Genomic DNA, 56810 nt, shown 5'->3' with positions numbered 1-56810 from the left:
GGCTGGTAACCTCGGCGAAAATCGTCTCCCACTCGCCGGAGCGCCGGACCCGGGCGGCATAGACCCTTCGGCCGCTGGGAAGGGAGACCCGGCGAACCCCCTTGACCTTATCTCCCAGGGACGCCAGGGCTCCCTCGATCCGGGCGGCGACCTCCCCTTCCGTCTGCGGCGGTTCGAGGGACGCCACGGCCTCCGTACTCCCTTCGGCCAGAGGGATAAGGTCCGCCGTTTTCATCGTCAGCATCTCCTTGAGAAAGTCGAAGAGCGCTTCCATGCCCTCGTCTTCGCCAAGGGCTGTACCCGCCACCACCCCGACCTCCCCCGGGGCATCGCGCAGGACGTAAAGGGAGAAGGGGGTCGGACCGGCGCGCAGAGCCCTATGGAGGGCAAAACTGCGGTCGGAAACCACCGGGAAGGCGACGGCGTAGATGTCGACGAAATCCTCGATCTGCTCGTCGCTGTTGGCCACCGCGACCCCGAGCATCTTGATCCTGCCGCGGGTGACCGGATCGCCCTCGATCATCCGGTAAAGCTCGTTGTACGGCCCGGTCTGTTTGCGGCAGTGGGGGCAGAGGACGTTGAGCAGCTCCACCAGCACCACCTTCCCCTCCACCTGATCGAGGGTGAAGGGACCCTCCTTGTCGAGGCCGAGATAGGCCCGCTCGGCGGGATCGGCGGGGGCCGGCAGCGCAACGACCGGGAACGGCTCGCCGGTATCCACCGGCGCGGCAGCGGCACTCCCGAGAGGGAGGCCGAAAAACAGGACCATCAGGCCTACGGCAAGTCGTCGTGTCAGGCATTTCATCGGCTGTTCTCTCCTTTTTTCCATTTGTTCCCGCATTGCTACCAGCGTTTGGTAACCTCGATGAGGTGAAAGCCGAAGCCGGTCTGCACCGGCCCGAGGACCTGATTCAGGGGGCCGGAGAAGACCGCCGCGTCGAACTCCGGGACCATCTGCCCCTGAGCAAAGGCTCCGAGGTCGCCCCCCCGACGTCCCGAAGGACAGAGGGAATGCTGCTGCGCCACAAAAGTAAAATCGGCGCCCCCCCCCCGAGCTCCTCCTTGAGTTTCAGAGACTCTTCTTCGGTTTCGACCAGAATGTGCCGTGCCGTTGCCATGGCCATAAATTTATCCCCCTGTCTGAAAAAAACTCGATGCCGAGGATCTCCGGGACAAAATACACGGTCGCCGGCGTGGGGCAAAGTGGTTTTTGCCCCGAAGGCCGTCCTCCGCCAGGAATAGCTCAAAGATATCCTCGATGACCCCCGAAGAAATGGTTGCATGCAAATAATTAGGGTGCTATCTTTTCTTCATGACTGAAACGAATGAGACGATCCATCGCGGCAACCTTCTCTTCCGTCTTGCCCTGGCGACACGGCACTGGCGGCAGGTTCTGGACACGGAAATCCAGGGTTCAGGGCTGACCGATGCCACCTGGAGGCCCCTTCTTCACCTGCACCTCCTCGGCGACGGCACGCGGCAAAAGGATCTGGCCGAATCCCTCGGCATCAAAGGGCCGTCCATCGTCCGTCTTCTTGACACCCTCCTGGACAAGGGGTTGCTCCGGCGACAGGAGGATGTTTCGGATCGGCGCGCCAAACTCCTGTTTTTGACCGGAGACGGGAAACTGCTGGTCAATCGGATCCAGGAAAAAGTCATGACCCTTGAAAATGCCCTCTTCAGCTCCTTCGACGATGGCGAAATTTCCCGGATGGCCGAGTTCATCGAGCGCCTGGAAGCCAATATCTGCCAGGCACAGAGCTCCGTCAAACCATGATCTCCCGCAAATTCCGCCGCTTTTTCAGCCGGAACCGTCCCCAATTCATCCTCGCTCTGCGCAACACCGCTGCCGCCCTGGCGGCTCTGGCCGTTGCCGTATGGCTGCGGCTGGAATCTCCCTATTGGGCGGCCATGACGGCGCTCATCGTCATTCAACCGACGCGCGGACTGCTGTTCGAAAAGAGCCTTTATCGACTCATCGGAACGGCGACCGGCGCCCTGGCCGGCCTGCTCCTCCTGCAAGAACGAAAAGTAACCGCTGACCTCTCCCCGGCCGAATCCCGGCTTATGGAAGAAACGCTGCGCTCGCTGGCCCATCTCGCCCGAAATCCGCAGAACGACCGGCCCCCAGGGGAAAAGAATTTTCTGTTTAACTCAAGCATCATCTCAGAAAGGTGCATACCGTGTTCAACGATATTATGAACGTCATACAGCAGAGGCGAAGCGTCAGATTGTTTGAAGACAAGGCTGTTTCCGAATCCGACCTGCAGAACGTCCTTGATGCGGCAAATCATGCCCCCTCGGCGCACAATCAGCAGTCGTGGCGATTTATTGTCGTCAGTGGAGAAAAGAAACGAGAGCTGGCCGGCCTGGTGAACGAAAAAGCTGCCGGATTCCCCAAAGCCTCCTCGGCACTTCTTCGGATGGCGTCGCGAAGCATATCCAGCGCCCCTGTGGTGGTGGGGGTCGTCACCACGGGTGAAATGACCCGGCATGCCACCGGACTTTTCAGCCCGGACCAGAAGAAGGCCCGGGACTTCTTCCGAACCATGGAAATTCAGAGTTCTGCCGCCGCCATCCAGAACCTGCTGCTGGCCGCCACCGCTCTCCGGCTCTCCTCCGTCTGGCTCGGCATCCTCATCTTGATCAATGAAGACGTCCTGAATTTATTTGAAGAGACCGAAGGGGAGCTCATGGCCGTTATCCCCCTCGGTTACAGTGAAAAAGTAAAGGCCATGCCGCCCAAGAAATCCCTTGAGACCAGGGTCAAATATATTCATCGTTGAAGGGAGGCTTAAAGAGTGATCAAAAAAGCGATTGCCCGTGTCGTGGAGGGGATGGATCTGAACGAAGGGGAGATGATCGAGGTCATGAGCCAGATCATGTCCGGCGGCTCCACGCCGGCCCAGACCGCATCCTTCATCACCGCCCTGCGCATGAAGGGCGAAACCGTCGATGAAATTACCGGTGCCGCCCGGGTCATGCGGGAACGGGTCACGCCGATCCATGCCGGTCGAAACGTCCTCGACATCGACCGGGACGAGATCAATCTCGACCGGGAAACCATCCTGGACGTGGTCGGCACCGGAGGGGACGGGACGAACACCTTCAACATCTCCACCACCGTCTCATTCGTCGTCTCCGCCTGCGGCGTCAAGGTGGCCAAGCACGGCAACCGCTCGGTCTCTTCCCTCTGCGGCAGCGCCGACGTCATCGAGAAGCTGGGGATAAACCTCGACGTCACCCCGGAAACCGTCGAGAAGTGCATCCACGAGGTGGGGATCGGCTTTCTCTTCGCACCGGCCCTGCATGGCGCCATGAAACACTCCATCGGACCGCGCCGGGAAATCGGCATCCGCACCATCTTCAACATCCTCGGTCCGCTGACCAACCCGGCCGGCGCCGATTGTCAGGTCATGGGGGTCTACCAGGCGGAGCTGGTGGAGAAGCTGGCGTGGGTCCTCCACAGGCTCGGCTGCCGGAGCGGGTTTGTCGTGCACGGCATGGACGGCATGGATGAGATCACCCTGACCAGGGAAACGCTTCTGGCCGAAATCACTCCCGGAGGGATCCAGCTGTCCACCATTGCCCCCAAAGAATTCGGCCTTAAGCGCTGCTCGATGGAGGCCCTGCGCGGCGGCGACGCGGCGGCCAACGCCGTCACCGTCCGGGCCGTACTCCAGGGCGAACGGGGGCCGAAGCGGGATATCGTTTTGCTCAATGCCGCCTACGCCCTTCTGGCAACGGGGAAGGCGACCTCGGTCAGGGAGGGGATGGAACGAGCGGCCGCTGCCATTGACGGCGGCCAGGCCCTGAGGCAGGTGGAAAGGCTTAAGGCGCTGACGAACCAGGGATTCGACTGATTCGTCCCTTGAAGCAGGAAAGGGGGAAAGGCACCCCGGCGGGAGCGCGTGTCCTGAGCGGTTGATGTCATAGAGTAATTCCCGCCCCAAAACTAAAGAGGCTCCCCGTCGCCGGAGAGCCTCTTTAGCTTTGCTTGTTTTCTCCAAATCACACCTTTGTTAACTACCCGGACCCCTTGAGTTTCGCCGTGATCTGCGCCACATGCCGCCCCTGGTAGCGGGCGATGGCCAGCTCGTTTTCGCTGGGGGTGCGCGAGCCGTCGGGGGCGGCCAGGGTCGAGGCTCCGTAGGGGGTGCCGCCGCTGATCTCGCTCATATTCATCAGCCGCGCCTCGGCGTAGGGGACGCCGACGATGACCATGCCGTGGTGCAGCAGGGTGGAATGGAAACTGGTGATGGTCGTTTCCTGCCCGCCGTGCTGGGTGGCGGTGGAGGTGAAGACGCTGCCGACCTTGCCGACCAGGGACCCCTTCATCCACAGGCCGCCGGTCTGGTCGAGAAAGTTGCGCATCTGCGCGCACATGTTGCCGAAGCGGGTCGGGGTGCCGAAAATCACGGCATCGGCGTCGGCCAGACCCTCCGGCTTGGCGAAGGGAATTTTGGCAAAGGCCTTGCGGGCCGCCGCGGCGCCCGATTTTTCCAGGGCCTCTTCGGGGACGAGTTCCGGCACCTGCAGCAGGGCCACCTCGACCCCCGGGACCTCCCGGGTCCCTTCGGCCACCGCCTCGGCCATCGTGTAAACGTGTCCGTACATGCTGTAAAAAACGACCTGAATTTTGACGCTCATGGTTCATCCCCTCCCTGACTGTTGTCTTTTCAATATCCTGAATTTACTTAAGTAAAACAGAATTCACCGGAGTTGCAATTATGTTTTTCTTCGACGGCGAACGAAACGGGGGCGCTCCGGAAAAGGGGCGCCCCCGTTTTTTCATCCTCGGAATACCTCTGTCTCAGTGCTTCCCCGGCGCCAGGGGGACCCCGCGCCGCTCCCAGGTGATGTAGGCTTCCATCGCCACCATTTTCGGATCGTCGGCGGCCATTTCCGTCCCCTTGAGAGGGTTTTTGAGGCACCAGTTGATCATGTCGCGCAGGGCCACCACCTTGCCGATCTGCTTCTGAAACTTGGGATAGGTTTCCGGGTGGTTGTTGGCGCCATTGGGATGACACATGTCGCAGGAGACGGCATTGCTCCCCAGGGCGCTGTGAAAAAGCTTCTCCCCTTCCTTCACCACGACCATGAAATCCTCCTGCCACTTCTTGAGATCGGCTTCGGTGAATTCATCGGCCCGGGCGGCGACGGAAGGGAGGGACAGGGCCAGCGCCAGCAGTATCAGACAGATCCCTTTGAACATGGGTAGTTCTCCTTTTAAGAGGTCATTTTTTTAGTAATGGTCCTGCGGCGGGATGCGTTTTGCCGGATCCTGGTATTGGGAGTCGGCCGGCAGCCCGGTCTTTTCGTCCTCGGCGACGGTGCGCGGCGTGTTTTCCCAGAGTTCGAGCCGGTTGGTCACCTTGCCGCTGGCCAGATCGATGGCCGACCAGCCGGTGGCGTCGCGCTCGTGAAAGGGATCGGCGCGGTTCATGGGGACGGTCAGCTTCGGCACCATGCTCGGTTTTCCGGCGAAGCTGTGCGGATAGGGCCAGGGCCAGGCGGTGGACATCATGGCATGGAAGGTGATGTTGCCGATCTGGTTGTAAAGGATCTGGTGGACATGACCGTGCAGCACGGTCACCTGCTGGAAGGGCTGCAGCAGCGCCTGGACCTCCTCGGCGTCGTCGGTCCAGAAGTTCCACCCCTTGTAGATCTTGTAGAGGGGGGAGTGGGACATCACAACGATCGGCGTCTTCTTGTCGATCTTGGCCAGATCGGCCTTGAGCCAGTTGCGCTGCGCCTCCTTGACCATGAAGGGGGAGCCGTCGGGATTGTCGAGGCGGGCCATCTGCTGCATCCGCTCCGCCGCCGTCGGCCAGCGTTTGTGGGTCCAGTCGTCGTCGGTGAGGATGGAGTTGAGGACGACGAAGTGCACACCCTTGTGGTCGAAGGAATAGTTGAGCTTGCTGATCTTCTCCTCCCAGTACTTTCCGAGGTCGAGATAGTAATCGTGCTCGCCGATGACGTAGCGCACCGGCAGCGTCAGTTTGCTGAGCATCTCCATGCCGTGGTCGAGCTCCTCGGGCTTGCCAAGCTGGGCGAGGTCGCCGCCGAAGACGACGAAGTCGGGCTGGGGAAACATGAAGTTGACTTCGAGGACCGCCTTGGCCAGCCCCTTGTCGAAATTATCGACGAATTCGGTCCCCTTGATCTGGGTGATGTGCGGGTCGGAAATGTAGGCGAAGGTGAAACTCTCCCCCTTCCCCGCTCCCCAGGCGATCTCCACAAGACTCAAGGGGAGGGCCGTGACCGCCGCGGCGGCGCCGAGCTGTTGCAAAAAGATTCTCCTGCTGACCTCAGAACTCATGACGCTCTCCTTTATTTTGCGGTTTGCAGATGGGCAAACTCGGGACTGGTCAAGGCCTTGAGAAAGGCGACCAAATCGGCCTTTTCTTCGGCCGTCAGGTCAAGGGGGAGGATGCCGCTGTCGAGCATCGGGTTCGGCTCGCCCCCCTTGTTGTAGAGTTCGACGACCTCCTCGAGGGTCTTGAGACTGCCATCGTGCATGTAGGGTCCGGTGACGGCGATGTTGCGCAACCCCGAGGTCTTGAAGCGGCCGATGTCGGAAGGACGAAAGGTGACGACATAATGGCCGAGCTCGGAAATATCGGGGGCGGTCAGCACCTTCTCGTCGATCGTCTCCCCCCGGGTCACGGCGCTGCGCAGGGAATTGGCAATCTCCATCAGGCGCGGTTCGATGCGTTTGAAACCGACCCCGAGATTGTGCAGCTGGTTGTTGGTGAAGAGCGCATCGGTCTGTTCGATGGCGTGACAGCTCTGGCAGCGACCCTTGTCGCGGAAGATGGCGAGGCCGCGGATCGCCGCCTCCGACATGGCGTCTTTTTCACCGCCGTAGAGGTAGCGGTCGAAGGGAGAGTTGCCGGAAACGACGGTGCGCTCGAAGCTGGCGATCGCCTTGACAACATGATCGATGGTGATCGACGCCGGTTCGACGCCGAAGACGGCGCCGAATGCCGCCGGATAGTCGGCGTCGCCGCGGATGACGTCGAGGATCGGCTGGTGGCTCTTCAGGCCGTGCTCGACGGGGTTGACAAAGGGGTCCTTGGCCTGCTCCTCGAGACTGGAGCGGCGGCCGTCCCAGAACTGAACCTTGTAAAAAACGGCATTGATCACCGTCGGGGCGTTGCGCGTCCCCTTCTGCTTGCCGACCCCTTCGGAAACCGGGAGGGCGTCTCCGAAGGCTTTTTCCCGATCATGGCAGGTGGCGCAGCTGACCGTCCCGTCGGCGCTGAAGCGCTTGTCCTCGAAGAGCCTCTGGCCGAGAGCGATCTTTTCCGGGGTCTGGGGATTGTCGGCGGGAATCGGCACCGGCGGCAGGCCGAGGAGAGGGTCGGCGGCGTGAAGCGCCTGGGGACAAAAGAGCAGAAATAGAACCAGAATCAGGGAAGGGGGTACGTTCATGGGATTGACCTCCATGCAGAAATGAGCCGGTTGGCTCTTAAAATTAGCTCATTTGCCCCTGTTGTCAACCGGACTCGCCCCCCCCCTTACCGACGGCCGAAGACCAAATGCAGAGGGGTGACCGGCTTCGGTCACCCCTCCTGATTGTTCCGTACCGCGCCATGGAGGGGAAACTTCCCCCCGTCACATCCCCTGGAAGTTGGCCACCAGGGCGACGCTCAAGATGGTGTCGGTTTTGGTCAATCCCGGCACCGGTTCGTGGTCATATTTGACCAGATAGCTGGTTTTCATGGAGAACGTCTTGTTCAGGGCTGCGGTCAGGGCCGTTTCGCTGTTGAGAAGCCAGTTTTGCGTATCGTCGAAGTCCGGCAGGAATTCGACGCTCTGGGTGAACTTGTTGGCATCGCTGAACTTGTAATCGTACTGGCCGAAGAGGCGCCCCCCGGGATACTGGCTATCGGTGCCGTCCGTGTAGTCGTCCATCGTATAGGTCAACCCGGCCTCGCCGATCAGGAAATGCTTCGGCCCGTCGAGAAATTTGTAGCCGCTGCCGAGCCCGTAGACAAAGCGCTGATCGATGCCGGAGAATTCATCCTGCAGCCACCCGGCGGTGGCAAACGAATAGAGACGGGCGGTGTGGGCGTAGTCGCCCCTCAGCTCCGTGGAATAGGCCTCGGCGTTTTTCACGCCGTCGCTCTTGCCGTAGAGGGCCTGAAGCTTCCAACTCCCGGAAAATCTTTCGGAAAAAGGGATTTTAAAAAGATTTTTTGCCGCCAGAGTCGTCACCTTGGTGTTGCCGCCGGTGCTCACGTAGGAGAGTTCGGCCTCATCGCTCCACTTTTTCTCTTCCGCTGCGGCCTGGCCGACCAGCAAAAAACCGAGGAAGAGTACCAACCCCGTACGCATCCATTTCATGTTAACCTCCTTAACGACATGGGTTCATCGACAGCCTGCAATTGCGCACCAGCCGTCATCTGTTAGCCTGAATATAACCGGATTGGCCAAATCGGCAAGGAAGCCGATTCTTTTCGCGCCATATTCATTCTGCGGCCCGCCCCCATCATTCTATTTTCGTAAAAGGAGTTCCCCCCATGGATTTGAGTCAAATCGCCCCCCGCCTGCAGGAATGGGCCGTCCTCTACGGCATCAAGGTCCTTGCCGCCCTGGCCATCTTCGTCCTCGGCCGCTGGGTCGTCAAGGGACTGGTCAATCTCCTCAAGAAGGTCATGACCCGGCGCGGCATCGAACCGACGCTGATTTCCTTCACCAGCCACATGGGGTATTTCCTCCTCCTGACCATCGTCGTCATCGCCGCCCTGAGCCAGATCGGCATCCAGACCACTTCCTTCATCGCCATCCTCGGCGCCGCCGGTCTGGCGGTCGGCCTGGCGCTGCAGGGGTCGCTGGCCAACTTCGCCGCCGGGGTGCTGATGATCATCTTCCAGCCTTTCAAGGCCGGCGACTACGTGGAAGGGGCCGGCACCGCCGGAACCGTGGAGGAGCTCGAAATCTTCTCCTGCACCCTCCGGACCCCGGACAACAAACGGGTGATCGTCCCCAACGGCAAGATGCTCGGCGACAACATCGTCAATTACTCGGCCCTGGAAACCCGCCGCATCGATCTGACCTTCGGCGTCAGTTACAGCGACGACCTCGCCTTGGTGCGCAAGGTCCTCGGCGAGGAACTGGACAAGGACGAGCGCGTCCTCAGGGAACCGGCACCCCAGATCGCCGTGGCCGAACTGGGGGAGAGCAGCGTCGATTTCGTGGTGCGCCCCTGGGTGAAGACGGCGGACTACTGGGCGGTGCGGTTCGATCTCATCGAAGGGATCAAGGTGCGTTTCGATCAGGAGGGGATTTCCATCCCCTTTCCGCAGCGGGATGTGCATTTGTATGAGGAAAAGGGGTGAGGGAGAAGGGAGAACACAGAACACAGAATTCAAAATTCCATAGACAGAAGGGCGGCCTCCTTGGGGGGGCCGCCCTTCTGTTTATGGAATGCCCTCCCCTCCCCGCCACAGGCGCGCCAGAAGGGCCGTCAGGCCGACGGCGATGGCGATGCGGACTCCGAGCATGATCCAGCCGTTGCCGCCGATGACGACGAAGATCAGGGTGTCTTCCACCACCGCATGGCAGGTGGCCAGAAAGAGTCCCATGAGAAAGAGCTGCCGTTTGGGGAGGCGCTTTTCCTGGGCGACGCGGATGATGATCCCGGCGCCATAGGCGATGCCGAGAAAGATCCCGGTGAAGAGGGGGACGGCGGCGTCGCGGGTCAGTCCCATCCCCCGCATCAGCGGGTCGACGGCGGCTCCGGCGCGGCGGAAGACGGGAAAATAGCGCAGGACCTCGAAGAGAGTGACCAGGGGGACGATGATGAGGAGGAGCTTCAGGCCGAGCTGCAGGGCGCCGAGAACCGCGGAAAGGAGAGCGTCCATTATCCCCCCCAGAGGGTGTGGCCGAGCTCGAGGAGGAGCCCGGCCAAACCGGCGATCAGGACGCGGCAGAGGGTGAGGACGCCGCCGCGGGCGCCGGTCCCGGCCAGCACCCCCCCTTCGAGGATCAGGTTGTGGGCGATCCCCATCATCAGCCCGCACTGGGTGACCTGCCAGGGGGTGAGGTCGAGCGGCGCCATCACGGCGATGGCGGCGTAGAGGTTGAGGGAAAAGGCGGCGACGAAGGCGAAGGCCGCCTCGCCGGGGAGTCCGAAGAGCCCCATGACCGGAGCGAAAAAATCCCCGAGGGCGGCAATGGCCGCGCTCCCCTTGAGGAGGTCGACGACCACGTAGAGGGGGAGGACGAATTTGAAGAGCTTGACCGAGGTCAGCAGCCCTTCCCGGAGGCCGGTCTTGATCCGGGTGGCAATATCGGGAACGGTTTCCGTCATCAGCGGCGCTTGACCCGGAAGCCGGATTTCTCCCAGGAATTAGCCTCGGGCTGAGCCGGCTTCGGCTTCGGCTCGGGGCGCCCTCCCCCGCCGGTTCGGGGAGCGCCGCCGCCGGGGAGGGCTTCCTTGATGGAGAGGGAGATGCGCTTGCGCGGCAGATCGACGGCAAGGACCTTGACCTGGACGATCTGCCCGACCTTGACGGCGTCGTTGGGGTCCTTGATGAAACGGTCGGAGAGGTGGCTGACATGGACCAGGCCGTCCTGATGGACGCCGACGTCGACGAAGGCGCCGAAGGCGGCGACGTTGGTGACGGTCCCGGGGAGGATCATCCCCTCCCTGAGATCGGCGATCGCCTGGATGTCGTCGCGGAAGGAGACGGTCTGAAAGGACTCCCGGGGGTCGCGCCCCGGTTTTTTCAACTCCTCGACGATATCCCGCAAGGTCGGCAGTCCGACGGTCTCGCTGACGTAGCGCTTGAGATCGATCCCTGCGGCCAGTTTGGGCTCGGCGGCCAGCCCGGCGAGGGAGACGCCGAGATCGGCGGCCATCGCTTCGACCACCCCGTAGTTTTCCGGGTGGACGGCGGTGTTGTCGAGGGGGTTGGCCCCTTGGCGGATCCGGCAGAATCCGGCGGCCTGCTCGAAGGCCTTGGCGCCGAAGCGCGGGACCTTGAGGAGCCCCTTGCGGTCCGCGAAGGGTCCGGTTTCGTCGCGGTGGCGGACGATGGTGCGGGCCAGCGACTCGCCGATCCCCGAGACGTAGGAGAGGAGCTTGTAGGAGGCGGTGTTGAGGTCGACGCCGACAAAGTTGACGCACGACTCGACGACGGCGTCGAGGGCCTTCATCAGGGCGTTCTGGCTGACGTCGTGCTGGTACTGGCCGACGCCGATGCTCTTCGGGTCGATCTTCACCAGTTCGGCGAGGGGATCCTGCAGGCGACGGGCGATGGAGATGGCGCCGCGCACCGTCAGGTCAAGCTCGGGGAATTCCTCGCGGGCGATGTCCGAGGCCGAGTAGACGCTGGCTCCGGCCTCGTTGACCATCACCGCCGGGACGTTGACCCCGGCCTCGCGCAGCGTCTCCTTGACGAAGAGGTCCATCTCCCGCCCGGCGGTGCCGTTGCCGATGGCGATCATCTCGATGCCGTGGCTCTGGACCAGGCGCAGCAGCTCCTTTTTGGCGCCGTCGATCCGGCCGGCGCCGGTGTGGGGGTAGATGGTGACGTGCTCGAGGAAGCGCCCGGTGCCGTCGACGGCGGCGAGTTTGGAGCCGGTGCGCAGTCCGGGGTCGACGCCGAGGACCCGCTTGCTCCCCGCCGGCGGCAGGAGGAGGAGATTCTTGAGGTTGCTGGCAAAGACGGCGATCGCCCCCTCGTCGGCGATCTTCTTCGATTCGAGGCGCAGCTCGACCTCGATGGACGGCGAGATCAGCCGCCGGTAGGCGTCGACGGCCACGGCTTCGAGGAGGGGCCGGAAGATGGAGGCTCCCCGCAGGAGCCGCCCCTTGAGGCGCAGGAGGATCTCCTCCTCCGGGGGGGCCAGGGAAAGACGCAGCACCTCTTCCTTTTCGCCGCGGCGCATGGCGAGCATGCGGTGCGAGGGGATCGCCTTGAGGGGTTCCTGATAGTCGTAATACATCTCGAACTTGGTAACGGCGCCCACCTTGTCCGGGGCGACCCGGGAGGCGAAGAGGGCCTGGTCCCAGGTCAGGGAGCGGACCACGGCCCGGGCGTCGGCGTCTTCGGCGAGGCGCTCGGCGAGGATGTGCCCGGCCCCGGCCAGGGCGGCGGCGGCGTCGGGAACCTCCTTTTCCGCATCGACGAAGGGGGCGGCGGCCTCCTCCGGCGTCCCGGTCGAAAGGATCTGGGCGGCGATGATCTCGGCGAGGGGCTCGAGACCGCGCTCCTTGGCGATGGTCGCCTTGGTGCGGCGCTTCGGCTTGAAGGGGAGGTAGAGGTCCTCGAGTTCGGTCTTCTGCCGGGTCTTCTCGATGCGTGCCTTAAGCTCCGGTGTCAGCTTCCCCTGCTCCTCGATGGACTTGAGGACGGTCTCCTTGCGCTCTTCGAGTTCGGAGAAATAGGCCAGACGCTCTTCGAGAGTGCGGATCTCCACCTCGTCGAGTTCGCCGGTGCGCTCCTTGCGGTAGCGGGCGATGAAGGGGACGGTCGCCCCTTCGCGGAGGAGTTCGACGGTATTGTTCACCTGGGCCGGCTGCAGTCCGGTCTCCTCGACCAGGGTGGTGAGGACGCGGATGAGTTGCTGATTGCTCAATGCCATGGGTGGTTCCTTTTCTGCGATGAATTTTGATGCAACGGCAATACTCCTGATCGGCAGGGGTGTTCCGCTGCGACGGACAGAGGTGATTTGGCCGGCGTATCGTAAAGGTTATCAATCAATTCAAGGACAGGGACAAGACCCGGGGGTCGCGGCCCCCGACGCCGCCCTACTCTTTTGTAAAGCGACTAAAGAGTAGGCAGAAAAGCGCTTGACCTGCGGTCGGCATGGGTCGTAACGGATCGGGAAGCAATAACCGGTCAACGCGAGACAGCCGGCAGGGGGGATCAACCACCGGGTGCTCCTGCGAAGGGACAACTGGATATACCGCCGGGCCGACAGCGAGCATTTCAGTGAACGGCTGCGGGTTGAAAGTCAAAACCGTGCAACCGACAACCGGGACGCGACCCGCCGGTTTCCCGCTTAAAACCATTTTCAAAGGGGCGGATTCTAACACGGAGGGGCGGCGAAGAGAAGCCCGTTTGCCGCCCGGAAGGATAAGGGGCGGCAAACGGACCCGGGGGGCGTCAGATGCTCAGGCTGCGCATCAGATGGGCGCGGAGCATCTCGACGAAACTGGCCTCCGAATCGCCGCGGTAGACGAGGGACGAGGCGAGCTCGGAGGCGAGGATGGCGTAGCGGTATTTGGGGGGGAGGTTTTTGATCCGCCCCCGGTACTTGGTGCTGCTCCGCACCAGGGCCGGCATGTGGGATTCGATGGCTCTTTTGAAGAGCGGATCGTCGCAGAGCTCGGGGCGGGACTGGAAGAAGGCGAACAACCGGGCGTAGTGGCCGTTGATCTCCTGGCTGATCCCCGCCGAGATCTCCGTGTAGAGCTGGCTGCCGCCGGCCTCGCGGTGGCGGCGGAAGATCAGGCGCGCCTCGTCTCCGGCGCGGCGTTCGAGAATCTCGAGGACGTCGGCGACATAGCGCTCCTTGTTGGCGAGAAACTCCTTCTCGTTCATCAGCAGATTGGCGATGATCTCGTAGGAGGAGGAGATCACCCCGCACTTGTTGGCCGAGGCGTCGCGAAGGAGGACAACCCCTTTTTTCTGCAGTTCGACGCGGGCCGCGGGGGTGAGGAAGGAGTTGGCCCCCTCGACGATGGCCCGGGCGCTCGGGGTGCCGTCCTCGAGGAGGAAGCGCTCCCAGTTCTCGGCGTCGATCGTTTCGGGACGCCCGCCGGCTGGGATGAAGAGGTCGGCGGCGACGGTGAAGGTCAGGCCGTTGTAGTCGCGGTAGAATTCGTCGACGGTGATCCACTCTTCCGCCAGCTCCCCCGCGCACCGCACCACCTTCCGGTAAAGCTCGCAGAGCCCTTCGGTTCGGCGCTGGGTGCGGTACAAGAGAAATCCCCCCTCCTGGAGCGCCTGCGGGTCGAAGGCGTCGACGTCCCCCTTGAGGATGATCTTTTTCAAGGCTTCGGGGTCGGCGCCGCTGGGGTCGAAGAGGGCGCCGGTGCCGTCGATGACCAGGTTGATTCGCACCTTAGGACAACGCTCGAGAAGGAGGCGCATGGCGTTGCCGGCGACGTCGCCGTTGGGTCCGCCGGTGAACTTCACCGTAAAGGGATCCTTGCCGATGTCGATGCCGAGTTCGGCCATGGTGATCTCGGCGAACTTGACGACCCCGGCGCTGGTGACCCCGTATTCCTTGTGATTGATGCCGACCCTCTTGCTGGAGATGACGCCGATGCCGAGGATGTAGCCGCGGCGCACCGACTGGCGGGCGATCATCTCCACCATCTCGTCGTGCATGTTCTCGTCGGGGCCGAGCTCGATCGGCTCGTCCTCGCCGTAATAATCGACGACCCGGGGATCTTTGGCCCGGCCGTTCTCGGTGACGAAGATATCGAAAAAGGCGTTAATGAAGCCGAACTGCAGCTTGTAGAGGCGCCGGGTGACGAGATCCTGATCGGCGAGATCGGCCGAATCGAGGACCACCACCATCTTCGATCCCCCCTCGTAGATATCCTTGTTCTTGAGGTGCTGGGTGTGGGCGAGGACGTAGTTTTCCCGGAAGATGGTGTTGGCCGAGGTGACGTAGTCGTCCCAGCCTCGGGTGAGGATGGTGCGCCAGCCGCCGCGGGCGATGTCGGAGAAGCCGATGTGAAAGCCGGCACCGTGGCGACCGAAGAAGAAGGTGATGCGAAAAGGGCGCTCGGGGGGGAGATCGTCGGTAAAGTCGGACCCTAGCTCGGCCAGGTAGGCAGGATCGAGGCGAAAGGCCAGGGCCTGTTTTTCCGGGATGAAAAAATTGGTTTTCAGGGTATGGCGGATAAAGATCAGGGCGCAGCGGAATATCGACCGCCGCACGTCGTCGAGATGCCGGTGTCCGGTGTTGTAGGCCTCGATGGCCGCAGTGACTTCGCTCAGGGTGCGGCCGTAGAGCGCTGCGCGATCCTTGAGGGCCGGGTCGAAGCGGGTCTTGAAGAGCCGGATCAGCTGCAGGGCCATGGCGGGATGGCTGTCAAAGGCCCGCATCACGTCCTCGAAACCGAAGCGGTCGGGCTGGTTGTGGGCCAGGTTGGTGTGACAGAAGCCGATCAGGGCATTGACCAGGGACGCCTCTTCGCCGGGGATGATTCCTCCCGCCACGAACTGGCGGTAGACGTGGGAGGTGGTGGAGAGGATCTGGGTGTTGTAGAGCTCCTTGCGCAGCCCGGTGAAGAGCTCCGAGTTCTTGTCCACCAGCCCGGCGTCCCGGGTGCGCACGTAGAAATTCCCCAGAAAGTACGGGTGAACGCCGTTGCTGATGGTCAGGCAGTAGGCCCTTTTCACGCCGATGCCGAGGCGGTTGAAAACCTCCATGATCTGCTGAAGAAAGTCGTTCTGGGGGGGATTGCTGGCGGCGAACATGACCCGGTATTCGCGCTGGTGCTCCGTATCCTCGGTTTCCTCGGCGTCGAAATAGATCCCCCCGTAGAGAATGCTCTGCAGATAGAGCCAGAGGACCTGGGCGACGCGCTTGGCGGGGGAGACCCGCACATAATGTTCGTTATTGAGCCAGAGGAGACGCAGGAGGCGATCGAACTCCCCGGGCTCGACATCGGGATAAAAGTCCCGGATGGCGCCGGATATCTCCCGGCGGATGCCGCCCGGGATCTTGACCTTCCCGGCCTCAGCGATCTCCTGGTTGCTCTTGCGCTCGAACTCGAAGCGCTGAACCTCGAGCCCCTCGGCGAGCCCGGGGAGGGTCCCGTAGGACTGGGTGAACTGGGCGTAGGAAATCTCCCGCTCGCGCAGGTTCTTCAGGGTGTCGTAGAGGGACCCGGGGCGGTTGGGGCGGGCGACGATGAGGCGCGTCTCGCGATCGGCGAGGACCAGGCGCTGCTCGCGGCCGAGGAGGTGCATCCGGGTGGCCAGGGCGGCCACCGCTTCCGGTTCGTCCTGCATGGTGATGGAAAAATAGGGGTGCATCCGGGCCATCAGCCAGTGCAGATTTTCGCCGGCACTGCCGCAACTGCCGCCGATTTCCCGCAGCACCTCCCCGTACAGGCGTTTTTTTGCCCCCTCGATGATCGTGTCCGTATCGGCAGGGAAATTAATCATTGAGCGGCACCACCAGCACCGGCCGGTGCGACTTGCGCAGGAGCTTTTCGGCGACGCTGCCGAGAAAGGCGTACTTGAGGCGCCCCTTGCCGTGGCTGCCGACGACGATCAGGTCGGCGTCGATGCGGTCGGAGGCCTCGAGAATGCGGGCGACGGCGTTGCCGTGATGAACCTCGATGCCGGCGATCTTCTCCAGATCCTCGGGGCGGTCGGCGAGTTCCTCCTTGGCGAACTGATGGAGACGCAGGCGGATCTGGTCGGCGACCTCGTCCTTGTGCTCGAGTTCGAACCTGGCCAGCTTGTCCTCCCCCATCACCGTGGAGATGTAGTTGAGCATCGCCGGCTCGACCTCGGGGAGGACGTGAAGCACCACGATTCTGGCGTCGTGGCAGCGGGCCACGGCGACGGCGTGACGAAAGGCGTGGGCGGCATTGACCGTCAGGTCGGTGGCATAGAGCAGGGTACCGTACTTGGGGATCATCGTCTGTCTCCTGGGAGCCGCCGGCCTGTAGGCGCCGGCGGGCTCCTTAAGCTGCAAGAGGTGTCTGTTTGTTGCCGAATCCGGTACGAAGCCGCTGCAGGGCGTAGATCGCCCCCCACAGGGCCAGACCGACCAGATAGCTCAGGTAATGATTGTCGATCCCCAGGTAGGCCGCGAAGAATCCGGGGCGGAACATGAGCGCCGCAACAGCAATGAGGAGAGGGTACTCGTACCAGCGGTTCCTGACGGCGAACCACCCCATGGTCGCCGAGGCAAAGGCGAACATCCCGACGCAGGTCATGGCGAAGATGTAGAACGCCAGGGGGATGGAGTCGATCCCGAGGAGGAGCATGTCGGTGTTGAAGATGAACATGAAGGGGAGAACGGCGGTGCGGATGTCGTACATGAACCCCTGCAGGCCGGTCCTGATCGGATCGCTCTTGGCGATGGCGGCGGCGGCGTAGGCCGCCAGACCGACCGGCGGCGTGTCGTCGGCGAGGATCCCGAAGTAGAAGACGAAGAGATGGGCGGCGATGAGCGGCACCTCGAACCCCTGCCAGCCGGCGATGGTCACCAGGGCCGGAGCGGTCAGCGACGCCATGACGATGTAGTTGGCGGTGGTCGGCAGCCCCATCCCCAGAATCATGCAGGCGGCGGCGGTGATGAAGAGCATCAGCCCCAGGTTCCCCATGCTCAGGGTGTCGATGACGGCGGTGATCAGCCCGCCGAGCCCCATGGTCACCACGCCGACGACGATCCCCGCCGAGGCGGTGGCGACGGCGACGCTCACCATGTTGCGCGCCCCGGCGATGAGGCCGGCGACGATGTCGAGAAAACCGCGTTTGATCCCCTCGCCGAAGGTGATGCCGTGTTTTTTGCGGCCGACGGCATGCTGGAAGAGCATGATCGCCGCCAGAAGGAGGATGGAGCGGAAGGCGGCGAGATCGGGGGAGTGGCGGGGGATGATGAGCTCGTAAAGGAGGACGAAGATCGGCAGGAGGTACTGCCAGCCGTTGACCAGGGTGAAAAAGAAGCGCGGCAGGTCGATCTGGGGAATCCCCTTCATCCCGAGCTTGGAGGCCTCGAGGTGAACGATGAAAAAGAGCGCCATGTAGGAGGCGAAGGCCGGCACCGCCGCCGCCTTGCAGACCTCAAGATAGGGGATGTTGACGTACTCGGCGATGATGAAGGCCGCAGCCCCCATGACCGGCGGCATCAGCTGGCCGTTGGTCGACACCGCCACCTCGATGGCCGCCGCCTTGTAGGCCGGATAGCCGACCTTCTTCATCATCGGGATGGTGAAGGTGCCGGTGGTGACGACGTTGGCGATGGAGGAGCCGGAGACGAGGCCCGTGAGACCGCTGGCGAGGACCGCCGCCTTGGCCGGTCCCCCCTTGTAGCGCCCGAGGAGGCTCATGGCCAGGTCGATGAAGAAGCGCCCGGCCCCGGCGCGCTCGAGGAGAGCGCCGAAGAGGACGAAGAGAAAGACGATCCGCGCCGAGACGTCGAGGGGGATGCCGAAGATTCCTTCGGTGGTCAGGGAGATCTGGCCGATGTAACGGGCGAGGGAAACCCCCCTGAAGGCGAGGAATTCCGGCATGTAGGGGCCGAAGAAGGCGTAGAAGGTGAAGAGGCCGGCGATGATCGGCAGCGCCGGTCCGATGACCCGGCGGGCGGCGTCGAGAAGGATGAGCACCAGAAAGGTGCCGATCACCAGGTCGCGCAGGTTCGGCTGGCCGATGCGGGCGGCGAGACCGTTATAGTCGATGACGATGTACAGCGCCGCCAGGGCGCCGAGGATCGCCACCAGATAGTCGGCGGCGGGGATGGTGTGCTTTTCCCCGAGCCAGCGCAGCCCGGGGATCTTCACGTCGCGGCGCAGCGTCGGGTAGGAGAGGAAGACGATGATGAGGGCGAAGGCCAGGTGAATGGCGCGAATATAGGTGGAATCGAGAATCAGCCAGCTGGAGAGGGAGAGCTGAAAGAGGGACCAGCACAGGGCCACCGCCGGAACGATGTAGCGCTGCCACCCCTGCACCCGGCGCAGGCCCAGCTCCTCCTCCTCCTTCATCCGCCGGGCCGTTTCGAGACCTTCGTCCTGCAGCTCCTTGTCCTGGTCGCTCATGGATTCATCCTTTTTTCTGCTCTCGTCCCTGAAATTCGGTTCACGGGGGGACGGTGCGCCGTCCCCCCGCCGTGGTGCCACATGGACCCTGCTACTTAATCAGACCGACTTCCTTGAAATACTTGACGGCGCCGGGATGGAGGGGGGCGGAGAGTCCCTGCATCATGTTCTCGCGGGTCAGCACCGCCAGGGCCGGGTGAAGCTTGCGCAGCTCCTCGATGTTCTCGAAGACTTCCTTGGTGACGGTGTAGATCACGTCGTCGGGGACGGCGGCGGAGGTGCAGATCGTCGCCTTGACGCCGAAGGTCGGGACGTCGGCGGTATTGGTCACCCCGGGATACTGGGCGACGGGGATATCGGCCGGGGCGTAGTAGGGCTGCTCGGCAACCAGCTTGGCAACCAGGTCGGCGTCGACGGGGACGAAGGCGACCTTGCGGGCGCCGGCGACGGCCTCCTTGATCGAACCGTTGGGATGGCCGACGGTGTAGAAGTAGGCGTCGATGCGGCCGTCCTGCAGCATCCCGGCGGCCTCGGCCGGTTTGATCCCCTCGATGGTGACATCCTTCTCGTCAATCCCGGCGGCGGCGAAGAGGTCGAGGGCGTTGACCCGCTGACCGGTGCCGGGAGCGCCGATGTTGACGACCTTCCCCTTGAGGTCGGCGACGCTGTTGATATTTTTGTCGGCGGCGGAGAGGATGGTCACGGCCTCGGGGTGGATGGCGAACATCGCCCGCAATTTCTCCTGCGGATTCCCCGTCCATTCGCCGAGCCCCTTGTAGGCCTGGTACTGCAGGTCGGACTGGACGACGCCCATCTGGAGGTCGCCGTTCATCAGGGCGTTGACGTTGAAGACCGACCCCCCCGTCGACTCGACGGTCATCCGCAGGTTGTATTTATCGCTGTTTTCGTTGACCAGCTTGCTGATGGCACCGCCGGTGGGATAATAGACGCCGGTGACGCCGCCGGTCCCTATGGTCAGGTAGCGGACCGCGCCGCTCTCTGCCTTTTGCTCGGTTTTTTCCTTGCAGCCGACAAGGGCCATAGCCAGAACCAGGACGATTATTGCCGTTTTCTTCATTTCTTCATTCTCCCTTCGAATAGTGATGAATGCTCCGCGAACGCCGCGGAAAGATCGAGGACGCTCCGCAACGCCCCATAGCAGGCAAGTATACAGCAAGGCACATACCATGTCGGCTCAAGGGGGTCACTTTATTGGTTTTAACGGGTTTTTGGAGAATATTCGGGGGAGCGGAAGGGGCGAAGGGGTATAACGAGGGTTATCCTCAGGGAGGGAAAAGGGGGCGGGAGGCCCGGTGAGAGGGGAAAAAGAAGAGGTATGCCTCAGGTTATGATCATAACCTGAGGCATACCCCCTGAGCGGGATTCAAGGGCGCTTTTTTCCCCAGGAAAGGGCCGGTTGCGGTTTGACGATTTTTTCCCTATGGCAAATCGTTCACAAGCTGGTAACTTTGGCTTCGTATTTTTAACGACATCAATTCAGGGGAGACAGGTATGAGCAAGGGAAAATCAGCACTGATCATCGGCGGCATCCTCGTCGTCGTCATCGCCGCGGGGGTCCTTTTCCTGCTGAAAAACCTCGACAGCCTGGTCGAGGCCGGCATCGAAAAATACGGCAGCGAAGCGGCGGGAACCAAGGTCGCCGTCCAGTCGGTGAAAATCTCCCTGCGCGAAGGGAGCGGCGTCGTCAGCGGCCTTTCGGTGGCCAACCCTCCGGGGTATTCGCAGGCCCCGGTCTTCACCCTCGGGGAAATCGTCCTCAATCTCGATACGGACACCCTCACCGCGGAGGTCCCGGTGATCGAGGAGATCCGTATCGGTCAAACGCGCTTCCTTTTTGAAATCAACGCCCGGGGAGAATCCAACCTCGATGTCCTGAAAAAGAACCTGAAACAATCCTCCGCCTCCTCCGGGAAAACCGAGGGGACCAAGAGCGAAAGCGCTCCGCTCAAGCTCAGGGTCACCCGCCTTTCGACCGCCGAGGGGACCGGTGTCTTCGATCTGACCGCGGTCGGCGGCAAGGTCCTGGAGGCCAGGGTGCCGGCCATCACCCTCACCAATATCGGCGGCAAAAACGGCATCACCCCCGAGAACCTGTCCGACGTCGTGCTGACGGCCCTCCTCAAAGAGCTGGAAAAAGCCGCCGCCCGCCAGGGGGTGGAGCGGATATTGCGCGACAGGCTCGGTGACAGGGGGGCGGAGGTCGAGAAAAAGATCGACGAGAAACTCGGAACCGGCGCCAGCGACCAGCTCAAGAAACTCCTGGGGAATTAGGAGGGGGAGAAGACCTCAGGGGAGGACGACCTCCTGGAGGGCGCCGTCGACATCCTTCACCAACCGGGTAATCAGCCGCCGGAGGAGGTCGCCGTAATCGTAGCTCCAGTCGTTGAAATCCTCCCAGTAAACCGTCTCCCTGACTTCGGGGGTCAGGGTTTTTTCCACCAGCGTCCGTCCTCCCCGATCCACCCTGAGCTCCGCCTCCAGGCGGGCGCCCTTGTGGATTTCCGAGGGGATGTGCCGACCGTCCCCGCCGTCAAAATCCCCCCCCGCCAGGAGAAGGGGACCGAAGAGGCCGGTCGACGTCGGCGCCCCGCCTCCCGGACCGCTCCCCACCTCCCGGTAGCTCGTCTGCAGGGAGACCAGATGCACCCTGAGGGTGACCTCCGGCGCTCCGGCGCCTGCGGAACGGGCGGCCAGACGCCGCAGCAGGGCGCCCCTGGCCCAGGCGTTGAAGGGAACGCGGAGGTAGGACTCGCTCGGACCCGACAGGACGTAATAGGGATCGGAAATATCGGAGGTAAACTCCAGGGTGATGCGGTACGGCAGGGGAGGGATCGGCTCCGGGAGGGATTGCGGGCCGGGGGAGGCACAACCGGCCAGCGCCAGGGCAAGGGCCAAGAATATTCCCGTGAGGCGACGCATGACAGACCTCCTTTCCTTTCAACCTGCTGGCCCCGGCTGAGTTCCGGGGGAGTTTCTACATTTCATTTTATCCTTTTTGCCGATAATTTCTCCCCTCCCCCCCAGTCGTCCCAACTCGGAAAATTCCACCCCCCCAGTTTGCTTGAGGGCCACCGGCAGACGGACGGGGCCGGTCCCCCGACTTCCTCCCGTCCTTGAGGCGCTTGCTCAGGGCCGGCTGCGAGATGCCGATCAGGCGCCCGGCCAGGGACTGATTCTCTCCCGAGCGCTCCAGGGCCTCTTCGACGAGAAGATGGACAGCCTCGGGGAGAGCCGGCAATGGCTCGTCGCCGGCGCAGGGGTTGCCGGGGAAAGGGTAGGTGGAGAGGAGCACCGGGAGCTGCTGCGGGGAGTGGGGGGGCGGTTTATCGAGGGACGGAAGAGGGAAGGATTTATTTTCGGTTCCATGTCGAACTAATGTTTTGCTGATCTTAATTCCGCTTCAAGGTTTAGCTGACCAGCTATCATAAGTTTTTTATTGGTAACATCGGAATTAGCAGATAGCGAACCCCGGTCTTAAAATCCCACAACCGACGCTTAACCGAAACGGTAGATCCGTTTTCCCGCGCGATAGAGTTCCACCGGTCCGTCTTCAGAGACCTTGATCACCAGGCCGAAATGCGAAGCCGCGCTGGCGGCTGTGGTACGGCCGCCGCCAGTGACCAGACCCTTGACCTGCGAGGTGTCGACGATGACGCCGGTATCGAGCAGTTCCCCCTTGCGGTTGATCACCGTCAAGCCGTCCGAGGAGAGGATACGGCTCAACTCGCCGGAGTGTTCCAAAACACCGAGTTTGCTGCCGCGCACATGTTCCACCAGCGCCCGACTTAAAGACTCGCGACCGCCGACCGACCCCTTACGCAAGGCGTCAAGATCTGTCCCCTCATCGGCGACCAGAACCACCGTGCCGTGGCGCGATTTGGAAAGGGCGTAGATGGCTCCGACGAGGGAATCGACCGAACGCTTATCCAGCTTGCCGGCAAAAAATTCGCGGAAGATATCAGGATCGTAGACCCCCCAGACTCCCTTGCGCCAGACCAGAAGTCGTCCGCCGTCCAGGACGACTTCGACCTCCGAAACCTCGTTAACAAAGATCGCAAAGGCCGCCTCTCCCGCCGAGCCGAGCAGGTCTTGGGTATCCTTCCAGGCCAACTGCTCGACCGGCTTCCGCGGACGCGGCGAGCCGGTCTGGATGGTCCCCTTGACGTTCATGCGGATATCGCAGACAAAGAGGGCTCTCAGCCCGTCGACGAAACGGTAAGTCAAGGGGTTACGGAAAAAATCGGCGTTGATGCGCTGACGCTCCTTCCCCAGATCGAACCAGTTGAAGTGGGAGGCCTTGAGCGAGCCGACAAAATCGTCAAGCTGAGAGCGATAGACGAGAAAGCCGGTCGTCGCCGGAGTCCCTTCATAGCGTTGGTAGGAGAGGTTCTTCAGCAGCTGGATCAAGCTCTGCACCGGCCAGAACACCCCCTTGCGGTCACCGCGCAGGTAGCGGGCCACGGCGATATCGGTGAGTGAGGTCAATAAGGCAGTGCGGAAGTGCGCCGCGTAGCCCTCGGCAGAAAAGCCTCCGTAGAGCCCTTCGAAAGCCGCCAGCAACTCCCGGATGAAACTGATTTCGGTAGAGGTGAAGGCGAGTTCCTCACGTTTGGCCTTGAACAGGTAGGTGGACTTGTCGAACATCAAGCGGATCAGAATTTCGTGGTGATCTTCCCCTGCGGCGAGATCTTCCACTGCGGCAAGATCTTCCACCGCGGGGAGATCCTCCACTGCAGCGAGATCCTCCCCAGGTTCTAATTCCCCCAAGGAAACTGCGGCCCCGCCGAGGAAGGCGATGATGCTGTTTTCGATGGCCTGAAAGGCTGTTTTTGGCATAGATTTATGATGACTTAATGTGGGCCGCTGTTCAAGCACCATCATCGCCAGGCAAAAAAGAGTTGAGACACGACCCCACTGCTACCCTCTGCTGTCCTCAGATTAGCTCGAAGCCTACAAAAGGGTAGAGTAGAGAGCAGGTTCACCCTGCCCTCCCTCATCAAACCGTGCATGCGGTTTTCCCGCACACGGCTTTCCGATGTTCTTCACTGCAAGGCATGCGCTTTCTTCCAACCTGCTGTTGTTGGCACTTTGTACAATCCGCAGAAAGGGGTCAAGCCTGACAAACGGAGATTCTCAAGTTCTCCGACACCTCCTGCCATTTCGCACCCAACAAACCATCCGTTTTCACTCGCCGTTCAATCCGGCGTGCTGCATGACTGAGCCCGGAAAGATCCCTCTTGAGAAATCCGGCCAGTTCGATCAAAGATAGCGAATCTGAATTCCTGACCAGGAGCGCGGCAACCGCCCTGGCCTCTGCGGCCGGTTGGGCCTTTCCTGCGGCCCTCAGTTCAGCGGTGGTCAGTTGATAGATCAAGCAGACGCTCGCGATGACCTGATTCAGGGCGATGTCGCTTACTCTTTTCTCTTCCGCTTTCAGCAGAGCCTGATCGATAAAGCTATCGTCCCCGAGGGCACGGCCTTCGAACGATCCGCTGTGAAAATCCTTCCGGTGCCCCTCCCCTAATCCATCGGCGACAAACGTCTGATAGCGCTCGACGGCCGTATCTGCCTCTCCCGCGAACTGAGCCAGCGCCCAATCGACAGTCAACCAAGGCGGTCTGGGAACAGCGCCATCATAACTGGAATGGCTGGACCAAGGGTACTCTTCCGGAGATCGAACCATTCCGGCCCGGACCGGATTGAGGTGAATGTAGCGGATCAGTTCCAACAGGTAGCTGTCGGCATCAATCAGAAGCGCCTTGTACCTCCCTTGGAAGAGATGCCCGGTCCGGTGATATTTGCGATTAATGAACTGGGTGTAGCGAAACCCGACATTCTGCATAATCCGGGAGAGGGGGATATCTCCCACCTGAAGGGCGAGATGAAGATGCGTAGTCATGAGGCAAAAGGCATGGACGCGATACCCGAAGCGCTCGACGCTTTCCTGCATCAGCAAGAAGAACCGCGTACGGTCACCCGCATCGAAGAAGACGTCTTGGCCGCTATTCCCACGCAGAATGACGTGATAAACGGCGCCGGGATAATGAAGTCGAGGTTTGCGTGGCATGAGTGAAGGATAGAGGGGAATCACCGTTTGTCAAACCTGACCCCTTCCCCCGTGATCGATGCCGGCACGGATCAATACGCCCTGACCGGCAAGGTCGTGAACCTGGCGGGGACATCCTACGACAGTGCCGGGGGGCCATTGACCTATCAGTGGAACCTGGTTTCCACTCCGAGCGGGAGCGCCACGACCCTTTCCGGCGCGAATACGCTCACCCCAAGCTTTACCGCCGATCTGCCAGGCGATTATGTCCTTTCTCTGCTGGCGGACGACGGAGAGCTGCAAAGCCAGACAGATACGGTCACGGTGCATGCCAACGTCATTAACTGCACCTTCGACAACCCCGCAACACTCGGAATGTCGGGGGTTATCGAGACCAGCCTGTCAGGGGATATCGTCCCCCTCTGCGACGGCTGGGTCCTCTCCGCCAACACGACGGACAACCGGGTCGAACTGCAAAACGTGTTCACCGAGGAGTTCGAGCGCTCCGTGTCGGTCGACGGCGCGGTTCGCGATATGGAGTTCGACGATGAGTCGGGCCTGCTCTACGCCGTCAAGAAAGATCTGCCGAGCATTTCCCGCGTCGATATGCAAGCCGGGACGGCTAACCTCATTCCCCTGCCGTCTCTCCCCCTCGATCTGGCGCTGGGGGGCAGCAACAAGCTCTTCGTCAGCCTGAGGTCCGACCCACTGAATATTTATGCCGACTATTCATCCATCAGCCTGGTGAATGGCGCCACGGGAAGCGTGCTGAAAACCTGGCCCGACACCTCGTTTAGCGCCGACAGCATTCTTTTGGCATACGACCGCTCCGGGCAACAGCTGGTTGCCGGCGAGGTCTGGATCAACCCGGCGGAACTCAAACGCTACGCCTTCGACGAAGGGGCCTTGACGCTCAATCTGGTCGATCAGCGGGGTTATGTTGGCACCTCTGCCGGCGATCTGCAAATCTCCCCCGATGGCAGGCATGCGGCTTTCACGACCGGATCTGGCAATGGCTCCGTCAACCCGTACACTATCTTCGATTTCAGTACGGATGACTTTGGCACTGTCTATGGGGAGTGGGATACGGATGCCTATCCGCTCTCCGGCTCCTTCAGCCCGGATGGGAACTATTTCGTAGCCACCAACGGGTCCGCTATCCAGCTTTTCGATGTCGCTAACCACAATTTGCTGGCGGAATATCCGGTATCCTGCAATGGATTGCTGGAGACGGAAATGGTGACGCGCTTTTCCCGGGGGGGGAACATTCTTTTCGCCTACGGGACCTGCACTGGCGCTTCGTCGAGCACCGGCAGGATTTTCTGGCAGGTGATCGAACCCTAGAAAAAGAGATCGACAGATCCTTCCGACTCCTCATGCATCACGACGGTAGCAACGAGAAAACCCCGATCGGCCTTCCGATCGGGGTTTTTTGCGTTAAGTCGGAAATGCGATAGTGCCGCAGGGGGTCGCGTCTCAACTTCTGACATTGTCAAGAGTTGGGACGCGACCCCACTGCTGTCGACTGCTGTCCTCAGATTAGCTCAGGGACAGGCGCCGGTCCCTTTACTTCCTCCCGGCCTTGAGGCGCTTGCTCAGGGCCGGCTGCGAGATGCCGATCAGACGCGCGGCCAGGGACTGATTGCCGCCCGAGCGCTCCAGCGCCTCTTCGATGAGGAGATTGACGGCCTCGGGGAGAGCCGGCAGGGGCTCGACGCCGGCGAAGGGGTTGCCGGTGCGCGAGGGGGGCACGCTCCCCTCCCCTCCCCCGTCCTTCCCCATGGCGCGGAGGAAGCCGGCCATGGAGAGGGTACGGGAGGTGTGGGCGCCGAGGGCGTCGTAGACCATGGCCCGCAGCTCGCGGACGTTGCCGGGGAAGGGGTAGGTGGAGAGGAGAACCGCAAGCTGCGGCGGGTAGTGGGGGGACTCCTTGCCGAGAGCTACGGCGGCCTCGGCGAGGAAGTGGTCGAGGAGGAGGGGAATATCCTTCTTGCGCTCGCGCAAAGGCGGCAAATGGACGTGATGGGCGCGAAGGCGGTAGTAGAGATCCTTACGGAAGGCGCCGGTCGCCTGGCGGGCGGCGAGGTCCTGGTGGGTGGCGACGACGATGCGGGCGCTGGAGATCTGCGGCTCGTCGCTGCCCAGGGGATAGTATTCCCCTTCCTGCAGCAGGCGCAGGAGCTTGACCTGGGAGGAGAGGCTGAGGTCGCCGATCTCGTCGAGAAAGAGGGTGCCGCCGGCGGCCTGCTCGACCATGCCGCGACGGGCGCTGTCGGCGCCGGTGAAGGCGCCGCGCCTGTGGCCGAAGAGGGTGTCGGCAAAGACGTTGTCGTCGAGGCCGGCGACATTGACGGCGACCAGCGGTCCCGGGCGGCGCCCCAGGGCGTGGATCGCCCGGGCGACGAGTTCCTTGCCGGTGCCGCTCTCGCCGGTGATGAGCATCGGCTCCCGGCTGGGGGCGACGGCCTCGACGTAGCGGAAGATTGTCTGCAGGGAGACATCGGCGGTGACCAGGGGAGAAAAGGCCTCGGGATGCTCGAGGCGCCCGGCGAGGAGGCGGCGCCCCACGGCCCGGTTCTCCCGCTCCAGTTCCACCACCCGGACGGCGCGGCGCACGCCGTCGAGGAGACGGTCGTCGTCGACCCCCTTGACGAAGAAGTCGAAGGCGCCGAGGCGCATGGCGCGCACCGCGGTTTCGACCTGGTTGAGGCCGCTGACGACGATCACCGCCGTCCCCGGATGTTCCTCGAGGATTTGCGGCAGCAGAGCCTCGCCGGAGAGGTACGGCATGGTCAGGTCGAGGAGGACGACGCCGAAGTCCCCCTCCTTGAGGATGCCGAGGACCTCCCGGCTGTCCTGGCAGCTTCTGAGGTTGGTCATGCCGCCGGGCCCCTCGAGGGTCATCCCCAGGGTGCGCAGCCAGGGCGCCTCGTCGTCGACCAAAAGGAGTCCGAAGGAAGGGGTGAGGGTCGGGTCGCTCATGCGGGTTGCTCCTCGAAAAAGGGGGGGAGAGAGAGGGTCACGGCCGTCCCTTTTCCCGGCGTCGAGGCGAAGTGCAGCGTGCCGCCGTGCTCCTTGACGATCCCGGCGGAGACGGAGAGGCCGAGGCCGGTCCCCCCCGCTTCGCGTTTGGTGGTGAAGAAGGGGTCGGTGAGGTGTTCGAGGTGCTCGGGGGCTATCCCCGCCCCCTCGTCTGCAACCACCAGGGTCACCCGCCCCTGGAGTGGATCCCAGGCGGTCTCGATGCGGATGGCCTCCTCGAAGGCGGTCAGGGCCTGGCAGGCGTTGAGAACCAGGTTGACCACCACCTGTTCGATGCGCTGGGGATTGCCGCGGACCACCGGCAGGTCGTCCCCGTAGACGGCGCTGAAAGCGACCGTGGCCTTGCGGATCGTCGGCTCGACGAGGCGCACCGCGGCGGCGACGACGGCGTTGAGTTCGAGCCGGACCGAGTGATCGGAATCGTCGCTGCGGGCAAAATCCTTGAGATCGTCGACGATGCGGCGGATGCGGTGGGAACTCTCCAGAGTCTCGCCGAGGAGAAGGGGGATCTCGCGGCGCATCCGCGAATACTTGAGCCAGCCGAGGGTGAAGTCCCCCTCCCTGAGGTAGCGCTCCTCGAGGATCGGTTCGGCGTCGCGCCAGGCCTTCTGCAGCAGGGGGATGTTGAGCATGATGACGCCGTTGGGGTTATTGAGCTCGTGGGCGACCCCGGAGACGAGGATCCCCAGAGACGTCATCTTGTCGGCCTGGATGAGCTGGCGCTGACGCACCTCGAGTTCCTCCATCGCCCGGCGGCGCTCGGCGACTTCCCGCTCGAGAGCCGCGGTACGGGAGGCCACCTCCTTCTGCAGGGTGCGCGACCAGCCGACCGTGCCGCCGAGAATCAGCAGGAGCGGCCCGGCGACCAGGGCGACGTAGCGGCCGATGCGCCGCCAGGGAGGACCCTGGTTTTCGAGGACGCCGAGCCACTTGCGGTGCAGGCGGGAGTATTCTCCGGTCTCGCGCAAGAGGGTGAGCCCCTCGTCGAAACGGGCGAGAAGGTCCTTATTCCCCTTGCGCACCGCGTAGCCGTAGTCCTGGGCGATGAGGGGGAGCGCCACCGGCTCGATGTTGCTCAGCCCGAGCTTGCGGCTGAGGTAAAGGCCGGGGAGTTTGGCGACCAGGGCGCAGTCGTGGCGCCCGAGGGCGAGGAGGCGCAAGGCTTCGGCCAGGGAGTCGGTGAGGATCAGGGTCGACCCGGGGGCGCTGCGCAGCATGAAGTCATGCATGATCGAGCCGCGCATGACGATCACCTCGCGCCCCCGGAGATCGTCGAGGGTGGTCAGGGGGGGAGCGGTCCGGCGGTTCCAGATCGACTGATGGACCACGGCATGGGGGAGGGAAAAATCGACCTCGGCGGTGCGCTCCTCCGAGAAGGCCATCCCCTGCAGGATGTCGACCTCCCGGCGCTGCAGGGCGCGGCGCATCGTTCCCCAGGCGCCGAGACGGATCTCGATGCGCATCCCCATCACCCGGGCGATGGCCTCGGTGAGCTCGACATTGAACCCGGCGGGGCGCCCCTCGTCGTCGAGAAACTCGTAGGGGGGGTAGCTCTGGTCGCCGCCGACCACCACCAGCCCTTCCCCGGGGGGAGCGGCCCGGAGACCCGGAGGGAATAAGGCCAGGACCAGAAGCGCCAGGAGCGCTCCGGTCAGGATCCGGGATAAAGGTCTGCTCGGCATAGGGGGGAGCCTTGACGAAAAGAAAGAGGCGCCAGCGGAAAAAGTCGATGTCCCGTGGATTTTCGCCCCTCGCCGCTCCCCTGTCAACCTAAGTTTCCCCTCCCCTCCCCGGCCGCCAGGGCCCGTCAGCGTTCCCCTTCGCCTTCCCCGGCAGCGCCGGCCTCCGCCGCCGGCACCTCTCCACCCGCCGCCGGTCCCTCCGTGTCGGGGGTCTCCTCCGGCTGGCCGGGGGGATCGGCTCCTTCGTCCGTCCCCTCCTCCGCCTGACCCTCCTGGAGCGGCGGCTGTTCATCCGGCGACTCGGGCCTTGCAGCCTCGGGGCCGGTTTCCGGCGACACCCCGGGCGCGCTCCCTTCGTGCAAAGCGCCTTCAGGCGTCGTCTCCTCCGGCACCTCCAGGGGCGCCCGGGAGCGCGGCGGCGGCGATGCACGCCTGGGATCGATGGTTTCGGGCTCTCTTCGCTGGAGGGCGGGGGGGCCGGAATCCGGCGGCGAGGGTGCGGGCGCCTCGCCGATCGGCTCGCCGACCTGCACGCACCCCGGAGGGAATTTGTTCCGGTTGTTGGTCAAAAAGAGGTTGTTCTCCCTGGTCCGGCACTGGTAGACCACGGCGAAGGCCGATCCGCACCAGAAGAGCAGCAGCAGAAGGAGGGTCGCGATTCGGATCATGGAACCCTTTCCCGGGGACAAAGCCCCCTTTGCCACAGTAGGTGTTACAAAAAGTACAGTTGACAATATCCTCTCTAACAGCCGGTGGGAAAAGCGCAAGGAGGGCGACCCTGGGTTCAACCCGTGCAAAATGTTCCACGCATCCATATGTTCCACGACTCCATCCCCCGGAGATCAAATTTTTAAACCTTTAATTACAGGGTGTTACGGACTGTTTTTGTCAATTTTTTTCCGGCGCAAGATTGCTCTTGCTAATTGCGGGCCCTTTATGTGAAATGTCACCGCTTCGACCAGAGGACGCCGAATAGTTCGGACGTCCCCGGCGCAGGCAAACAATGCATGGTGCCCGGAATCGGGCACACTCAAGGAGGCAGAAGGTGAAGCGGCTAGCGGCAGTTCTGGTAGGTCTGGTCATGGTGTCGTCGTTGGTAGCATGCGGTAAACAGCCGGTAGAAGAAATTGGGGCCGCCAAGGCCGCGATGGACGCTGCGGTAACTGAAGGGGCCGCCAATTACGCGGCTGAGGACTTCGCAAAGGTCGAAGGGGCGCTGGTTGCCGCTCTGGAAGAGGTGAAAACGCAGGACGGCAAAATGTTGAAAAATTACGACAAGGCCAAGCAGATGCTGGCTCAGGCGAAAGCCGACAGCGAAGCGCTCCAGGCCAAAACCGTCGCCGAAAAACAGCGCCTGATGGATCAGGCCGTAGCGGATCTTGCCGCGGCCGGCACCGCCGTCGCCACCGCCAGTGAACTGGTCGCCAACGCCCCGAAGGGCAAAGGCTCGGCGGCCGACATCATGGCGATGAAAGCCGACGTCTCCGGACTCGAAGCCGCCCTGACCGAAGTACAGCCGCTGATCGACGGCGGGGATTACGCCGCCGCTTCCGAAAAGGCGTTGGCGATTAAAGACAAGGCGACGGCCCTGTCCGATGAGATCAATGGGGTCATGGAGAAACTGGCCGCCCTCCAGGGCAAACAGAAGTAAGGATTGACACCGTTGAGCCCCCGCGCATGGACGATTTTCCTGCTGGCGGTTGCCATTGCCGTTTGCGGGGGGTGTACTGACAAGCCGGCCCCGCCGGAGGTCCCCCTGGCGCTGCGCCAGGAACAGGACCTCCTCGGGGCCGGTGCTCTATCCGGTTTCCCGGTCGAGTATGCAACCTACGAAGGGGAGCTCTCCGCGGCCAAAGCCCTCTGGCAGCAGGAGCAACAACGTCTGCGCTGGCTGCGGGACGACGAGGCGATTTCGGCAGCCTTTCGTCATGTCTTAACCACAGGGGACGAGCTGGCGACAGCCATGAGCGGCCGGCGCCTATCCGAAGGCAAGGCCCTCGACCGTCGACGCCAATCCCTGCAAAAACAAGTATCGGTTCTGCGCGACCTTTCCGCGGCCCTCAAAGATCGACGACTGGCCAGTCGCCGTCTGGTGCAGGTCGAGATCCGCCTGAGCGAAATCGACCGCCTCCTCGGCGCCGGAGAGCAGGAAGAGGCAGAAAATCGCCTCGCCGAAGCCGAATCGGACCTGCGCGTCGTTGTCGCCGCCCAGAAACCGGTTCTGGAACGTTTTGCCGATCGGAAACAGATTGCCCGCTGGATAACCCAGTTCGACGAGGCGATGGCTGCCTCCCGTCGCAGCGGCAGCGACCTGATCGTGGTGCAAAAGGTGGAGCGCACCCTGACGATCTACCGAAAAGGGAAGAAATGGGCGCGTTACTCTGTGGGTCTGGGAAGCAACGGACTTTCGGATAAACGGCATGCCGGGGACAAGGCGACACCCGAGGGGAATTACCGGGTCGAGCGTAAACTTCCGAACAGCAAATATTTCCGGGCGCTGTTGATCGATTACCCCAATGCCGCCGACCGGCAGAATTTCCGCCAGGCCCGGCGGGACGGGCTTTTAAAAAACAACGCCGCGATTGGCGGCCTGATTGAAATTCACGGTGGCGGCAGTCTCGGCATCACCGACGGCTGCGTGGCACTGGACAACCACGCCATGGCCCTGCTCTACGAGCAGATCGCCGTAGGAACACCCGTACTGATCATTGGCACAATCGACCATGACAATCTCATTGCATCGGCTCTCCGACAGCTCCCCTAGGCCGGTGCGGCCCAACCGCGATCTTGGCTCTGTGCCGCCGCCGTCGCACAGACGGTTCCGGCGCCGGGCTCTCCTGGTTGTCGCCGCAGCCCTTCTCCTTGCGCCCCTGTTCCTTCTCTTTCGCTCCCCCGACGACAGCCAGGGGCTCAACACCCCAGGCGAAGCGGCCGCCACAGCGCCGGAAGCCCGGCATTCACCGGCAGAACAGCCCGTCGCAACCGCGCCGGCAACGGAGAACATTGCCAAACTGCGGGCAAAAAATGCCGCGCTCAGCGCCCGTATCCGTTCCCTGGCTCCGACGGGCGACTACCTGGTCATCGACACCGCCGGCAACAAGATCCTCCTGCGGCGCGGGGAGAAGACCCGGGCCGAGATGGTCGCCTCCTGCGGCAGCGGCAACGTCCTCGAAGATCCGACCAGCGGTCGCCGCTGGGTGTTCGACACCCCGCGCGGCCAGTTCCGCATTCAATCGAAATTGGTCAACCCGGTCTGGATGAAACCCGACTGGGCGTTTATCGAAGAGGGGGAAGTCATTCCCGAAAATCCCGCCGCCCGCGCCGAGCCGGGGATGATGGGCGATTACGCCCTCGGGATCGGCCAGGGCTACTTCATCCACGGCACCCTCTACACCCGCCTGCTCGGACGCAACGTCTCCCACGGCTGTGTGCGTCTGGGGGACAAGGATCTGGAACAGATCTATCGCACACTCCCCATCGGCTCGCGAGTGATTATTTTCTGATGCTCCGATCCCTTCTGCTCATCCTTCTGCTCCTCCCTCTCTCCGCCAGGGCCGACGAAGCCGTCGATCTCCTCATCGACCATCAGTTGCTGACCGCCGAGTTGCAAATTGCGCGCAGCGGCAAACTTTACATCCTCTTCGATTTACGCGAAAACCTTATCCTCTTCAAGGCCGGCGGGGTCGACCTCAGGAGGCTTCCCCTGCAGAAGAAAAAGCTGTACGGGCCGCCACCGGAAGCGAGGACCCGCACCCTGCTCCGCCGCGAGACCTCCAGCCCGCCCCGACGGGAGGCCGTGCGCATCCCCGACAGAGCAACCGGCAACGAAGAACCGAAGGAGGAGAAAAACGCTGACGACACCCTGCATGCACTGGAACGGGGCGATATGCCGGGGAACTACCGGCTGATCCTCGACGACGGCACCCGCATCGACATCCGCTCCGCCGGCACCGGTTTCGCCGCCGCCGTAGCCCGTCTCGGGGAGACCACGGCCGGCGCCGGTCGCGCCGTAAAAAAACTCTTCATCGACCCTTCCAGCGAACTGCAACTGACCCTCTCCCTCGACGACGCCCGCCAGCTATACTGGTCCTTCGCCGAAGAAGTCCCCTGCCTGATCCGCCCTCCTTCCACCCCCTGAAAAGGCTCCGAAGGGCCCAGCTGAAAAACCCCAGGGGATAAAGATGAAATGTCCACGATTTTTCAAAAGCGCCGAAGCCAACAGCGGCAGAGTGCTCGGAAAAAGATCTGGGAGAAACGTCTGCTCGGCAGAGAAGAAAGGCTTTTCAAAAACCAGGTTTGTGCTCTCTAAAAGTGGCCGATGTCCCACAGCATTTTGCCCACCCCCGTCCCACTGCCAACCTGGGCTTCCCATGCCATCCCAATCTTGACCGACCGCCCCTTTCGATGTAGAGTGTTCCCCCTCGGCCCGCAGGCCGGAACCGGGAATTTCCCCCAAGCGATCGCCGCAGCAGGTCCCATGCAGCCACTCCTCGACGTACGCAACCTGACGACCTACTTTTTCACCGCCGCCGGCCTGGTCAAGGCGGTTCGCGGGATCGACTTCACCATTTCCGTCGGCAAGACCCTGGCCCTGGTGGGGGAATCGGGGTGCGGAAAGTCGATGACCGCCCTGTCGCTGCTGCGCCTCGTCCCTTCACCGGGGCGGATTGTCGACGGCGAGATCTATTTTGCCGGCGAGGACCTGCTTCACAAGCCCGCCGAAGAGATGCGACGCACCCGCGGCAACCGCATCGCCATGATCTTTCAGGAGCCGATGACCTCCCTCAATCCGGTTTTCCGGGTCGGCGAACAGATCGCCGAGGTCCTGCGCCTGCACAAGGGGCTCCCCCCCAAAGAGGCGCTCGACGCCGCCGCAACTCTGCTGCAACAGGTCGGCATCCCGGCGCCGCAGCAGCGGATTTACGACTATCCCCACCAGCTCTCCGGCGGGATGCGCCAGAGGGTGATGATCGCCATGGCCCTGGCCTGCGACCCGCAGCTCCTTATCGCCGACGAGCCGACCACCGCCCTCGACGTGACCATCCAGGCCCAGATCATCGACCTGCTGACCAGCCTCAAGGCCGAGCGGCAGATGGCGACGCTCCTCATTACCCATGACCTCGGGGTCGTGGCCGAAACCGCCGACCAGGTCGCCGTCATGTACAACGGCCTGATCATGGAATACGCCGACGTCGCAACCATCTTCGCCAATCCCCTCCACCCCTACACCCTCGGCCTCATGAATTGCATCCCCCGCCTCGGCGGCAGCCGCGGGCGCCTGGCGACGATCCCCACCCCGCCGGCAGGCGCCGAGCCGGGGACCTCCTTTCTCGACCTCTGCCCCCATCCCTTTGCCCCGCGCCGGGGAAAGCTGCCGCTGCTCCGTGAAGTGGAGGCAGGGCACCTGGTGCGCTGCTGGGAGGATTGACCATGCCGCTCCCCGTCGCCGACACCGCCGCGCCCCTTCTCGAGGTGCGCAACCTGAGCAAGACCTTCTCCGTCGCCCCGGGCCCCCTCGGCGGACGCCGTCTCACCCTGCGAGCCGTGGACGACGTCTCCTTCACCATCGCCTCCGGAGAGACCCTCGGCCTGGTGGGGGAATCGGGGTGCGGGAAGTCGACCACCGGCCGGCTGCTGCTGCGCCTCCTCGAAGCCGACGGCGGCGAGGTCCTCTTCGACGGCCGCGACGTCCTGCTCCAGGGGAAGAAAGAGGTGCGCGCCGTCCGGCGCGACCTGCAGATGATCTTTCAGGATCCCTACTCCTGCCTCAACCCGCGGATGCGGGTGGGAGAGATCATCGCCGAGCCCCTGCACATTCACCGCCTCGCCCGCGGGGAAGAGGTTCGCATCGAGGTGCTGCGCCTGATGGCCACTGTCGGCCTCTCCGCCGAGCACTACGATCGCTATCCCCACGAATTCTCCGGCGGCCAGCGCCAGCGCATCGGCATCGCCCGGGCCCTGGCGGTCAAGCCGCGCCTGATCGTCGCCGACGAGCCGGTCTCGGCCCTCGACCTCTCCATCCAGGCCCAGGTCATCAACCTGATGCAGGACATCCAGCAGGAATTCGGCCTCACCTACCTCTTTATCGCCCACAACCTCGCCCTCATCGAGCACGTCTGCGACCGGGTGGCGGTGATGTACCTGGGGCGCATCGTCGAACTCTCCCTCGCCGACGCGCTCTACCGGCAGCCGCGCCACCCCTACACGGAAGCCCTCCTCAATTCCATCCCCGTTCCCGACCCGCTCCGGCGCCGCACCGCCCGCCCCCTCGCCGGCGAGGTCCCCTCCCCTCTCTCCCCCCCTTCCGGATGCCACTTTCACCCCCGCTGCCCCTACGCCCGCGAGATCTGCTCCCGCCTGAGCCCTCCCCTGGAGGACAAGGGGCAGGGGCACCTCGCCGCCTGCCACTTCAGCGCCGAAGTCGGCAAATTCCGTAGCGCTCCCTGACTGCTTCCCCTCCTGAACGTTTGATAAACCTGTTGGCCACCAAGGCACCAAGGCACCAAGAAAACCCGGTTAAGGGGTATCATTCCCCCGCGTCATTTTTCACCCTGACCTTCAGAAGTGCACTGCAAGATCTGGTTTCACGCGACGACGCAACGACGCGACGAAAACCTTGGCTTTTGACTTAGACCCTGAAGCGTTGCGTCGTTGCGGCGTCGCGTGAGGCAAAGATTCTGATTTTCAAAGCGTTTTTTCAGGTATGTACCTTGGGGGTTTGCTTCCCTTGGTGTCTTGGTGTCTTGGTGGCCAAATCGATTTTCCCCATATTTCCGTATACATAACTATTTGCCGTTTACGGAATCTCCGGCGAAATTGACCATTGACAGGGGCGTGTCAGGGGTGGCACACTCATTCAAATCTTTGCATATCCTGTATACAAATTTCAGCGGGGAGTCGAAATGGGTCCGATCAAAACGGTCAAGGAACGCTGCCGCAAGTGCTACGCCTGCGTGCGCAACTGCCCGGTCAAGGCGATCCGCGTCAAGGAAGACCACGCCGAGGTCATCTACGAGCGCTGCATCGGCTGCGGCAAGTGCATCCGGGTCTGCTCGCAGCAGGCCAAGGTGATCGCCGACTGCATGGAGGAGACCCGCCGGCTCCTCGCCGGTCCCGATCCGGTGGTGGCGGTCCTCGGCTGCTCCTTCCCGGCCTTTTTCAACGACATCCGCCCGGGACAGCTGGTCACCGGACTCAAACGCCTCGGTTTCGGCGAAATTCATGAAGGGGCCAGCGGCGTCGAGCTCCTGCGGGAGGAATATGCCCGCCTCGCCGCCGCCCCCAACGACCTGCCGCTGATTTCCACCCACTGCCCGACCATCGTCGACCTCATCGAACGCCACTACCCCGAACTGCTGCGCAACCTCATGGGCCTCGTCTCCCCCATGGTCGCCGTCGGCCGTCATATCAAGGGGCGTCACGCCGGGCCGGTGCGGGTGATCTACATCAGCTCCTGCATCGCCGGCAAGTTCGAGATCGAATCGGAAGCGGTGGCCGGAGCCATCGACGTGGTCCTGACCTACCGCGAGCTCAACCGGATGCTCAAGGAGGAGGCCGTCGACATGACCCGCCTCGGCGAAACCCCCTTCGACGGCCTGGCGCCGAAAACGGGGAGGATCTTCCCCGTCGCCGGCGGCCCCTTCCAGGCCTTCGGCATCAGCAACGACTTTTTCAACCCCGAATTCCTCGCCACGGAGGGGGAAGAAAACGCCCTGGAGGTCATCAAGGATCTGGCCGCCGGACGCATCACGCCGCGGCTGGTTGACGTGCGCTTCTGCAGCGGCGGCTGCATCGGCGGCCCCGGCAAGAACAACCGTCTCACCACCTTCTCCAAGCGCAACCTGATCCACCGCTACTACCAGAGCCAGGACATCCCCTACCAGACCGCCCCCCATTACCTCCCCGCCGCTCCCCGCCCCGACCTGCAGCGGCGCTTCATGAACAAGGCCAAGCGCCTCAAGGTGCCGAGCGGCGAGAGCATCCGCCAGATTCTCCAGACGACCAACAAGTTCGTCGAGCGGGATGAACTCAACTGCGGCGCCTGCGGTTATCCCACCTGTCGGGAGCACGCCGTCGCCGTCTACCAGGGACTGGCCGAGGGGGAGATGTGCCTCCCCTTTTCGGTCAAGCGCCTCGAGGAGGACCGCCGCAACATGGCCCAGAAGTACGATCTGGCCCAGCGCGCCCTGGCCCACGAATACGGCGAGACGGCAATCATCGGCCAGGACCTGCGCACCCGCGAAGTTCTCAGCCTGATCCGCCAGGTCGGGCCGACGCCGACCACGGTGCTGATCCGCGGCGAAAGCGGCACCGGCAAGGAACTCACCGCCCGCGCCATCCACGAGCAGAGCCAGCGCTCCGACAAGACCCTGGTGACGGTCAACTGCACCACCCTCACCGACAGCCTCCTCGAGAGCGAACTCTTCGGCCACAAAAAAGGGGCCTTCACCGGCGCCGTCGCCGACAAGAAGGGGCTGTTCGAGGCCGCCAACGGCGGCACCATCTTCCTCGACGAGATCGGCGACATCACCCCCAAGCTGCAGGCCGAACTCCTGCGCGTCCTCGACGGCGGCGAAATCAAACCGGTGGGGGGGACCGTCACCAGCAAGGTCGACGTGCGCCTGATCGCCGCCACCAACAAGAACCTCGAAACGGGGGTCAAGGAAGGGTGGTTCCGCGAGGATCTCTTTTACCGCCTCAACGTCTTCACCATCACCATGCCGCCCCTGCGCAGCCGCATGGAGTCGCTGGGCCCCCTGGTCGACCACTTCCTAGCCCGGGCCAGCAAGCGGATCAACAAGGCGATCCGCGGCATCGACGAACGCGCCATCCACGCCATGCTCCAGTACCCCTGGCCCGGCAACATCCGCGAGCTGCAGAACATCCTCGAACGGGCGGCGGTGCTGAGTCAGGACTTTGTGATCCGCCTGGAAAATCTCCCGGTGATCTTCGCCGAACTGGCGCTGGGCGATCAGGGAGAAAGGGATCCCGGCACGGTCACCTTCCGCAACCAGCGGGAAAAGCACCTCGGACAGGTGGAAAAGGGACTCCTCCGACGCTATCTCCAGGAATCGGGAGGGAACGTCTCCAAGGCGGCACGCACGGCGGGGATCCCCCGCCGCACCTTCTACCGCCTCCTGGCCCGGTACGAAATCAAGGGCTGCGACTTCCAGGGAGAGACCCCCTGATGCGCCAGCTGCGGCACACATCGTCGTCCACCGTTGTGTCAAATCTGGCACGGCAACCCGGAGGCGGTTTTCTGCCGTAATTTCCAGTTAAATGGCCAGACCACTTCCACCCCCTGTGCCAGAATTGGCACGGCGAGAAGGGGATCCTCTTGCCGAAGGTCGATAAAACCCCGTCTTTCTCCCCGTTGCCGCGCCTGTCATTTCTGGCACACCCCTTGCTTTAATCCTCATCAGTCTATGTGGGGATTAAAGCAGTTCCAACCCGACCGGAATCCTGCCCCCTTTACGTCGCCCTGGGACCTCTCTCCCCCCGGGCGGCGTTTTTTTTTCTGTCGCAAATCCCCTGCCGTTTCGCTATTATGATCAGCGTTTTCTACCGGGCTCCCCCTTGCCCCCTCCCCCGGCGCCATCTCCTGCAAACGGACCAAAGGACGACCATGGCCACCCGCCCGACAGAAAGGCTCGGCGTCACCACCCTGGAGGACATCAGCGCCCTCATCCTCCAGTCCCACGACCTCGACGACACCCTGAAAAACATCGTCACCCTGGTCGCCAAACGGATGCGAACCGAGGTCTGCTCCATCTATCTCCTCGACGAGGATGACTGCACCCTGCGCCTGCGGGCCAGCAAGGGTCTCTCCCGCCGGGCGATCGGCAAGGTCACGCTGCAGATCGGCGAGGGTCTCACCGGCATGGCGGCCCAGGAGCGCCACGCGGTGACGATCCAGGAACCCCAGAGCCACCCCCGCTACCGCTACTTCAAGGAAACGGGGGAGGAACGTTTCCACTCCTTTCTCGGCATCCCTCTCTTCGACCGCAAGCACCCCCTGGGGGTCATCGTCCTGCAGACCAAGGAGACGCGCCTCTTCAGCCCGGCCGAAATCAGCGCCCTGTCGACCATCGCCTTCCAGATCTCCTCCATCGTCATCAACGCCCGCCTCCTCGACTCGATCCGCCTCAAGGAGGAGGAGAGCAGCCGCTTCGCCCGCGAACTCGAACACACCCGCAAATCGCTCCTGAGCAGGGAAACGGCCCTGCAGGACTCGGGGGAAACGGCTCTGCGGGGGACGGTCGCCTATCCCGGCGTCGTCTCGGGCCCGGCTCACCTCCTGGACGAGCGCCTCGGCTTTTCCGACATCCTCGACGAGGAGCACGTCGAGGTGGAGAGGGAAATGCAGCGCCTCGAGGGGGCCCTGGAGAAGACCCGCATCCAGACGATCTTCCTGGAAAAACGGGTCGCCGAGCGCCTCTCCCAGGACGACGCCTCGATCTTTCACACCCATCTGATGATCCTCGAGGACCGCGGTTTCCTCGACAAGGTGCGCCGGGAAATCTCCGGCGGCCACAGCGCTCCCTACGCCCTGAAGAAGGTGGTCGACGACTACATCGAGGCCTTCGCCCGCATGGAGGACCCCTACCTGCGAGAGCGGGCGGCGGACATGGAAGACATCGGCCGCCGCCTCCTCGCCAACCTCGTCGGCCAGGGGGAGCACCTGCTGCACCTCAAGACCCCGGGGATCCTCGTCGCCCGGGAACTCCTCCCTTCGGAGATGGCCTCCCTCGACCACGAGCAGATCCTCGGCATCGTCACCGAAGCCGGAGAGAAAAACTCCCACGCCGTGATCATGGCCAAGGCGATGGGCATCCCGGCTCTCGTCGGGGTCAAGGGGGTCTTCAAACGGCTCGCCCCCGATGCGCCCCTGATCCTCGACGCCAACTCGGGGTGCCTGTACATCAATCCGCCGCCGACCGTGGTGGAAGAATACCGCCGGCTCGAGGCCGACTGCGACCGCGAACTGAGCCGCCTCGAGGAATTCCGCGACACCGTCGCCGCCACCAGCGACGGCGAACGGGTGGTGCTGCGGGCCAACATCGGCCTGGTCTCCGACGTGGCGGTGGCTCTGCGCAACGGCGCTGAAGGGGTCGGCCTCTACCGCACCGAATTCCCCTACATGGCCCGCGGCAGCTTCCCCGACCGCGACGACCAGTACCAGCTCTACCGCAAGGTCATCGAAGGATTTGCCGGCCAACCGGTCACGATCCGCACCCTCGACATCGGCGGCGACAAGGTCCTCCCCTACTTCACCCCCCCCCGGGAGGACAACCCGTTCATGGGGTGGCGTTCGGTGCGGGTTTCCCTCGACAACCGCGACATCTTCCGCACGCAGCTCGAAGCGATTCTCATGGCCGGGGTCCACGGCCCGGTCAAGCTCCTTTTCCCCATGATCTCCGGACTCGAGGAGGTGCGGGCCTGCAAGCTGGTGCTGGCCGAAGCCCGCGCCAACCTGGCCAGGGAGGGGATCGCCGCCGCCGAAAGGCTCCCCCTCGGGGTGATGATCGAGGTTCCGGCGGCGGTGCAGATGGCCCCGCAACTGGCCCGGGAAGTCGACTTCTTCGCCCTGGGGACCAACGACCTGATTCAGTACATGCTGGCCGCCGACCGCAACAACCCCCTGGTCAACAAATACTACGACCCCCTCCATCCGGCCATCCTCCGGGTCCTCCACGAGGTCGCCGAGGTCGCCAACCGCGAGGGGAAGGGGTTGTGCCTCTGCGGCGAGATGGGCTCCGACCCCATCAACTTCCTGGTTCTGCTCGGGATGGGGATTCGCGAATTTTCCATGCCCGCCCCCTTCATCCCCCGCACCAAGGCGCTCCTGGCCCGTCTGCCGCTCAAGGTCGCCCGCAAGGCGGCCCGCGAGGCGCTGACCCTGGTCGACAGCATCAGCATCCGCGCCCACCTCGCCAAGGTCCTCTCCTCCCTCGACAGGGATCTCTGAATCGGCAGGCCGACCTCCCCCCTCGACGCGGCTCCCGGTCTCTTGCCGGGAGCCGTTTTCATTCCCTTTGCTCCTCCTTCCGGAAGCAAGGGACCCTCAGGTAATTTCCCGTTGACTTCTGTCCCTTCCCGGGCGTAATGTCCTAACTTGTCCAGCCCTGGACACATATGACAGAAGAGGTAAAAATGAACCTTTCTGTGAAGGATGCCGCCCGGCTCCTCTCCGTTTCGGAAAAAACGATCTACCGCTGGATCAAGCAGGACCTGATTCCTGCCTACAAGGTTCACGAGAGCTATCGCTTCACCCGCGCCGAGCTCCTCGACTGGGCCTCCTCGCGCCGCATGGGTGTTTCGCCGGAGGCCTTCGCCGAACCGGAAACCGATGCCCTGCCCCTCCCCGACCTGACGACCGCCATGGAGGCCGGAGGGGTCTTCTACCGTATCGAGGGGCGGAGTCGCGACGAGGTGCTGGCCGACGTCGTGGCGCACCTGCGCCTCCCCGACGAGGTCGACCGAGACTCTCTGCAAAAAGCCCTCATCGCCCGGGAGAACCTCGCCTCGACGGGGGTCGGCGAGGGGATCGCCCTCCCGCACCCGCGCAGCCCGTACCTCCTCCACGTCACCCGGCCGACCGTCACTCTCTGCTTCCTCGAAAATCCCGTCGATTTCCGGTCTCTGGACGGCCTTCCGGTCCAGATCCTTTTCACCCTCATCGCCCCCACCCAGCGAACCCATCTCCACCTCCTCTCCCTCCTCGGCTTTCTCCTTAAAAACCAGGATTTCCGGAGGGTTCTCACCGAACAGGGGAGCCGCGAGGAGATTTTTGCCGCCCTGATGCGGGCGGAAGAGTTTCAGAAGCAATAACGACCGTCGCCCCGGTCGCAGGAGTCGCGCAGGATGCCCTATTCGCCGTACAGAGAAAAATCCAGCTTTCACCGGGAGCACCCCTGGGTCGTCGTCTTCGGCACGCTCCTGTCTTCGGTGGCCGGATATGTCAACGCCGTCCTGCTCGGGATCTACCATGTGCCGGTCAGTCACATGAGCGGCGCCGTGTCGCGCCTGGCCATCGATCTGTCCACCGCCAACCGCCCCGATTTCCGCGGCGCCTCGGCGATCTTCGCCGGCTTCCTCTGCGGCGCCATCCTCAGCGGCCTGATCATCGGCGCCACCCAGGTCCGACCCGGCCGCCGCTACGGGATCACCATGATGATCGAGGGGGCGATCCTCTGCACCGCGACCCTCCTCCTCCTCGGCCAGAACCGCCTCGGTATCCCCCTGGCGGCCATGGCCTGCGGTCTGCAGAACGCCATGGCCAGCAGTTTTTACGGCCTGATCATCCGCACCACCCATGCGACGGGGATGGTCACCGACATCGGCGTCCTCCTCGGCCAGTTTCTCCGCTATCGACGGATCGAAGTCTGGAAGCTGGCCCTGTTGACCCTCCTTCTCAGCGGCTTTTTCACCGGCGGCGTCCTCGGCGCCCTGGCCTACCTCCGCATCGGCATCCCCTCCCTCTTCCTTGCCGCCGCCGGCTGCGGCACCGCGGGACTGGGCTACTACCTCTGGCGCCGGCGCCATCTCAACGATTTCGTCATCGACCGTTGGGGCGTCCCCGCCCCGGAGGATATGTGATGGGCCTCCTCCTCCTTTCCCTGGCTCTTCTGACCGGAAGCGCAGTGCTGGCCCTCCTGAGCTCGGCCCGGCCGCGCCTGGCGACCGGTTTCGGCCTGGGCGGAGCCGCGGCGGGGGTCCTGGCGGGGAGTCTGCCAGCACTCTTCTGCCTCAGCGGAGGAACATCCCTTTTCTACAGCGCCGCCTGGTCCGTTCCCGGGGGGCACTTCGCACTGCAGCTCGACTCCCTGGCCGCCTTTTTTCTCCTGCCGATTGCCCTCCTCGGCCTTCTCTGCGCCCTCTACGCCGCCGGCTATCTGCGGGGGCACCCTAAGCCCCGTGCGCTGGGAGCGCACTGGTTTTTCTTCAATCTCCTGCTGGCCGCCATGATCCTGGTGGTCACGGCCGCCAACGCCCTCCTCTTTCTGGCGGCCTGGGAAGTGATGACCATCGCCTCCTTTTTTCTCGTCGCCTTCGAGCACCACCTCGCCGAGGTCCGCAGGGCCGCCTGGCTCTACCTGGTCATGGCCCACCTCGGTCTGATGCTCCTTCTGGCTCTCTTTGCCGTCTGCGGGGTGCGGTGCGGCGGTTTCGACTTCGCCGACTTTTCGCGGCTCAGGGGACTCCCTGTGGCCGAGGCCACCCTCCTTTTTGCCGTCGCCGCCGCCGGATTCGGCGTCAAGGCCGGCCTCTTCCCCCTCCATGTCTGGCTCCCGGATGCCCACCCGGCGGCCCCGAGCCACGTCTCGGCATTGATGTCCGGGGTTCTGGTGAAGACCGGCATCTACGGCATCCTGCGCTTTTACACCCTCCTCCCTTCGGTTTCCGGGACGGCGGGGATCGTCCTGATGGCCCTGGGCGGAACCGGCGCCCTCTTCGGCATCACCCTGGCCTGTTTTCAAAGCGACATCAAACGGGCCCTGGCCTACTCCACCGTGGAAAACATCGGCATCATCTTCGTCGGCCTCGGCCTCGGCCTCTACGCCTCCGCCAACGGCCAGCCGGCCCTGGCGGTCCTCGGTTTTGGCGGCGGGCTGCTGCACATCTGGAATCACTCCCTCTTCAAGGGGCTGATGTTCCTCGGCGCCGGCAGCGTTCTTCACGCCACCAAAACCCGGGACATGGACCGGCTCGGCGGTCTCCTCCAGCGCATGCCCTGGACCGGAGGACTCCTTATCGGCGGCAGCCTGGCGATCGCGGCCCTCCCCCCCTTCAACGGGCTGATCAGCGAATACCTGATCTATCTCGGCCTGCTGCAGGCGGGGACTTCGACCGGCGGCTTTGCCGGACTCCTGCCGCTGCTGATGGTCGGACTCCTCGGCCTCACCGGGGCCCTGGCCGTCGTCGCCTTCACCCGCCTGACGGGAATCACCCTTCTCGGCCAGCCCCGCACCGCCGCCGCCGAAGCCGCCCACGAATCGTCGCCGCTGATGCTTGCTCCGATGGTCCTGCTCCTGTCCGTCTCCCTTGCCATCGGCCTGTTCCCCCTCTTTGCCGTCGATCTCCTTTCTCCCGCCCTGGCCCAGCTCCTCCCCGCGGGCACGACGGGGATCCCGGCAATCCTTGCTCCCCTGGCGCCCCTCGGCCGCTGGGGGCTCCTCCTCTGCCTTTTCTTCGGCCTGATGGCGTTGCTCCTGGCGATCTTGCGGCGCCTTCGCCCGGAAGCCCAGGGCGCCACCTGGGGGTGCGGCTTTCCCTTCCCTACCCCGCGCATGGCCTACACCGGCGAGGCCTTCGCCGAACTGACCCAGAACCACCTCCTGCCGGCGGCGCTGCGCCCCGAGGTGACGGCCGAACGACCGGCCGGCCTCTTTCCCGCCGTTTCCCGCCTGGCCCAGAGGGCCCTCGACCCGGTGCTGATCAAAATCTTTTTCCCCGCCGTCGAAGGGATCGCCCGACGGAGCCAGCGCCTGCGCTGGCTGCAGCAGGGGAAATCCCAGGTCTATCTCTTCTACATCTTCCTGACCTGCGCGGTCCTGATGGTGTGGAGCGTTCTGGAAGGGAGGAGTTGAGATGGCCATCGGCCTCTTCATGACCGGAGTGCTGCTGATGCTCGGTTCCGGTTTTCCCGGACTCCTGATGCCTCGGGAATCCGAGGGGGGAGAGAGAATCTTCGTCGCCCTGATTCTCCTCGGCAGCCTCTGCGGGGTCGTCGGCACCCTCTTGAGCCTGGCGCCGGACGGCAACGCCGCCCTGAACCTCCCCTGGCCCCTCCCCGGCGCCGCCTTTTCCCTGGCCATCGACCCCTTAAGCGCCGTCTTCCTCTTCCCCCTCTTTCTCGTCGCTCCCCTCGGCGCCATCTACGGCCTCGGCTACTGGCCGCAGCGGGACCATCCGAACAACGGTCGCCAGCTCCGTCTCTTCTACGGGGTGATTGGCGCGGCGATGGTTCTGCTCCTGACCGCCCGCAACGGTCTCCTCTTTCTCTTCGCCTGGGAAGCGATGGCTCTCTCCGGCTTTTTCCTCATCACCACCGAGGACAACCGGAGCGACGCCCGCCGCGCCGGCCTCATCTATCTGGCGGCCACCCACACCGGCACCCTGGCTCTCATCGCCCTCTTTGCCCTCCTCGAGGGGATCTGCGGCTCCTTTACCTTTCCCCCGGCGGCGAGCCTGGCCGCAGGAGGAGCGGGGAGCGCAATTTTCTTCCTCGGCCTCTTCGGTTTCGGCATGAAGGCGGGGCTGATGCCGCTGCATATCTGGCTCCCCGGCGCCCACGCCGCGGCCCCCAGCCATGCCTCGGCCCTCCTCTCCGGGGTGATGATCAAAACGGGAATCTACGGCCTGGTGCGCCTGACCTCCTTCTACGCCGCCATTCCGCCGAGCTGGGGGATCATCGTCCTTGCCCTCGGGGCGATATCCGGGATTCTCGGCGTCGCTCTGGCCATAGCCCAGCACGACATCAAGCGCCTGCTGGCCTACCACAGCGTCGAGAACATCGGCATCATCACCCTCGGCCTCGGGATAGCGCTCATCGGCCGCAGCTCCCAACAGCCGATGCTCGTCCTCCTGGGGATCTCCGGAGCCCTCCTGCACACCGTCAACCACGGCCTCTTCAAGTCCCTCCTCTTTTACGGCGCCGGAGCGGTGATTCACGCCACCGGCAGCCGCCAGATCGACGGGATGGGGGGGCTGCTCCGCCGCATGAAGTGGACCGGGATCTGTTTTCTCGGCGGCGCCGTGGCCATCTGCGGCCTCCCCCCCTTCAACGGCTTCGTCAGCGAATGGCTGATCTACCAGGGAGCCCTGCATTCCCTGCCGGGGAGCGTTTCGGCCAGCCAACTGGCTCTGCTGGCCGCCCCGGCCCTGGCGCTCATCGGCGGCCTGGCGCTGGCCTGCTTCGTCAAGGTCTTCGGCCTCGTCTTTCTCGGCGAACCGCGCCAGGAAGCGGCCGCCAGGGCGCACCCGGCGCCGGCGAGCATGCGCCTGCCGATGCTCGTCCTGCTCCTCGCCTGCGCCTGGATCGGCCTCTCCCCCTGGACCGTCGCCCCTCTGCTGCAACGGGCCGCCACCGTATGGTCTCCTTCCCTGGCACCCCTGACCCTCGCCGCGCCACTGGCCCATCTGCCGATGATCGGCGCCCTGGCCTGGTCCCTGCTGCTGCTCATCGCCGTCGCCGGGTTCTGGATCGCAAGGCGCAGCCGCAAGGCGCCGCGGGATGCCTCCACCTGGGGGTGCGGTTATCTGGCGCCGACGCCGCGCATGCAATACAGCGCCTCCTCCTTCGGCGATTTGATCGTCGGCCTCTTCCGCGTCGGACTCCTGACCGAACGCCACGGCGAACCGGTGGCCGGCCCCTTCCCGAAGCCGAGCACTTTTTCCAGCCACACGCCGGATGCGGTCCTCGACCGGGCCCTCCTTCCGGCCGCCGGGGGGATCGCCTGGCTGAGCAACCGCCTGCGCCGTTTCATCCAGAACGGGCACACCTCCTTCTATCTTCTGTACGTCGCCCTGACCCTGATCGTTCTGTTCGCCCTGATCCCCTGATGCCGAGGAGACTTCCATGATCGCCGGATTTTTGCTTCACCTCTGCCTGCTCCTCCTCTTCGCACCGCTGCTGCAGGGGGTGATTACCAGAACCAAGGCCCTCTTCGCCGGCCGGATCGGAGCGCCGCTGCTGCAGCCCTACTTCGACCTGCGGCGCCTCTGGGGGAAGGGGTTTGTCCTGAGCCGCACCACGACCTGGGTCTTTCTGGCCGGGCCGGCCGTCGCTCTCACCGTCCCCGTGCTGGCCTCGCTCCTCCTCCCCTTCGGGGGTCTGCCGGCGCCGATCTCCTTCGAAGGGGACCTGATCCTTTTCGTCTATCTCTTCGGCCTCGGTCGCTTCTTCACCGCCCTGGCGGCCCTCGATACCGGATCGAGCTTCGAGGGGATGGGAGCCGCCCGGGAAGTGACCTTCTCCTGCCTGGCCGAACCGACCATCCTTTTTTCCCTCATCGTCCTGGCCCGCATTTCCGGGGGGCTCTCCCTCAATTCCCTCTTCGGTCCCCACCTGGCCGGGGCGTGGGGCACCGGCGCCGCCGCCCCCCTCGGACTGATCCTCGTCTGCCTCTTTGTCGTCCTGCTGGTGGAGAATTCCCGCATCCCCTTCGACGACCCCAACACCCACCTCGAGCTGACGATGATCCATGAAGTCATGGTCCTCGACCACAGCGGCCCGGCCCTGGGGATGATCCTCTACGGAGCCTCCCTCAAGCTCATGGTTCTCGGCGCTCTTCTCGTGCGCCTGGCCTTCCCCTGGCAGACCGGCCACATCCTCGGCGACGTCCTGGTCTTTCTCGGCGGGCTCCTCGTCCTGGCGATCCTGATCGGCGTCGTCGAGTCGACGATGGCCCGGCTGCGCCTGGTGCGCGTTCCGCAGATCCTCATCGGCACCGTCCTGATTTCTATTTTCGCCCTGGTTCTGGTGCTGCGTTCAACCTGACCCCCTTAGGAGAGGTCCCGATGCATAGTCTCAGCAATTTCTGCCTGCTCCTGGTCGTGCTCCTCAACTTCTTCACCCTCGGCAGCGCCCGCCTCGGCGCCTGCATCCGGGCGGTGGCGATTCAGGGGGGACTGCTGGCCCTGCTGCCGATCCTCTCCCACGGCATCACCGGCCACACCCTCCTCCTCTCCGGCGGCGCCCTCCTCCTCAAAGGGCTCTTCATCCCCTGGCTCCTCCTGCGGGCCATCCGCGAGGTCCGTATCCGCCGCGAGGTCGAGCCGCTGATCGGCTACGTTCCGACCCTCCTCCTCGGGGCGCTGATCACCGCCGGCACCTTCATCTTCGCCGATTTCCTCCCCCTGCTGGCCCAGCACCAGGACGGACTCTTCATCCCCACGGCCCTGGCCACCTTTTTCAGCGGCTTTCTCCTCCTCATGACCCGGCGCAAGGCGATCACCCAGGTTCTCGGCTACCTGATGCTGGAAAACGGAATTTTCATCTTCGGCATCCTCCTCTCCGACGCCATGCCCCTCATGGTCGAAGCCGGCGTCCTTCTCGATCTCCTCGTCGGCGTCTTCGTCATGGGGATCGTGATGAACCAGATCAACCGCGAATTCTCCACCATCAATACCGAACGCCTTTCGGCCCTCAAGGATTAAGCCATGCTAGCCGCATTGATTCTCTTTCCGCTTTTTTTCGCCGCCCTGGCCTTCCTCCTCCCCTGGTACCAGGGACGCTCCTGGATGCTGCCGCTGGCCGGGACTCTCCATCTGCTCCTCGCCTCCTTCCTCGTCGTCGGACAGTCTCCGGTGGCGGCTCCCGGCGCCTGGATCGGCCTCGATTCCCTGTCGAAGATCGTCCTTCTGGCGACCAGCCTCCTCTTTTGCAGCTGCGCCTTTTACGCCGTGGACTATCTGAAACTCCACCGCGCCCGCGGCAACAAGGTCATGGCCCCCTGCCTGCTGATCTTCTTGTCGGCCATGACCCTGGCCGTGGTCGCCCGTCATCTCGGGGTGTTGTGGATGGCAGTGGAAACCACCACCCTCGCCAGTGCCCCCCTCATCTACTACAACCGCAACCGCCTCTCCATCGAGGCGACCTGGAAATACCTGCTCATCTGCTCGGTGGGGATCGCCCTGGCCATGTTCGGCATCCTCTTCATCGCCTATTCGGCCCTCGGAGGCGCCGGACCGGCCACCCTGCAGTTCGACAGACTGCTGGCGGCCGCACCGAGTCTGGCCTCCCCCTGGCTGCACGCCGGCTTCGTTTTTCTGCTGGTCGGCTTCGGCACCAAGATGGGGCTCGCTCCGCTGCATACATGGAAGCCCGATGCCTACGGCGAGGCTCCGGCGGTGGTCGGCGCCCTCCTGGCCGGGGGCCTGACCAGCGTCGCCTTCCTGGCCATTGTCCGCGGCGTTCAACTGATGGGAGCCGCCGGCGACCTGACCATGGCCCGCCACGCCCTCCTCGGCATGGGACTCCTCTCCCTCCTTCTGGCGGCCGTCTTCATGGTCCGACAGCCCGACATCAAACGGATGCTGGCCTATTCCAGCGTCGAGCACATGGGGATTCTCGCCATCGGCGTCGGCATCGGCGGACTCGCCACCTACGGCGCCCTCCTCCACCTGGTCAACAACGCCCTGACCAAGGGATGCCTCTTTCTCTCCGCCGGCAACATCCAGCGGGCCTTTGCCAGCAAGAACCTCTCCGAGGTCCGCGGCGCCATCGCCGCCGTCCCGGTTTCGGGGACCCTCTTTCTCGTCGGGTTTCTCGCCATTACCGGCTCCCCCCCCTTCGGCCTCTTCATGAGCGAGTTCACCATTTTGCGCGGGATTTTCTCCGGCGGGCATACGGCCGTCGGCGTGGCCTTTCTCTCCCTCCTGGCGATGATCTTCATCGGCATGGGCGCCACGGTCCTGGCGGCGACCCAGGGGGAGACAACGGAGAAGAAAGTGCTCTTCAAGGACCGCTTTCTCCTCGTCGCCCCCCCCCTGGTCCTGATCCTGGTCGTGTTGCTCCTCGGCCTCTACATCCCCGAGCCCCTGCGCGCACTGCTTCAAAATGCCGCCAACCTGCTGGAGGGCAAATCATGAGCGATTCGACAGGGAAAATCGTCTCCCTGAAAAACGGGGACTCTCTCCCCCTGGAGACCCTGCCTCTCCTTTCCTACGGGGAGTTTGGCGACCGGCTGCTGGAGACATGCTCCAACCTGGGGCGGGTCTCCGCCTACTTCGCCTACCCGGCAGGCGATGATGAACTCGACCTTTTGGCGGTGCTGGCGCGGGACTGGCAGGGGGACCTGGTGCTCCTGCGCACCCGCATCGGCAACACCTACCCCTCGCTGACGCCCCGCTGTCCCCAGCTTGGCCTCTTCGAACGGGAAATCGCCGAGGAGTTCGGGGCCGTCCCCACCGGCCACCCCTGGTTCAAGCCGCTGCGTTTTCACCGGGTACAGCCGGGGCGCCTGGATGCCTGGGGACGCGACCCGCTGCGGCATCCGGTTCCCGGGGAGATGCCCTTTTACCAGGTGGAGGGAGAAGAGATCCACGAGGTCGCCGTCGGACCGGTTCATGCCGGAATCATCGAACCGGGGCACTTCCGCTTCCAGTGCCACGGCGAAAAGGTGCTGCACCTCGAGATCTCCCGCGGCTACCAGCACCGCGGCATCGAGCAGCTCCTCACCGGCGGCCCGCACGGCGCCACGATCCATCAGCTCGAAGCGGCGGCCGGCGACACCACCATCGGCCATGCCAGCGCCTACTGCCAGGCCCTCGAATCGCTCTCCGGCGTTCCGGCGTCCCCCCGGGGCGCCGCCCTGCGCGCCATTGCCCTGGAGCTGGAAAGACTGGCCAACCACGTCGGCGACCTCGGCGCCCTGGCCGGAGACATCGGCTACCTCCCCACCGCCAGTTTCTGCGGGCGGATTCGCGGCGACTATCTGAACCTCACCGCCGAAATCTGCGGCAGCCGCTTCGGTCGCGGCCTGGTGCGCCCCGGCGGCGTCGCCTTCGATGTCGACCCCTTGCTGGCGGCGGCAATGCTGCAGCGCCTTGCGGCGATGGAGAAGGACACCCGGGGAGCGATCGAGCTCTTCTTCGATTCGCCGTCGGTCCTGGCCCGGATCGAAGGGACGGGGATCGTGACGCCCGAGGTCGCCGAGGAACTCGGCATGGTCGGGATGGCCGCCCGCGCCTCGGGGCTCACCATCGACAGCCGTCTTCACCATCCCCTCGGCAACCGGGAGGGCTCCTTCGCCCCGGTGGTCATCGAAGAGGACGGGGACGTCTGCGCCCGGGCCAAAATCCGGAGGCGCGAGATCTACGACTCGCTGGAAATGGTCAGGAAAGGGCTGCGCAACCTGCCGCCGGGCCCGATCCGGTGCGCCCTGCCGGCCCTGGCCCCCCGGAGTCTGACGGTATCGCTGGTGGAAGGATGGCGCGGCGAAGTCGTTCATGTGGCCCTCACCGACGGGCGGGGGGCCCTGTCCCGCTACAAGGTGGTCGACCCCTCCTTCCGCAACTGGGGGGGGCTGGCGATGGCCCTGCGCGGCGAGCAGATCTCCGACTTTCCTCTGTGCAACAAGAGTTTCAACCTCTCCTACTGCGGATTCGACCTGTAAGGAGCACACCGTTTATGCTGAAAGTCATTTGCGAACGCCTGCGCCAGGGACACCGCACGGCCAAATACCCCCGACAGGACCCCGTCTTGCCCGAGCGCTTCCGCGGCCTCCCCCGTCTGGAGCCGGGAGGCTGTCCCCAGGACTGCCGGGAGTGCCTCTCCTCCTGCCCCTACGGCGCCTTGCAGGTGGACGGGGGACGTCTCCGTCTCGACATGGGGCGCTGCATCTTCTGCGGCGACTGCAGCGCCGCCTGCCCCCACGAAGCACTCACTTTCAGTCGCGACCACCGCCTGGCCTCCCGCACCCGGGAGGGGCTGCTGACCGACGGGGACGTCTTCGCCCTGGCCGGTCCCCTCGACAGGAGGATGAAAAAGCTCTTCGGCCGCTCCTTGAAGCTGCGCCAGGTCAGCGCCGGCGGCTGCAACGCCTGCGAGGCCGACCTCAATGTCCTCGGCACCCTGACCTACGACCTCGGGCGTTTCGGCATCCAGTTCGTCGCCTCGCCGCGCCACGCCGACGGCATCCTGGTCACCGGGCCGGTGGCCGAGAACATGAAGGGCGCCCTTCTCGAGACCTACGCGGCGATCCCCGAGCCGAAGCTGGTGATCGCCTCCGGCGCCTGCGCCATCGGCGGCGGCCCCTATCGCGACAGTCCGGAAGTCAACAACGGCCTCGGCGACCTCCTCCCCGTCGACCTCTACATCCCCGGCTGCCCACCCCACCCCTACACCGTCCTCGACGGACTGCTGCGCATGCTGGGCCGCCTCTGACGGCTCGGGCGAGCGAGCGAGGCTGAAAAATTCCGGATTCAACCTTCCTGCGGCAAGACAAAAAATGGCCAACCTCGTTTTCGAGGTTGGCCATTCCCGTTTCTGATAAGTGCTGCGTTCTCCGACCCTTGAAAACGGGCCTTTCAAGAAGCCAGGGGCGCCGCAATGCGAGGAGGGTGGCACATCACGGAGACTGTTGTAGAGTTAATAGCGGAAAATCTTACGGCAGAGCCTTTCGGGTGAGGACGGAGTCCGATTTCATTTTCGCCCCCCCGCGGTCGAGGCCAACTCAAAGGAGATGAGGATGAAAATACTGATGGTTCTGACGTCGCACGATCGCCTCGGCGAGACCGGAAAAAAGACCGGCTTCTGGCTGGAAGAGTTCGCGGCGCCCTATTACGTGTTCAAGGACGCCGGCGCCGCGATCACCCTCGCCTCCCCCAGGGGAGGAGAGCCGCCGCTCGACCCGAAGAGCGACGAGCCGGAGTTTCAGACCGCCGCCACCGCTCGTTTCAAGGCCGATCCTGCGAGCCGGGCGGCTCTGGCCGGGACGGTGAAGCTCTCCGACATCAGGGCGGACGACTACGACGCGGTCTTCTACCCCGGGGGGCACGGACCCTTGTGGGACCTTGCCGAGGATCCGGACTCCATTGCCCTGATCGAGAAAATGTATGCCCAGGGCAAGCCGGTGGCCGCCGTCTGTCACGCTCCCGGAGTTTTTCGTCACGCCAAGGCGGCGAACGGCTCCCCCCTGGTGCAGGGAAAATCGGTCACCGGATTTTCCAACTCGGAGGAAGCCGCGGTGGGCTTGACAGATGTCGTACCGTTTCTGGTGGAAGAGGAACTCAAGAGCCGGGGAGGAAAATATTCCAGTGGTCCTGACTGGCAGTCCTATTCCCTTCAGGACGGCAACCTGCTCACCGGGCAGAATCCCGCCTCCTCAGTGGCGGCGGCCAAAGCCTTGCTGGAAAAACTCCGCCCCGGCGACCGAAAGAGCGGAGAGACCCCATGAGCAAACTCTTCTCCCCCCTGACACTGGGAGGGATCACCTTTCGCAACCGGGTCTTTGTCTCCCCCATGTGCCAGTATTCGAGCCGGGACGGTTTGCCCACGGACTGGCATCTCGTCCATCTCGGCAGCCGCGCCGTCGGCGGCGCCGGGCTGGTCATGGTCGAGGCCACCGCGGTCAGCCCGGAGGGGCGCATCAGTCCCGGCGACAGCGGCCTCTGGAGCGACCGCCATGCCGAGGCCTTTGTTCCCATAACCCGCTTCCTAAGGGAGCAGGGCGCCGTAGCGGGGATCCAGCTCGCCCATGCCGGTCGCAAGGGGTCCTGTTCCCCTCCCTGGCTCGGCGGCGCCCCCCTGGGGAAGGAGGGAGGGAGCTGGCAGACCCTTGCCCCGAGCGCCGTCCCTTTTGCCGTCGGCCATCCCCTCCCCCAGTCCCTGACCCTCGACGGGATGGAGCGAATCGAAGGGGAATTCCGTGCCGCAACCGGCCGGGCCCATGCCGCCGGTTTCCAGGTCCTCGAAATCCACATGGCCCACGGCTATTTGCTGCATGAGTTTCTCTCCCCCCTGGCCAATCGCCGGGAGGACAGTTATGGCGGCTCCCTCGAGAATCGCCTCCGGTTCCCCTTGCGGGTGGCCCGGGCCGTGCGGGAGGAGTGGCCGAGGGAGCTCCCGCTTTTTGTGAGGATTTCGGCGACCGACTGGGCGCCGGACGGCTGGGACATGGATCAGTCCGTCCTTCTGGCACGGCAACTCAAGGCGCTCGGCGTCGACCTCATCGACTGCTCCTCCGGAGCGGTGGTCCCCCAGGAGTCGATTCCCGCCGGTCCCGGCTTCCAGGTCCCCTTTGCGGCGAGAATCCGCGCCGAAACCGGCCTAGCCACCGGCGCCGTCGGCTTCATTCTCGAGCCGGCCCAGGCCGAGCAGATCGTCGCCACCGGCCAGGCCGACGTCGTCCTTCTTGCGCGCCAGTTGCTGCGCGACCCCTACTGGCCGCTCCATGCCGCCAGGGCGCTTGAGGAGGAGGCACCCTGGCCGAACCAGTACCTGCGGGCCAGATAGGGAGGAGTTTGCCACGCGCCTGATTTGCCTATCCGCGCGAAATAGGATATATTGGCGGCCATAACTGATTGTTCCATGGGCCCGAAAGGAGACTATTTTATGAAATGTCCTTTGTGTAAGAGCAGAGATCATGTGGAAATTGACCTTCATGCCGAAGGATTCTCCCAGGATGCCCGTGAATGCGGAGTCTGCGGCGGAATCTGGACCTTCTCCGGTGAGGTTATGAAAATCATCAAGGGACGGGTTCAGAAACGACAGAAAGTCTCCACAGATTTCGTTTGTCCCACCTGTCAATGCATGGTCAGCTATGAAACAGAGCTGGAAGCCTTCCAGTTCCACGAGGCCCTTTACGAATGCACGGTCTGCGGAACCGTCTGTTCCGTAGCCCATGACAAGGTGGAGATCGTCAAAGATTCACAAAAAGGCTCCTTCCTCGACTCCACCGGCGACCTGGTGGAATCGGACGATTACAACACCATGTAAGACTCCAGATTAACTCACAGAATAACAAAAGGCATCCCCGAGGGGATGCCTTTTGTCGTTCCAATGGCCTCAGGGACCGATGCTGCTTTAAAAAAATTGCCGCCTATTTGAGTGCCCGGATCTTTTTCAGACTCTCCTCGAGAATCTTAAGTTTTTCCCGGGCATCGGCGAGCTTGCCGCGATCTTTTTCGAGGACCTCGGGAGGCGCCTTGGCGACAAAGGCCTCGTTGCCGAGCTTCTTTGTGAACATCGCCACGTCCTTTTCGACCTTGGCGATCTCCTTCTCCAGTCGCTTCTCTTCTTCTGCGACGTCGATCAACCCGGCCAGCGGCAGGAGGATCTCCACATCGCCGGCCACCTGGGTGGCGGCCTCTTCGGGGCGGTCGACGCCGACGCCGCAGCGCAGCTCGCCGACCTTGGCCAGGGCCCGCACGTAGCGCTCGCCGCTCTGCAGGATGGCCAGGGACCCCTCGCTGCGGCAGTCGAGCACGGCGGCAATCTGCCGGGCGGGGGAGACGTCCATCTCGCCGCGGATGTTGCGGATGGCGCGAATCACCTCCATGATCAGCTCCATCTGCTGCGCCCCCTCGGCCGCTCCGGCAAGGGCCGAGACGGCGGGGTAGTCGGCCTGCATGATCGAAGCACAGGGGCGCGTTCCGGGGAGAGCCTGCCAGATCTCTTCGGTGATAAAGGGCATGATCGGGTGGAGAAGGCGCAAGAGCTGTTCGAGAACGGTGTAGAGAACGGCCCTGGCCCGCGCCCCGACGGCGGGGTCGTCGCCGTAGAGATCGTTTTTGGAGAGTTCGATGTACCAGTCGCAGAACTCGTGCCAGGTGAAGGTGTAGAGGACGGAGGCGGCGTCGTTGAACCGGTACTCCTCGAGGGCGCCCTTCACCCCGGCAATCGCCTCGTCGAGGCGGTTGAGAATCCAGCGGTCGGCCAGGGAGAGATCGAGGCGCCGGAGGTCGATCCCGGCCGGATCGAACCCTTCCAGGTTCATCATGGCGAAGCGGCTGGCGTTCCAGAGCTTGTTGGCAAAATTGCGATAGCCGGCGATGCGCTCGGTGGAGAGGCGGATGTCGCGCCCCTGGGCGGCGAAGGCGGCGAGGGTGAAGCGAAAGGCGTCGGTGCCGAATTCCTCGATGACGGTGAGGGGATCGATGACGTTCCCCTTGCTCTTGCTCATCTTCTGCCCCTGGGCGTCGCGCACCAGGGCGTGGATGTAGACTTCCTTGAAGGGGACCTCGTCCATGAACTTGAGCCCCATCATCATCATCCGCGCCACCCAGAAAAAGAGGATGTCGAAACCGGTCACCAGGCAGGAGGTCGGATAGAACTTCTTCAGCGTCACCGTGTCGTCGGGCCAGCCCATGGTCGAAAAGGGCCAGAGAGCCGAGGAAAACCAGGTGTCGAGAACGTCGGTCTCCTGGCGCAACGCCTCGCTGCCGCAGTGGGCGCATTCGGTGGCGTCCTCCCGCGAAACGGTGATCTCGCCGCAGGCGTCGCAGTACCAGGCGGGGATACGATGCCCCCACCAGATCTGCCGGCTGATGCACCAGTCGCGGATGTTGTACATCCACTCGTAGTAGGTCTTCTCCCACTGGGCGGGGACGATGCGGGTGCGACCGGTCTCCACCGCCTTGATCGCCTCGGCGGCCATCGGCTTGACGTTGACGTACCACTGCAGGCTCATGTACGGCTCGATCACCGTCCTGCAGCGGTAACATTCGCCGACGGCGTTGCCGTGCTCCTCGATCTTCTCGAGAAGACCCCGGGCTTCGAGGTCGGCCACCACCGCCTTGCGGGCGGCGTAACGCTCGA

General features: G+C 63.7%; 48 protein-coding genes and 1 pseudogene (2 of these 49 cut by a window edge). 28 read left to right on the top strand and 21 right to left on the bottom strand.

Features of this window, described 5'->3' with window-relative positions:
- Positions 1 to 805: the 5' portion of a TlpA family protein disulfide reductase gene (locus DSOUD_RS05780; RefSeq protein ID WP_053550111.1), read on the bottom strand. The gene continues 299 nt to the left of window position 1, outside the view; only the first 805 of its 1104 coding nucleotides appear in the window; the start codon lies at positions 803 to 805; its stop codon lies off the left edge, out of view.
- A gap of 38 nt (positions 806 to 843) precedes the next feature.
- Positions 844 to 1124: pseudogene (locus tag DSOUD_RS05775) on the bottom strand (peptidylprolyl isomerase).
- A gap of 188 nt (positions 1125 to 1312) precedes the next feature.
- Here DSOUD_RS05775 and DSOUD_RS05770 point away from each other — a divergent pair.
- The 4 genes from DSOUD_RS05770 to trpD are packed head-to-tail and all read left to right on the top strand — an operon-like array spanning position 1313 to position 3863.
- Positions 1313 to 1777, top strand: a complete 465-nt coding sequence (locus tag DSOUD_RS05770) for a MarR family winged helix-turn-helix transcriptional regulator (protein WP_053550110.1) — start codon at positions 1313 to 1315, stop codon at positions 1775 to 1777.
- Positions 1774 to 2202, top strand: a complete 429-nt coding sequence (locus DSOUD_RS05765) for an FUSC family protein (RefSeq protein ID WP_053550109.1) — start codon at positions 1774 to 1776, stop codon at positions 2200 to 2202. Before DSOUD_RS05770 ends, DSOUD_RS05765 begins: the two co-directional genes overlap by 4 nt.
- Positions 2184 to 2786 (top strand): nitroreductase family protein, encoded by a 603-nt coding sequence (locus tag DSOUD_RS05760; protein ID WP_232426507.1) that lies wholly within the window; start codon positions 2184 to 2186, stop codon positions 2784 to 2786. The genes DSOUD_RS05765 and DSOUD_RS05760 overlap by 19 nt, the downstream gene beginning before the upstream one ends.
- 15 nt (positions 2787 to 2801) lie before the next feature.
- Positions 2802 to 3863, top strand: a complete 1062-nt coding sequence (gene trpD, locus DSOUD_RS05755) for an anthranilate phosphoribosyltransferase (RefSeq protein WP_053550107.1) — start codon at positions 2802 to 2804, stop codon at positions 3861 to 3863.
- Positions 3864 to 4026: 163 nt separating this feature from the next.
- Here trpD and wrbA read toward each other — a convergent pair whose 3' ends face one another.
- From wrbA to DSOUD_RS05730, 5 genes are all read right to left on the bottom strand, one after another.
- Positions 4027 to 4650, bottom strand: a complete 624-nt coding sequence (gene wrbA, locus DSOUD_RS05750; protein ID WP_053550106.1) for an NAD(P)H:quinone oxidoreductase — start codon at positions 4648 to 4650, stop codon at positions 4027 to 4029.
- A gap of 163 nt (positions 4651 to 4813) precedes the next feature.
- Positions 4814 to 5215, bottom strand: a complete 402-nt coding sequence (locus DSOUD_RS05745; protein ID WP_053550105.1) for a c-type cytochrome — start codon at positions 5213 to 5215, stop codon at positions 4814 to 4816.
- A gap of 30 nt (positions 5216 to 5245) precedes the next feature.
- Positions 5246 to 6322 carry a metallophosphoesterase family protein gene (locus DSOUD_RS05740; protein ID WP_053550104.1) on the bottom strand — a complete coding sequence of 359 codons (1077 nt, stop codon included), beginning with the start codon at positions 6320 to 6322 and terminating at the stop codon, positions 5246 to 5248.
- A gap of 11 nt (positions 6323 to 6333) precedes the next feature.
- The gene (locus DSOUD_RS05735; RefSeq protein WP_082351091.1) at positions 6334 to 7437 is read right to left on the bottom strand and encodes a cytochrome-c peroxidase; all 1104 of its coding nucleotides are present in this window, start codon (positions 7435 to 7437) and stop codon (positions 6334 to 6336) included.
- A 183-nt stretch (positions 7438 to 7620) separates the two neighbouring features.
- Complete coding sequence (locus DSOUD_RS05730; RefSeq protein WP_053550103.1) at positions 7621 to 8352, bottom strand: DUF481 domain-containing protein; 732 nt, start codon at positions 8350 to 8352, stop codon at positions 7621 to 7623.
- Between the two features lie 176 nt (positions 8353 to 8528).
- On the opposite strand from DSOUD_RS05730, the gene DSOUD_RS05725 reads away from it, so the two are divergent.
- Positions 8529 to 9347, top strand: a complete 819-nt coding sequence (locus tag DSOUD_RS05725) for a mechanosensitive ion channel family protein (RefSeq protein ID WP_053550102.1) — start codon at positions 8529 to 8531, stop codon at positions 9345 to 9347.
- A gap of 81 nt (positions 9348 to 9428) precedes the next feature.
- On the opposite strand, the gene DSOUD_RS05720 is transcribed toward DSOUD_RS05725, so the two are convergent.
- The 7 genes from DSOUD_RS05720 to DSOUD_RS05690 form a co-directional block, all read right to left on the bottom strand.
- The gene (locus DSOUD_RS05720) at positions 9429 to 9872 is read right to left on the bottom strand and encodes a nucleoside recognition domain-containing protein (RefSeq protein ID WP_053550101.1); all 444 of its coding nucleotides are present in this window, start codon (positions 9870 to 9872) and stop codon (positions 9429 to 9431) included.
- Positions 9872 to 10321, bottom strand: coding sequence for a nucleoside recognition domain-containing protein (locus tag DSOUD_RS05715; RefSeq protein ID WP_053550100.1), 450 nt, complete (start codon positions 10319 to 10321; stop codon positions 9872 to 9874). Before DSOUD_RS05715 ends, DSOUD_RS05720 begins: the two co-directional genes overlap by 1 nt.
- On the bottom strand, positions 10321 to 12600 hold the full coding sequence (locus DSOUD_RS05710) for a Tex family protein (RefSeq protein WP_053550099.1): 2280 nt from the start codon (positions 12598 to 12600) through the stop codon (positions 10321 to 10323). The genes DSOUD_RS05715 and DSOUD_RS05710 overlap by 1 nt, the downstream gene beginning before the upstream one ends.
- A gap of 524 nt (positions 12601 to 13124) precedes the next feature.
- The gene (locus tag DSOUD_RS05705) at positions 13125 to 16148 is read right to left on the bottom strand and encodes an NAD-glutamate dehydrogenase domain-containing protein (protein WP_082351090.1); all 3024 of its coding nucleotides are present in this window, start codon (positions 16146 to 16148) and stop codon (positions 13125 to 13127) included.
- Positions 16141 to 16629: a universal stress protein gene (locus DSOUD_RS05700; protein WP_053550098.1), complete on the bottom strand. Its 489-nt coding sequence runs from the start codon at positions 16627 to 16629 to the stop codon at positions 16141 to 16143. The genes DSOUD_RS05705 and DSOUD_RS05700 overlap by 8 nt, the downstream gene beginning before the upstream one ends.
- 46 nt (positions 16630 to 16675) lie before the next feature.
- On the bottom strand, positions 16676 to 18754 hold the full coding sequence (locus DSOUD_RS05695; protein WP_053550097.1) for a TRAP transporter permease: 2079 nt from the start codon (positions 18752 to 18754) through the stop codon (positions 16676 to 16678).
- Between the two features lie 91 nt (positions 18755 to 18845).
- A complete protein-coding gene (locus tag DSOUD_RS05690) occupies positions 18846 to 19832 on the bottom strand; it encodes a TAXI family TRAP transporter solute-binding subunit (RefSeq protein ID WP_053550096.1) in 987 nt (328 codons plus the stop codon).
- A 434-nt stretch (positions 19833 to 20266) separates the two neighbouring features.
- On the opposite strand from DSOUD_RS05690, the gene DSOUD_RS05685 reads away from it, so the two are divergent.
- Positions 20267 to 21046, top strand: coding sequence for an AsmA family protein (locus DSOUD_RS05685; RefSeq protein ID WP_053550095.1), 780 nt, complete (start codon positions 20267 to 20269; stop codon positions 21044 to 21046).
- Positions 21047 to 21061: 15 nt separating this feature from the next.
- Here DSOUD_RS05685 and DSOUD_RS05680 read toward each other — a convergent pair whose 3' ends face one another.
- Entirely contained in the window at positions 21062 to 21694 is a 633-nt protein-coding gene (locus tag DSOUD_RS05680; RefSeq protein WP_053550094.1) for a hypothetical protein, read from the bottom strand.
- A 292-nt stretch (positions 21695 to 21986) separates the two neighbouring features.
- Between DSOUD_RS05680 and DSOUD_RS18815 the strand changes: the two genes are divergently transcribed.
- Positions 21987 to 22151 (top strand): hypothetical protein, encoded by a 165-nt coding sequence (locus DSOUD_RS18815; protein ID WP_232426556.1) that lies wholly within the window; start codon positions 21987 to 21989, stop codon positions 22149 to 22151.
- 119 nt (positions 22152 to 22270) lie between these two features.
- On the opposite strand, the gene DSOUD_RS05670 is transcribed toward DSOUD_RS18815, so the two are convergent.
- Together DSOUD_RS05670 and DSOUD_RS05665 are read right to left on the bottom strand one after the other, a co-directional pair.
- The gene (locus tag DSOUD_RS05670; RefSeq protein ID WP_053550092.1) at positions 22271 to 23611 is read right to left on the bottom strand and encodes a hypothetical protein; all 1341 of its coding nucleotides are present in this window, start codon (positions 23609 to 23611) and stop codon (positions 22271 to 22273) included.
- 274 nt (positions 23612 to 23885) lie between these two features.
- Entirely contained in the window at positions 23886 to 24866 is a 981-nt protein-coding gene (locus tag DSOUD_RS05665; RefSeq protein WP_198300372.1) for a transposase, read from the bottom strand.
- A gap of 3 nt (positions 24867 to 24869) precedes the next feature.
- Here DSOUD_RS05665 and DSOUD_RS05660 point away from each other — a divergent pair, with 3 nt between their 5' ends.
- A complete protein-coding gene (locus DSOUD_RS05660; RefSeq protein ID WP_053550090.1) occupies positions 24870 to 26165 on the top strand; it encodes a PKD domain-containing protein in 1296 nt (431 codons plus the stop codon).
- Positions 26166 to 26387: 222 nt separating this feature from the next.
- Here DSOUD_RS05660 and DSOUD_RS05655 read toward each other — a convergent pair whose 3' ends face one another.
- The 3 genes from DSOUD_RS05655 to DSOUD_RS05645 form a co-directional block, all read right to left on the bottom strand.
- Positions 26388 to 27803 carry a sigma-54-dependent transcriptional regulator gene (locus DSOUD_RS05655; protein ID WP_053550089.1) on the bottom strand — a complete coding sequence of 472 codons (1416 nt, stop codon included), beginning with the start codon at positions 27801 to 27803 and terminating at the stop codon, positions 26388 to 26390.
- Positions 27800 to 29545, bottom strand: coding sequence for a transporter substrate-binding domain-containing protein (locus DSOUD_RS05650; RefSeq protein WP_053550088.1), 1746 nt, complete (start codon positions 29543 to 29545; stop codon positions 27800 to 27802). The genes DSOUD_RS05655 and DSOUD_RS05650 overlap by 4 nt, the downstream gene beginning before the upstream one ends.
- 125 nt (positions 29546 to 29670) lie before the next feature.
- A complete protein-coding gene (locus DSOUD_RS05645; RefSeq protein ID WP_053550087.1) occupies positions 29671 to 30213 on the bottom strand; it encodes a hypothetical protein in 543 nt (180 codons plus the stop codon).
- A 377-nt stretch (positions 30214 to 30590) separates the two neighbouring features.
- Between DSOUD_RS05645 and DSOUD_RS05640 the strand changes: the two genes are divergently transcribed.
- From DSOUD_RS05640 to DSOUD_RS05545, 20 genes are all read left to right on the top strand, one after another.
- Positions 30591 to 31196, top strand: a complete 606-nt coding sequence (locus tag DSOUD_RS05640) for a hypothetical protein (RefSeq protein ID WP_157671775.1) — start codon at positions 30591 to 30593, stop codon at positions 31194 to 31196.
- Positions 31197 to 31208: 12 nt separating this feature from the next.
- Positions 31209 to 32309: a L,D-transpeptidase family protein gene (locus DSOUD_RS05635; RefSeq protein WP_053550085.1), complete on the top strand. Its 1101-nt coding sequence runs from the start codon at positions 31209 to 31211 to the stop codon at positions 32307 to 32309.
- Positions 32269 to 33048, top strand: coding sequence for a L,D-transpeptidase (locus tag DSOUD_RS05630; RefSeq protein WP_082351089.1), 780 nt, complete (start codon positions 32269 to 32271; stop codon positions 33046 to 33048). Before DSOUD_RS05635 ends, DSOUD_RS05630 begins: the two co-directional genes overlap by 41 nt.
- The gene (locus DSOUD_RS05625) at positions 33048 to 33683 is read left to right on the top strand and encodes a hypothetical protein (RefSeq protein WP_053550083.1); all 636 of its coding nucleotides are present in this window, start codon (positions 33048 to 33050) and stop codon (positions 33681 to 33683) included. The genes DSOUD_RS05630 and DSOUD_RS05625 overlap by 1 nt, the downstream gene beginning before the upstream one ends.
- Before the next feature lie 339 nt (positions 33684 to 34022).
- On the top strand, positions 34023 to 34973 hold the full coding sequence (locus DSOUD_RS05620) for an ABC transporter ATP-binding protein (RefSeq protein WP_053550082.1): 951 nt from the start codon (positions 34023 to 34025) through the stop codon (positions 34971 to 34973).
- A gap of 2 nt (positions 34974 to 34975) precedes the next feature.
- Positions 34976 to 35992, top strand: a complete 1017-nt coding sequence (locus DSOUD_RS05615) for an ABC transporter ATP-binding protein (RefSeq protein ID WP_096335425.1) — start codon at positions 34976 to 34978, stop codon at positions 35990 to 35992.
- Positions 35993 to 36447: 455 nt separating this feature from the next.
- Positions 36448 to 38733: a sigma 54-interacting transcriptional regulator gene (locus tag DSOUD_RS05610; RefSeq protein ID WP_053550080.1), complete on the top strand. Its 2286-nt coding sequence runs from the start codon at positions 36448 to 36450 to the stop codon at positions 38731 to 38733.
- Between the two features lie 437 nt (positions 38734 to 39170).
- Positions 39171 to 41513: a phosphoenolpyruvate--protein phosphotransferase gene (ptsP, locus tag DSOUD_RS05605; protein ID WP_053550079.1), complete on the top strand. Its 2343-nt coding sequence runs from the start codon at positions 39171 to 39173 to the stop codon at positions 41511 to 41513.
- A 185-nt stretch (positions 41514 to 41698) separates the two neighbouring features.
- The gene (locus tag DSOUD_RS05600) at positions 41699 to 42376 is read left to right on the top strand and encodes a PTS sugar transporter subunit IIA (protein WP_053550078.1); all 678 of its coding nucleotides are present in this window, start codon (positions 41699 to 41701) and stop codon (positions 42374 to 42376) included.
- A gap of 33 nt (positions 42377 to 42409) precedes the next feature.
- The gene (locus tag DSOUD_RS05595; protein ID WP_053550077.1) at positions 42410 to 43144 is read left to right on the top strand and encodes a YoaK family protein; all 735 of its coding nucleotides are present in this window, start codon (positions 42410 to 42412) and stop codon (positions 43142 to 43144) included.
- On the top strand, positions 43144 to 45135 hold the full coding sequence (locus tag DSOUD_RS05590) for a proton-conducting transporter transmembrane domain-containing protein (RefSeq protein WP_053550076.1): 1992 nt from the start codon (positions 43144 to 43146) through the stop codon (positions 45133 to 45135). Before DSOUD_RS05595 ends, DSOUD_RS05590 begins: the two co-directional genes overlap by 1 nt.
- Position 45136: 1 nt before the next feature.
- Entirely contained in the window at positions 45137 to 47110 is a 1974-nt protein-coding gene (locus DSOUD_RS05585) for a proton-conducting transporter transmembrane domain-containing protein (RefSeq protein ID WP_053550075.1), read from the top strand.
- Positions 47111 to 47129: 19 nt separating this feature from the next.
- On the top strand, positions 47130 to 48047 hold the full coding sequence (locus tag DSOUD_RS05580) for a respiratory chain complex I subunit 1 family protein (protein WP_198300397.1): 918 nt from the start codon (positions 47130 to 47132) through the stop codon (positions 48045 to 48047).
- A gap of 20 nt (positions 48048 to 48067) precedes the next feature.
- Positions 48068 to 48706: an NADH-quinone oxidoreductase subunit K gene (locus tag DSOUD_RS05575; protein WP_053550073.1), complete on the top strand. Its 639-nt coding sequence runs from the start codon at positions 48068 to 48070 to the stop codon at positions 48704 to 48706.
- 3 nt (positions 48707 to 48709) lie between these two features.
- A complete protein-coding gene (locus DSOUD_RS05570) occupies positions 48710 to 50140 on the top strand; it encodes a proton-conducting transporter transmembrane domain-containing protein (protein WP_053550072.1) in 1431 nt (476 codons plus the stop codon).
- Positions 50137 to 51666, top strand: a complete 1530-nt coding sequence (locus DSOUD_RS05565; protein WP_053550071.1) for a hydrogenase large subunit — start codon at positions 50137 to 50139, stop codon at positions 51664 to 51666. The genes DSOUD_RS05570 and DSOUD_RS05565 overlap by 4 nt, the downstream gene beginning before the upstream one ends.
- A 14-nt stretch (positions 51667 to 51680) precedes the next feature.
- Complete coding sequence (locus DSOUD_RS05560) at positions 51681 to 52436, top strand: NADH-quinone oxidoreductase subunit B family protein (protein ID WP_053550070.1); 756 nt, start codon at positions 51681 to 51683, stop codon at positions 52434 to 52436.
- A gap of 304 nt (positions 52437 to 52740) precedes the next feature.
- Complete coding sequence (locus DSOUD_RS05555; protein WP_053550069.1) at positions 52741 to 53448, top strand: type 1 glutamine amidotransferase domain-containing protein; 708 nt, start codon at positions 52741 to 52743, stop codon at positions 53446 to 53448.
- Positions 53445 to 54506 carry an NADH:flavin oxidoreductase/NADH oxidase gene (locus DSOUD_RS05550; RefSeq protein WP_053550068.1) on the top strand — a complete coding sequence of 354 codons (1062 nt, stop codon included), beginning with the start codon at positions 53445 to 53447 and terminating at the stop codon, positions 54504 to 54506. The genes DSOUD_RS05555 and DSOUD_RS05550 overlap by 4 nt, the downstream gene beginning before the upstream one ends.
- Positions 54507 to 54638: 132 nt before the next feature.
- Complete coding sequence (locus DSOUD_RS05545) at positions 54639 to 54989, top strand: hypothetical protein (RefSeq protein WP_198300371.1); 351 nt, start codon at positions 54639 to 54641, stop codon at positions 54987 to 54989.
- Positions 54990 to 55092: 103 nt separating this feature from the next.
- On the opposite strand, the gene DSOUD_RS05540 is transcribed toward DSOUD_RS05545, so the two are convergent.
- A protein-coding gene (locus tag DSOUD_RS05540) for a valine--tRNA ligase (protein ID WP_053550066.1) crosses the window boundary here: on the bottom strand, positions 55093 to 56810 show its 3' portion. 940 nt of this gene lie beyond the right edge of the window; 1718 of the gene's 2658 nt are visible here — the last part of the coding sequence; its start codon lies off the right edge, out of view; the stop codon is at positions 55093 to 55095.

Origin of the sequence: Desulfuromonas soudanensis, from assembly GCF_001278055.1 — a bacterium.
GTDB lineage: Bacteria > Desulfobacterota > Desulfuromonadia > Desulfuromonadales > WTL > Deferrimonas > Deferrimonas soudanensis.
Note: the sequence above shows the minus strand (reverse complement) of the source record. Positions and strands in the feature narration are given on the sequence as shown.

What these genes read in the sequence shown, in the direction of transcription:
- DSOUD_RS05770 (WP_053550110.1), top strand. Translation starts at nt 1,313, where the DNA reads ATGACTGAAACGAATGAGACGATCCATCGCGGCAACCTTCTCTTCCGT.
- DSOUD_RS05765 (WP_053550109.1), top strand. Translation starts at nt 1,774, where the DNA reads ATGATCTCCCGCAAATTCCGCCGCTTTTTCAGCCGGAACCGTCCCCAA.
- wrbA (WP_053550106.1), bottom strand. Translation starts at nt 4,650, where the DNA reads ATGAGCGTCAAAATTCAGGTCGTTTTTTACAGCATGTACGGACACGTT.
- DSOUD_RS05745 (WP_053550105.1), bottom strand. Translation starts at nt 5,215, where the DNA reads ATGTTCAAAGGGATCTGTCTGATACTGCTGGCGCTGGCCCTGTCCCTC.
- DSOUD_RS05740 (WP_053550104.1), bottom strand. Translation starts at nt 6,322, where the DNA reads ATGAGTTCTGAGGTCAGCAGGAGAATCTTTTTGCAACAGCTCGGCGCC.
- DSOUD_RS05735 (WP_082351091.1), bottom strand. Translation starts at nt 7,437, where the DNA reads ATGAACGTACCCCCTTCCCTGATTCTGGTTCTATTTCTGCTCTTTTGT.
- DSOUD_RS05730 (WP_053550103.1), bottom strand. Translation starts at nt 8,352, where the DNA reads ATGAAATGGATGCGTACGGGGTTGGTACTCTTCCTCGGTTTTTTGCTG.
- DSOUD_RS05725 (WP_053550102.1), top strand. Translation starts at nt 8,529, where the DNA reads ATGGATTTGAGTCAAATCGCCCCCCGCCTGCAGGAATGGGCCGTCCTC.
- DSOUD_RS05720 (WP_053550101.1), bottom strand. Translation starts at nt 9,872, where the DNA reads ATGGACGCTCTCCTTTCCGCGGTTCTCGGCGCCCTGCAGCTCGGCCTG.
- DSOUD_RS05715 (WP_053550100.1), bottom strand. Translation starts at nt 10,321, where the DNA reads ATGACGGAAACCGTTCCCGATATTGCCACCCGGATCAAGACCGGCCTC.
- DSOUD_RS05710 (WP_053550099.1), bottom strand. Translation starts at nt 12,600, where the DNA reads ATGGCATTGAGCAATCAGCAACTCATCCGCGTCCTCACCACCCTGGTC.
- DSOUD_RS05705 (WP_082351090.1), bottom strand. Translation starts at nt 16,148, where the DNA reads ATGATTAATTTCCCTGCCGATACGGACACGATCATCGAGGGGGCAAAA.
- DSOUD_RS05700 (WP_053550098.1), bottom strand. Translation starts at nt 16,629, where the DNA reads ATGATCCCCAAGTACGGTACCCTGCTCTATGCCACCGACCTGACGGTC.
- DSOUD_RS05695 (WP_053550097.1), bottom strand. Translation starts at nt 18,754, where the DNA reads ATGAGCGACCAGGACAAGGAGCTGCAGGACGAAGGTCTCGAAACGGCC.
- DSOUD_RS05690 (WP_053550096.1), bottom strand. Translation starts at nt 19,832, where the DNA reads ATGAAGAAAACGGCAATAATCGTCCTGGTTCTGGCTATGGCCCTTGTC.
- DSOUD_RS05685 (WP_053550095.1), top strand. Translation starts at nt 20,267, where the DNA reads ATGAGCAAGGGAAAATCAGCACTGATCATCGGCGGCATCCTCGTCGTC.
- DSOUD_RS05680 (WP_053550094.1), bottom strand. Translation starts at nt 21,694, where the DNA reads ATGCGTCGCCTCACGGGAATATTCTTGGCCCTTGCCCTGGCGCTGGCC.
- DSOUD_RS18815 (WP_232426556.1), top strand. Translation starts at nt 21,987, where the DNA reads ATGGACAGCCTCGGGGAGAGCCGGCAATGGCTCGTCGCCGGCGCAGGG.
- DSOUD_RS05670 (WP_053550092.1), bottom strand. Translation starts at nt 23,611, where the DNA reads ATGCCAAAAACAGCCTTTCAGGCCATCGAAAACAGCATCATCGCCTTC.
- DSOUD_RS05655 (WP_053550089.1), bottom strand. Translation starts at nt 27,803, where the DNA reads ATGAGCGACCCGACCCTCACCCCTTCCTTCGGACTCCTTTTGGTCGAC.
- DSOUD_RS05650 (WP_053550088.1), bottom strand. Translation starts at nt 29,545, where the DNA reads ATGCCGAGCAGACCTTTATCCCGGATCCTGACCGGAGCGCTCCTGGCG.
- DSOUD_RS05645 (WP_053550087.1), bottom strand. Translation starts at nt 30,213, where the DNA reads ATGATCCGAATCGCGACCCTCCTTCTGCTGCTGCTCTTCTGGTGCGGA.
- DSOUD_RS05630 (WP_082351089.1), top strand. Translation starts at nt 32,269, where the DNA reads ATGACAATCTCATTGCATCGGCTCTCCGACAGCTCCCCTAGGCCGGTG.
- DSOUD_RS05625 (WP_053550083.1), top strand. Translation starts at nt 33,048, where the DNA reads ATGCTCCGATCCCTTCTGCTCATCCTTCTGCTCCTCCCTCTCTCCGCC.
- DSOUD_RS05620 (WP_053550082.1), top strand. Translation starts at nt 34,023, where the DNA reads ATGCAGCCACTCCTCGACGTACGCAACCTGACGACCTACTTTTTCACC.
- DSOUD_RS05615 (WP_096335425.1), top strand. Translation starts at nt 34,976, where the DNA reads ATGCCGCTCCCCGTCGCCGACACCGCCGCGCCCCTTCTCGAGGTGCGC.
- DSOUD_RS05610 (WP_053550080.1), top strand. Translation starts at nt 36,448, where the DNA reads ATGGGTCCGATCAAAACGGTCAAGGAACGCTGCCGCAAGTGCTACGCC.
- ptsP (WP_053550079.1), top strand. Translation starts at nt 39,171, where the DNA reads ATGGCCACCCGCCCGACAGAAAGGCTCGGCGTCACCACCCTGGAGGAC.
- DSOUD_RS05600 (WP_053550078.1), top strand. Translation starts at nt 41,699, where the DNA reads ATGAACCTTTCTGTGAAGGATGCCGCCCGGCTCCTCTCCGTTTCGGAA.
- DSOUD_RS05595 (WP_053550077.1), top strand. Translation starts at nt 42,410, where the DNA reads ATGCCCTATTCGCCGTACAGAGAAAAATCCAGCTTTCACCGGGAGCAC.
- DSOUD_RS05590 (WP_053550076.1), top strand. Translation starts at nt 43,144, where the DNA reads ATGGGCCTCCTCCTCCTTTCCCTGGCTCTTCTGACCGGAAGCGCAGTG.
- DSOUD_RS05585 (WP_053550075.1), top strand. Translation starts at nt 45,137, where the DNA reads ATGGCCATCGGCCTCTTCATGACCGGAGTGCTGCTGATGCTCGGTTCC.
- DSOUD_RS05575 (WP_053550073.1), top strand. Translation starts at nt 48,068, where the DNA reads ATGCATAGTCTCAGCAATTTCTGCCTGCTCCTGGTCGTGCTCCTCAAC.
- DSOUD_RS05570 (WP_053550072.1), top strand. Translation starts at nt 48,710, where the DNA reads ATGCTAGCCGCATTGATTCTCTTTCCGCTTTTTTTCGCCGCCCTGGCC.
- DSOUD_RS05565 (WP_053550071.1), top strand. Translation starts at nt 50,137, where the DNA reads ATGAGCGATTCGACAGGGAAAATCGTCTCCCTGAAAAACGGGGACTCT.
- DSOUD_RS05560 (WP_053550070.1), top strand. Translation starts at nt 51,681, where the DNA reads ATGCTGAAAGTCATTTGCGAACGCCTGCGCCAGGGACACCGCACGGCC.
- DSOUD_RS05555 (WP_053550069.1), top strand. Translation starts at nt 52,741, where the DNA reads ATGAAAATACTGATGGTTCTGACGTCGCACGATCGCCTCGGCGAGACC.
- DSOUD_RS05550 (WP_053550068.1), top strand. Translation starts at nt 53,445, where the DNA reads ATGAGCAAACTCTTCTCCCCCCTGACACTGGGAGGGATCACCTTTCGC.